This is a genomic window from Pseudomonas sp. R28(2017) (assembly GCF_002112505.1).
Lineage (GTDB): Bacteria > Pseudomonadota > Gammaproteobacteria > Pseudomonadales > Pseudomonadaceae > Aquipseudomonas.
This window is the reverse complement of sequence record NZ_NEHW01000018.1, coordinates 57,672-113,947: the sequence shown is the minus strand read 5'-3', so window position 1 is coordinate 113,947 and position 56,276 is coordinate 57,672. Positions and strand designations below refer to the sequence as shown.

The following is a 56,276-nucleotide window of genomic DNA, read 5'->3' as shown; positions in this document are numbered from 1 at the left end:
ATCCAGCACCGCCAGAGCGGCCTGTCGCTGGAAGACAGCGGCGTAATCGGCCCGGGCTTTGCCGAGCGCCTGCTAGCGCTCGGCAAGCAGGTCAAGACCATGCTCGAATCCGATACATTCGCCCGCATGAGCAGCGACGAGCCGACACGGCCATTGGTGTGGATCAGCGACATGCCAAGCCCGCCCGAGGCTTGATCGAATACGCTGGCGGCACGCCCGGTGCGCCAGCAGCCATTACTCAAGAATCAAGTAGTATGTTCTGCCAATGACTTGCGAATAATGTTCCTGCCGCACCGGAATTTATCGGCACTTACAATATATGTAAGACAATTCGCAAAACCGCTAAAACTCAAATTTCTTGTAACCATTTCACGCTGTAATTTGAAATATCACTTTCATATATTCTCCTGCCTGCAAACTTGACGACAGCTTCCTACGGCCTATTCCCACAATCGCCATCGGCTGCCTCGTCAACTAGCGCCCGAACGGCAACAGCCTAGCGAACAGGAGAATGAAACTATTGATGAAAACCCTGACAACCTCATTATTGCTGGGTACAACCCTGATATCCGGCTGCGCAATAAAGCTGGTTCAACCCCACGATGCACAGCTCTACCAAAGCACCGAGCAATTCTACAAGCAGGCAGCCACGCTACTGCTCAAGGGGGAGCGCGCGAGCCCAGTGAACGTGCCGCAACTGGCCGTGATGCCCACCGAACAAGCCAGGCAACACCCAGGGCACTACAGTCATTTCCAGGCTGATTACGATTCATTGTTGATCGAAAGCAACGCACTCATCCTGCGCTCGCTGGCCAACAGTCGACAGATCAGCGCCACTGGCATGCAGATACATGCCAAGGCCGAGCGCCTGCTCAGCCGCAAGCTCAGTACCGAATGCGACAAACTGCAGCACGACTTTCCGGATGCCGACCTGACCACCCGCAACTATATCGACCTCCAGTGCCTGGTCAGCAAGTGGCAAAACGACCACGCTCGCAGCCGTGAGCAAATTCTGCCTGCGCTCACGTGGCAAACCCGGCAACAGATACTATTCGGCGGCATGCTTGCCATACAGTCTGCCGAGGCGAGCAAACAACATCCGGCGGGGGAATTGTGATGAGCACTATTATCAACGGTGTTGATTTTGATGTTGTCACGGCAGACGCGATCAAGGCAGTGAAGGCGGTTATCCAGGCAGACTGGCCGGCGGTCCAATCCACGATAGTGAGTCTTGGCCAGCGGATGGCCAGCGATGCATTGTTTGTGCAACGCCAACTGGTCAACGGCAATTTGGATGCAGCAGGCGCCCACGCGTTATTGCAGGATCAGAAAATAGTCGCCCGCATGCATTTGCGGACTGTTGCAATTATCACCCTGCAACTTGCCGACGCCATACTCGACGCCATGGCGAACGTATTCAAAATAGCAATCAATCGTGCGCTTGGCTGGGACCTGCTCCAGGTCGACTACTAAGGATCCCGAACCATGGACAGTCAAATTCGTTCTGCAGAGTTGCTGGTAAAAAATGTGCTTTCCGATCCAGAGGCCCTTCAGAAAATACAAAACGACCCGGAAACCACACTCAAGGCACTCAAGGAGGAGGCATTACAACAGCTACCACGTCTGCGCCCGCCGAACGATGCCACCACCAACCGCCTGTGGCTCGTCATCGTCGGGTCTTTCGCAGTGGTCATGCTGTACTCCGTCTGGGTACTCGGCAGTGGCGTGAACCAGGCAACGCTCGCCACCCCCGTGACCAAGTCCGACACTATCCTCACCGTGCTGATGACCGTCATCAGCTTCCTCGCCGGGCTACTGTCACCGAGCCCGGTGACCTACAAGTAAAGCCGCGCAGGCCTGGGCCACAGCCACTGTTGACCATTAAAGTGCTGAGTGGCTTGAACTTTTCCCCGTTTACCGGTCTATCTGGACATGCTCAAGCGAGCGGTATGCGCGGCCTCCAAGCGCCGCGCAACCGCATGTTCATCGACGACCTCGGGGGTTGCCTAGGCTCATGAAGTTCACTATTCCGAGACTGCTGTTTGCCAGCCTGTTCGCCCTGGCGGCCATCGGTTCTGCGTCCGCGGCGCAGATGCACGCCACCCAGGCGGCCCTGGCCACTGAAACCATCGCTCAAGCGCCGGCCAAAGCCGCCCAGAGCCCCTGGCCAAACCTGGCCAGCATCGCCGATGGCCAGCCGGCGCCGCTGCTCGCCCATGATGACGACCGCTACTGGCGCGATGGCCGCTGGCATTACCGCAATGAAGACCGCCGCCGTGAGGAATGGCGCCGGGCCCAGTGGCGCCGCGAGCAGGCCCGCCGCGAAGCCGAGCGCCGCCATGAATGGGAGCGCCGTCACGATCACGACCGCGCCCACCATTACGATGACCGCCGCTACTATCGTCGTTGAGGCCCTGGGCGTCATAACCGATCGCACATGACCAACATGCCCGGCGCGCCATGGGCGCGCCGGCAACGCTTCTCTAGGATGGCCTGGCCGTTCGAAAACAAGGAGAAGCGAAATGCCCGATACCGCCACAGCCTGTCAGCGCGTGACCTGGAACCCGATCACCAAGACCAGTTCCTTCAGCGCCCACGACCGTGAAATCCTCACCCACCACTGGCACCCCGTGGCCTTCAGCACCGAGGTGGCCGACAAGCCCTATGCCGTCACCTTGCTCGATGAGCCCATCGTGCTGTACCGCGCCGCTGGCAAGCTCAACGCTGCCCGCGATATCTGCAGCCACCGTGGCGCACCACTGAGCCGCGGCTGGGTGCAGGGCGAGAACATCATCTGCCCCTACCACGGGCTGCACTTCGGCACCGATGGCCGCTGCACGCGGATCCCCTCGGAACCCAACGCCAACCTCACCGAACGCCACCGCATCCAGATGTACACCGCCCGCGAGGACTACGGGCTGGTCTGGGTGCTGATGGCCGGCAGCGACGCGCCCTTCCCCGAGATGCCCTCCTGGCACGATGACAGCTACCAGCGCATCCTGCCGCCGTCGATCGACATCGCCGCCTCGGCCGGGCGCCAGGTCGAGGGCTTCATCGACGTCGCCCACTTCGCCTGGATCCACCACGACGCCTTCGCCGACCGCGACAACCCGGTGGTGCCGACCTACCGGGCCGAACTCACGGCCCACGGCATGCACGCCGAATACGTCAGCAGTGTCAGCAACTTCCCCAAGCACCTGCAGCACCGGGCCCCGAGCGATTTCCAGTGGAAACGCACGTTTGACGTGTTCGCACCGTTCACCGCGCGCCTTGCAGTGAATTTCCCCGACCCTGAACAGCGCCTGGTCATCCTCAACGCCGCAAGCCCGATCTCGGCGCGCAAGACCCGGATGTTCTGCGCCATCACCCGTAACTTCGACCAGCACCTGCCGCTGGACGATGTGTACGCATTCAACCAGCAAGTGTTCGAGGAGGACCGCGACATCGTCGAGCTGTGCCGCCCCGAAGACCTGCCGCTGGACCTTTCGCTGGAAATCCACATTCCGGCCGACCGTTCCTCCACCGCCTACCGCCGGGCCCTGAGCGCCCTGGGCCTGGGCCGCGCCTTCACCAGCTGACAGGCAGACGCCCTGAGGAGTATCAAGCATGTACAAATGGGAATGCCTGGTATGCGGCTTCATCTATGACGAAGCGCTGGGAATACCGGACGATGGCATCGCCGCGGGCACCCGCTGGGAGGATGTGCCACAGGACTGGTTCTGCCCGGAATGCGGCGTGGGCAAGGGTGACTTCGACATGGTCCGCCTGCCGCTGGATGCCCAGGCCGCACAAGCGCTTGCTCCGCAGGCGCCGGACCCGGTGGTGATCCTCGGTTCGGGGCTGGCCGGTTATACCGTGGCACGTGAACTGCGCAAGCTCGACGCCAACCTGCCGATCGTGATCATCACCCGCGATGGCGGCGAGTTCTACTCCAAGCCCGCGCTGTCCAACGCCTTGCAGAGCGGCAGGCTGCCCGAGCAGCTGGTCACTGCCAGCGCCGCGCAGATGGCCGAGCAACTGGCCGCCCGGGTGATCACCGGCAGCCGCGTGGACCGCGTCGACACGCACGCACAGTGCGTGTACGTCGCCGGCCAGCCGCAGCGCTACAGCGCGCTGGTGCTGGCGTTGGGCGCGGACCCTCGGCGCCCGGCGCTCGACGGTGACGGTGTGCCGGCAATCATCACCGTCAACGACCTGGACGATTACCGCCACTTTCGCCAGCAGATCGGCCAGGCCAGCCGGGTCGCGATCCTCGGTGGCGGGTTGATTGGCTGCGAGTTCGCCAACGACCTGGGGCACGCTGGCCACGCGGTGACCCTGGTCGACCGCGCCAGCTGGCCGTTGAGCCGGCTGCTGCCGGAGCCTGCCGGTGCCGCGATGGCCAGCGCCCTGACCGCGCTCGGCGTGACGCTGGCGCTGGGTACCACGCCCATCGCGGTGCAGCGCAAGGGGGCGGCATTGCAGGTGCTGATGGCCGACGACCAGGTGCTGGAAGTGGACTACGTGCTCAGCGCCATTGGCCTGGCTCCCCGCGTGGAACTGGCGCGCAGTGCCGGGCTGGCGGTGGCCAGCGGCATCGTCACCGACGCCTGCCTGCAGACCAGTGCCCGCCATGTCTACGCCTTGGGCGACTGTGCCGAAGTGCATGGGCTGGTGTTGCCTTACGTGCTGCCGATCATGCTCCAGGCCCGTGCCCTGGCGCGCACCCTGGCCGGCCAGCGGACGCCGGTTGCCTACCCGGCCATGCCGGTGACCGTGAAAACCAGCGTGCTGCCTACTGTCGTGGCTTCGCCATTGGCTGACCAGGGTGCCTGGTCGACCGAATTGCTGGGCCACTGCGACCGGGGCATTGCCAAGGTGCGTGCGGTCTTCCACGACCCACAGCGGCAGTTGCAGGGTTTTGTCCTGATGGGCGCCGCCACCGGCGAGAAGGCCGAACTGCTCAACGCCTTGCCGGACTGGAGGTAACCGCCTGCGCCCAAGCCTCGCTGTATTGTTTAGTATATAGCGAGACAATGACCAGAACCGGCCCGGGGCATTGCGCAGATGCACCGGGCCTTTGCGAGGCTGCCGTGGCCAAAGCCGTGCCCAATTGCGACACCCAACTGCTGCGCACGCTGCATACCTTGTTGTCCGAATGCAGCGTGTCGCGCACCGCCGAACGCCTCGGCCAAAGCCAGCCAGCCGTCAGCGTGGCCCTGCGCCGCCTGCGCCAGCTCACCGGCGACCCGCTGTTGGTGCGCAGTGGCAGCCGCATGGTGCTGACCAGCCATGGCGAGCACCTGATAGAACCCCTGGCCCAGGCGCTGGCCGGCATCGAGCAGGTGCTGGACCCGATCGACCGCTTCGACCCCGCCACCACCCGCCAGCATTTTCGCATCAGCACGCCGGACTACCTCAGCGTGTTCTTCGTGCCGGCCATCATCGAACGCTTCCACGCCCAGGCCCCGCTGGCCACCCTGGAACTGACCCACCTGCAGGCCGAAGGCGGCTACACCCGTGGGCTGGAGGACGGCACGCTGGACCTGGTGATCGGCAACTGGCGCAGCCCTGCGCAGCACCTGCACCTGCAGGCCCTGTGCGACGACGACCTGGTCTGCCTGGTGCGCGATGATCACCCGGTCCCCCCGGGGGGCCTGAGCCGCGAAGCCTACCTGCAGGCAGACCACCTCGACGTGCTGACCCACGGTGCCTGCGGGCAAGGCACGATTGGCGCCGAGCTGGACAAGAGCGGCCTGGCCCGGCACGTGACCACCACCCTGCCGTACTTCTGCCTGGCGCCCTATGCACTGGTGAAGTCCAACCTGGTGTTCACCACCACCCGCGCCTTCGCCAGGCACTACGCCGAACTACTGCCGGTGCGTATCGAGCCGTTCCCGGTCAGCGCGCAACCGCTGCGCTATTACCAGCTGTGGCACGCCCGCAAACACCGGGCGCAGTCCTCCAAGTGGCTGCGCGGGCTGGTACTGACGGCAGCCAAGGCAATCACCTGACCGCCTCGGCAACCTTCCTGCACACTATTTTCCTGCAAACTATCGCTGTATATTTCTGTATATTACGCCTTCACATTTTGCTCAGCGCCCGGGAAACGCACCTGGGCGCAGCCAGGATCCGTTGCCGTGTACATCATGCCGTTCGAACTGCCGCGAGACACCGAGGACACCCTGGGTGCACCGGTGCGCCGGGTCATCCTCGACGCCGCCGGCGAGGCATTCGCCCAGCAGGGCTACGCCGCCACCAAGCTCTCGGCGATCGCCTCGCTGGCCAGCCTGCCCCGCTCCAACGTGCTCTACTACTTCAAGTCCAAGGCCAACATCTACAGCCAGGTGCTGGAAGACATCGCCCCCTGCTACCTGCAGGCCTGCGCACCGTTCACCGGCGAGGACGAACCACTGCAGGCGTTGAGCCGCACGGTCACGGCGCTGATCAGCCTGTTCGAGCGCCGACCGTTCGCCTCCAAGGTACTGCTGCAAGAACTGAAGGAAGGTGGCCAGCGTATTCCCGGCAACTTTCTCGAGCACTGGGCGCAGCAGGCCCGGGACAACACCGCGCAGGTGCGCCAGTGGATCAGCAGCGGCAAGCTGGCGCCAGTGAACCCGGAGCATGTGTTGCCCTCGGTGTGGGCCATCGCCCAGTCCTGCCTCGGGCTGGGCTGGCACGCCCCCAGCCAGGCCGGGCAACGTATCGACTACCAGGCGGCAGCGGATTCGTCGTTGCGCTTGCTGCTCAATGGCCTGGCGCCGGCCTAGCCGCGGCGGGTGCCGAGTACCACGCCCTGGGCTTTGAGCGTGTGCAGTAGCGCAAGGCCCTGGGCCTCGATGGCGCTGGCTGCGACGCCGGCAGCCTCGGCCAGCGCCGCCAGGTGCTCGCGCCCGCTCAATGGCTGTTCCTGCAACGACAGCAACAGGGCATGGGCCAGCGGCGCAAGGCGCGAGAAGGTTACTTTGTGGTCGGCACCCCGGTGGGCCAACAGCAAGGTCGGCTCGGCGGGTGCCTCGCTCGGCAAATGCGCCGGCCCGATGTGGCTGACCGGCCAGGCATAGGCCAGCGGTACGGCGAGGCTGGACAGCACCGGGATGCCATCGAGCAGATCACCTTCAGGGTCATGTTCAGGTGCGCCGGCATCGCTCAGCAACAATGCGGTCTCGATCCATTCGTAATGGGCCAGTTCGGCGACCCAGTCGGGCTGGTCGGTACGCCCTTGCAGGTACGCGACCCACTCGCCGCCCACTTCGGTGAACAGCGGCGTCTGGCAGCGATGGTTGGCATAGAAGTCTTCGCATAACCCCAGCCAGTGTTCGGCGGCCAGGCTGGCATGCAGCACTGGGAAGCTACCGGCCAGCAGCGACTGCAGGTTGCCGAAGAACAGTTGCCGGTAAACCGCCAGGCGCCGTGCTTCGATGCCGGGCGGCGGCGGATTGGCCTGCGGATCGCGGATATGGCCGGCCATGCGCAGTTGCTGTTCACGCAGCGCGTCAGCCATGGCGCACCGCCAGGGCCGGCGCCGTGGGTTGCAGGCTGCGGATGTGTTGCACCTCGGCCAGCAGTTCGGCCAGCGGTGGCAGGTTGAAGTCGCGTTCGAGCAAGGTCGGTACCGGCCCCAGGTGCTGATAGGCGCTGGCCAGCAGGCCCCAGACATCGGCCTTGACGCTGGCGCCGTGGGTGTCGATCTTCAGGTCCGGGGCTTCGTCATAGTGCCCGGCAACATGCAGGCAGACCACCCGCTCGGCCGGCACCTGGGCCAGAAACCGGGCAGCGTCGTAGCGATGGTTGCAGGCATTGACCACGATGTTGTTGATGTCCAGCAGCAGGTCGCAGTCAGCCTCGCTCAACACCGCCTGAAGAAACTCGATTTCGCTCATCGCCTGATACGGCGCGGCGTAATACGAGATGTTCTCCACCGCAATGCGCCGGCCGAGGGCATCCTGGACTTCAGCAATGCGCCGGGCAGTATGGCGTACGGCCTCGTCGGTGAATGGCAGCGGTATAAGGTCGTACAGATGGCCGTCATCGGCGCAGTAGCTCAGGTGCTCACTGAACAGCGGTACCTGGTGACGGTCGAGAAATGCGCGGATCTGGCGCAGAAAGCCATGGTCCAGTGGTGCCGGGCCACCCAGCGACAGCGACAGGCCATGGCAGGCCAGCGGATAGCGCTCGGCCAGCTGCGCCAGGCCTTCGCCGAAGGCACCGCCGACACCGATCCAGTTGTCCGGGGCACATTCGAGAAAGTCGACGGCGCCGGCGTCCATGTTCAGCAGTTCGGGCAGCAGCGCACGGCGCAAGCCCAGGCCCGCGCCCTGCAGGGTAGAAGAAAGGTTCATCGGCATGCTCCTTGTGCTGCGGCGCCCTCCCCGGCCTGTGCCTGGGGAGGAGGCCGCCGAGGGTCAGTTCTTCGCCTGGCTCAGCTTGCTGTACAGGTCGGTCGGGAATGGATTGCCATTGGCGTCGAACTGGTGCTTGCGGAACTGGTAGACCTCGGCCTCGGAAAGGTAGCCGTCGTGGTTGGCGTCGATCGCATCGAACTCGGCGCCAGCGCCTGGGGCGACCGCCAGCAGTTCGGCGCGGGAAACACGCCCGTCATGGTCGGCGTCGGTACGGGCGAACGATGCATCGCCACATTTGCCCTCACCGCATTTGCCTTCGGCCTGGGTGGCCTTGGCCTTGGCACCGCTGGCGCCGCACTTGCCCTCGCCGCACTTGCCTTCGGCCTGGGTGGCTTTGGCCTTGGCACCGCTGGCGCCGCACTTGCCTTCGCCACACTTGCCCTCCCCGGCCTTTTCCGCAGCCGCCAGCTGGTAGCCTTGTGGCAGTGCTTCGACGGCAAAGGCCGAGGAAGTCAGGTTGATGCCCCCTACCAGGGCGATACCGAGCAGGCCGAGACGGGTCTTGTTGGGGAACTGGATACGGGACATGGTGTTTCTCCTGATAGTCGTACGGTCATGCCTCAAGGGCGAAAGAGCCAGGGAACGCAGGCCGTAGGGCGTGTTCGTTCGGGCTGGCTCATTTGGCCCCAGGCATGTATCCCGGGCGTATCAGCAGAGCGAAGGATTTGTAAGCGAGTAGCTGTGGCAGGCGCATTGATACAAAGCGATACACGCGCTGGCCTGGGGTGCAGCTGTCAGCGACGGTCCAGCAGCTTGGCCAGGGCGAAGGTGGCGACCACGGCCAGCACCACGGCGGCGGCAATGGACGGCACGCTGCCCCATTGCGCGATGGTGCTCTTGACCGCCAGGTAGAAGCCCAGTACGCCCACCGCACCAATGGCATTGCCGCGCACGATCGCCCCCAGCTCGTGGTGCCCCCCCTGAACATGGGCGAACACCGCCAGCGGCCAGGCGATCACCGGTATCGGCGCCAGCAGGCCGCTGGCCACCGGCCCCAGCCACTCGGCGCTCGCGGTGATCGCCACCAGCAGCGCGGTGGCCGTGAGCATGCGCATCGGGATCACCCAGCGCGGCAGTTGCACCACTGCGGCGTTGCCGCTGGGTGCCGGTTGCGAGGTGACCACGATGATCAGGCTCAGCAGTGCCAGCGTCACCGCCACCGACAACGCCACCCAGCCAAGCTTGCTCATCAGTGCCGCCGTGGCGGCATACACCGCCAGCGCGGCGATGCAGCCAGGCAACGCTCCGATCCGCCGCGTCACCAGGTAGTAGAACAGGTAGGTCGCCTGGACCGCCGCCAGGCCGGCCAATGCCCCAGGCACGGCCTTGAGGGCAAAGCCCGGGCCTTGTTCGAGGCTGAGAAACAGCACGACCAGGGCTGAAGTGACCGGCAGCCCGGAGAGCAGGCCGCCGATTTGCGTACCCCAGCGCTTGGCTGCCAGCGAGATGGCCAGCATGAGCGTGGGGGTGATGAGAAACTTGAGGTAGAAGGCAGTCATGGGGAGCTAGCGCGTTTCGATAAGGAGGGAGGCCAGGTGCATCGGCGCCCCCATGCTAAACGATGCGCGCCGGCTTTTCGCGGTTTTCTCAGTGGCCCGACTGCGCGATCTCGGCCATCACCTCGGCGCGGGTGGTCACGTTGCCGAAGTGATGCTTCCAGAGGTCTATGCCCAACTTGCCGGAGCGGTCCAGCGATGAACCGACGGTAAGGTCGGTCACCAGCGTCGGGCAGAGCCCGGCATCGAACAGCGCAAAGCCCGCCGCCAGCACGCAGGTTTCGGTCTGCATGCCGCACACCAGCACGCGCTCCACGCCCAGCTGCCTGATATGGGCGAGGGTCTCGGCGGTCTGGCCATAGCCATGCTTGATGAACACCTGGTCCACTTCGACCAGGCACTCGTCTTCGGCGGCCGGATGCCAACCGAGCTGGCGCTGGAACGGTGTCACTTGCTCATCGTGCAATTCGACCGAGGCGATCGACGGAATTTTCGCTGACAACAGACGAATGCCGTCCACCAGCCACTCGGGGGGGCTGAAGGTGGACTGGACATCAACGATGAGCAGAACCTGCTGCATGAACGACTCCTGAATGCGCAAAACGGCCGCGGAGTATATCCGCTTCAACGGCCGCTGGTGGAACCTGCCCGGCACTGTGTATGCTGGCCACGCCGAGCCCGATGCACCGGACGCCCCTATGCCCGTTGACCTGCAAGCACTCTACCCCAAGCTGATCCAGCTGATGCTGGACACCGTGTTCGTGGTCGACCGGGACAACACCATCGTGTTCGTCAGCAATGCCTGCGAGGCGTTGCTCGGTTATCGCGCCGACGAGCTGATCGGCACCCCGATCACCCACTACATGCACCCTGAAGACCTGGAAGCCACGCGGGCCTCGATCATCCGGGTGATGAACGGCCAGTCGCACTGCGATTTCCGCAACCGCTACCTGCGCAAGGACGGCGGCGTGGTGCACATCCTCTGGTCGGCCTACTGGTCCGAAGAGGTCGGCGCGCGCATCGGCGTGGCGCGTAATGTCACGGCGCTCACCCAGGCCGAGCTGGAGTTGCGCTTTATCGCCCACCACGACCCGCTGACCCGGCTGTGCAACCGCTCGCTGTTCAACGAGCGGCTGGCCAGCGCCCTGCGCCAGGAGCGCCCGTTTGCGCTGCTGTTCCTCGACATCAATGACTTCAAGGGCATCAACGATGTGCACGGGCATGCCATCGGCGACCAGGTGCTGTGCGCAGTCGCACGGCGCCTGGAGGACTGTGTCGGCCAGCAGGACACGGTGGCGCGCATGGGCGGCGACGAGTTCACCGTGCTGTTGACCGGCTTGAACTCGGCGGGCGCCGTTGCCGAAAAGATGGCGCAGATCCTCACCGCCATGGCCGTGCCGCTGGCCAGCGCGCAGCGTGCCCTGCCCATGCCGTCCTGCAGCATCGGCGTGGCCTGCTACCCGGCCGACGGCGCAGACATCGACACCCTGCTCAACTGCGCCGACGACGACATGTACCGCAAGAAACGGCGCCGTTCCGTGGCCAGGTAAGTCACCGCCGGTAATGGCTGCCGGCGAGGCACCCACTGTGGCATGCTTTGCGCCCCGCACCACAGGCCCACACAGGTACCCCGCCATGACCCAAGCCACTGACCAGGCATTCTACGACCGCGCCGATGCGCACATCGACCTGGCCAACCAGCAGCTCGACACACTCGCCGACATCGGCAAGGTCAGCGCCTCGATGACCTTCGCCGCCAGCCGCTTCAGTGCCTGGCTCAGCGCCCGCAACTTCAAGTCAGGCGCCGAAATGGCCGCCGCCCGCGAGGACATCCTGAAGTACTTCAGCGAACAGTACCGGATGATGCTCGAAGACAACGTCGACGAGTACATCGAGCAGTTCGACCGTTACGTGCTGGGCAAGGAAAGCTGAGCCTCAGACCCTGAACCGCCCCACCAGCGCCGTCATCTCCCCGACCAGCCCGGACAACGCCTGGCTGGCCTCGCTGGTCTGCTGCGCCCCCGCCGCCGAATAGCTCGACAGCTCCCGGATGTTCAGCAGGTTGCGGTCCACCTCGCGCGCCACCTGCGCCTGTTCTTCTGCTGCGCTGGCGATCACCAGGTTGCGCTCGTTGATCTCGCCGATGGCGCTGTAGATGCCTTCCAGCACCTGGCCCGAGGCCAGGGTGACGTCGAGGGTCGACTGGGCGCGGCTGGTGCTGGCCTGCATCGAGGCAACCGCCGCTTCAGTGCCTTGTTGCACGCGGCCGATCATCTGTTCGATTTCCTGGGTCGAGGCCTGGGTGCGGTACGCGAGCGTGCGCACTTCATCGGCCACCACGGCAAAGCCGCGCCCGGCATCCCCGGCACGCGCCGCCTCGATGGCAGCGTTGAGCGCCAGCAGGTTGGTCTGCTCGGACACCGAACGGATCACCTCCAGCACCTTGCCGATATCCCGCACCTGGCCGACCAGCTGTTCCAGATGGGCGCCGCTGGTCTGGATCTCGCGGGTCATGGCCTGGGTGCCATCGATGTTTTCGCTGACTTGCCGGCGGCTTTTCTCCGCCAGCTGATTGGACTCATGGGTGGCCTGGGAGGTGGTGACGGCATTGCGTGCCACCTCCTCCACCGCCGTGGTCATCTCGGTGACGGCGGTAGCGGCCTGCTCCAGTTCCTGGCCCTGCTGGCGCAAGTTGCTGGCGCTTTCTTCGGTGACTGCGTTCAGTGCGCTCGCTGCGTCGGCCAGTTGCCGGGTGCAGCCACTGATCTTGCCCAAGGTATCGCGCTGGCTCTGCTGCATGCGCGCCAGTTCGTGGAACAGCTGGCCGATCTCGTTGCGCCGGTGCCCGTCGACCGGCACGCTCAGGTCGCCACCGGCAATCCGCTGGAAGTGCCGGCCAGCCTCGCGCAGCGGGTGCAGGACACGCTGTGCAATGAACGCCCAGCACAGGCCGGCAAGCAGCAGTGTCACCGCCAGCAGTGCCAGGCTCAGCAGTTTTGCCCGCTCCAGGCGGCGGTCGGATTCCAGCATGATCTGCTGGCCACGCTCGCTCAAGGCGGCGACCAGTTGCTGGCGCAGCGCCTGCAACTGGCCCATGGCGTTGCCGGCGTCGGTGTTGACCTTGAAGTACTGGTCCAGCGAGCGTTGGCGCGTGGCTTCACGTTGCCCCGCCACCGCCTTGGCGTACTCGGCGAAGGTGGCTTGCAACGCGTTGGCCACTGCGTGCAACCCAGGCTCCTGCACGTTCTCGACAAATTCATCGATCAGCTTCTGGCTCTTGTCGTTCAACTCGACCGAGAGCGCCATGCGTTTGCTCGCGCTGTCGTCGTGGCCGCCCAGTTGCTCGATGAAACCCGAAGACACGTTGGCGCTGGAGCGGATCGCCATCAGCAGGGCATTGTTCAGCCGGTCCGACTGGTGTGCGGTCTGGTCCAATTCGGTGATCTGCTCGTCGCTGCCCAGCGCTGCCCGCCAGGCACTGACGGTGGAAAACAACAAGGTCAGGCTGAACAACAACAGCACCCAGAACATTCCGGTACGGATCTTCAGGTCGGCAAACATGCGGGCAGTACTCCTCTGGTCGTTGTTGGCGCCACTTCTGGTCGAGGTTTCGACGGTGGGTGAGCAGCTATCGGAGTTGCCGTGGCAGGCTTGAGTACGCGAGGCCGGGTTGTGTTCGGTAACCGAACGGATGTTGCTTGCGCCTTGCATCGGCTTGCGCATACGTGCAAGGGTAAAAAGGAACGTCAGTCACCAGAAAAGGAAGAACAGCACCTCATGCTCGGAATCACACGTATCCATCGCTATGTGCGCCCATTGTCTGCCAGCCAAGCTGCAGCCAGTGGGCGTGAATCCAAAGTCGCCCGCCTTGCCTTCAAATTCCTCGCCCTTCTCTGCACGCCCCGCGCCGTACCGCCCTACCTCTGGGTCAAAGCCGAGCGCGCTCCTGTAGATCGCATGCCCCCTACCTGACTGCCCACGCTGCAGTCGACGCGCATCAGCTCGCCATTCAGCCGCTGAAGGCGAAGTGTTTCACGCCAGAAAAAGGGGCAACACCCACATGATCTTGTTTCAGGGCAACACCATTCTCAGCGCCATCTTCGATATGGATGGCACGATGTTCGACACCGAGCGCTTGCGTTTCAAGACATTGAAGCAGGCCTCACTGGAAATCTTCGGCAAAGCCATGAGCGAACAGACGCTGATCGGTTCGCTGGGCCTGAGTGCGAAAAAGGCCGAAGCCCTCGCCAAGGCCCACAACGGCGAAGACTTCCCTTACGCGCAGATCCGTCAGCGCGCCGATGAGCTTGAGCTGGAGCACGTGCGCAATCACGGCGTGCCGATCAAGCCAGGCTTGCTGGAAGTGCTGGAGCGCCTGCGCAAGTCCGGCCTGACCCTGGCGGTGGCCACCTCCAGCCGCCGCGCAATCGCCGAGGAATACTTGATCAACGCCAACGTGCTCAAGTATTTCGACATCACCGTCTGCGGCGATGAAGTCAGCCAAGGCAAGCCGCACCCGGAAATATTCCTGCGGGCGGCTCGCGCCCTCAATTGCGACCCAGGCCAGTGCCTCATGGTCGAAGACTCGGAAAACGGCCTGCTGTCGGCCATCCGCGCCGAGGGCCAGGCCATTCTGATCGAAGACATCAAGCCGCCCGCCCCCGAGGTCAAGGCCGGCGCGCTCAAGGCCTACGGCAGCATGCATGAGTTTCTCGCCGACCTGAGCGAGTGTGTGCCTGACCTGGGCATGCCGGACCTCGCCGAGCCCTTCCCGGCCTCGCTCAACCAGTTCCGTGTCGGCATTCATGGTTTCGGCGCCATCGGCGGTGGTTACCTGACCCAGGTGTTCGCCCATTGGGATGGCTACACCCGGCCATGCGAAATCATCGCCGCAACCCGCTCGCGCATGCTCAGAGAGACCGTTGCCGCGTTCGGCAGCTACAGCGTGCGCTACGGTGCCAGCGCGTTCGACCAGACCCTTGAAAATGTGCGCATGATCGACATGGACGATGAGCACGCGGTGATCGACATGTACAACGCCGCCGAAATCATCGGCCTGAGCCTGCCCGAGCAGGCGATCGCGCAGCAGGCCAAGGTGATTGCCAAGGGTTTGCTGCAACGGTTCGAGCGCCGCGGTCGCGAGCTGACCCTGCTGATCGTGCTGAACAAGATAGGCGGCGCTGCGTTTGTCCGCCGCCAGGTGCAGGCGCAGCTGGCGTTGCTGTGCGCACCGGATATCTGCAAGCAGGTGCTGGAAAAGACCCATTTCGCCGAAACGGTGGTCAGCCGCATCGTTTCCAAGATCAGCAATGACGCGCTGGTGCGGCAATTGCGCATCAAGTCGCAGATGTTTGCGAACAGCCTTGAGGATGAACCGGCACCCGCAGCGCCGACCGCTGAATACCAGCGGTTGATCAGCCGCTTCAGGCCCTTCGCCCAGTCCAGCCATGCCCTGAGCCAGCTGCATCTGGTGCTGTTCAACAGCGAGCCCGACATGCCGCTGTATGTCGAGCGCGGCGGCGATCTGCTGGAGCGGCTGCGGCAGGTGAAAACCGTCACCGACATCACCCAGATCCAGATCATCAAGAACCGCTTGTGGAATGGCCCGCATGCCATCATCTCCTGGTACGCCAGCCTGCTGGGCTACACCTGGGTCGGCCAGGGCATGGGCGACGCCCGTGTGAGCGCGCTGGCCGAGCGCCTGATCCACGAGGAAGTGGCGCCCGCACTGGTGGCCGAGTACCCGCAGATGGCCGAGGTGGTCGAGCGGTTTGCCAATGCGTTTCTCGACCGTTGCAGAAGCTCGTTCAAGGACCCGTGTGCCCGCGTGGGGCGCGACCCGATGCGCAAGCTGCAGCGCAACGAGCGCATCCTCAGCAGCATCGACCTGGCCCGCAAGCATGGCATCGACACGCCGGCCTTGGCCTTGGGTGCGGCGCTGGCCATCCACTATGCGTTGCACTGCAGTGCCAGCAAGGACCGCGAGGCGCAATGGATGAAGCAGCTGTACGACACCAGCGGCAAACAGGTCGAGGCGGTGCTGACTCATGACGGTGATTACCACGGCAAGCCCTATCCGGGGCTGGACCCGATCGATGATGCGCCGATCATCGCCAGCATTGCCGCCAGCTTCCGTGGCCTGCAGTGCCACGAGAGCGCCGAGTGGAACACAGCACCTGCAGCGAACAGCGGATCGGCCAGGCACGAGCCTGGCCCTGACGCCGTGCTCAGCTAGGGCTGCAGCGCTGGAGCCGCGCTGCTCTGCCCAAGCCGTTCGTCATAGCGCAACAGGCGCCCGGCATTGGTCAGTACCAACAGCGTGCTGAGGTTGTGCAGCAGCGCAGCGACCATGGCACCCGCCGCGCCCAGCAGGCCGAAGGCGGCTGCGACGACAATCGCCAAGGTCCAGCCCAGGCCGATCAGTACATTCACCTGGAGTGTGCGTCGGCACTGGCGGCTGAGGCGAATGCAGGTGGCCAGGCGCCGCAGGTCGCCGTTGATCAGCACGATATCCGCTGCAGCCAGTGCGATGTCGGCACCGTTGGCCCCCATGGCCACCCCCACCACACCGGCCTTCAGGGCCAGTGAATCATTGATGCCATCGCCCACCACCAACGGGCGGAAACCCAGCTGCAGCTCCTGGTTGACGTGGTGCATCTTGTCTTCCGGCAGGGCTTCAGCCACCACGCGGATCATGCCGACCTGCGCGGCAATGGCTTCGGCGACACGGCTGCGGTCACCGGTCAGCAGCAACTGGCGCTGCAGGCCAAGCTCGCGCAACTGCTGCATGGCCTCGGCAGACTCTGCACGCACGTTGTCGGCCAGCAGCAGCCAGGCGAGGAATTGCCCGTTCAGCGCCAGCCCGGCAATCGGGCCGTCATGCTCGGGTACTGGTGGCACCTGCATGCCCAACTGGCGGAACAGTTCCGGGCGCCCCAGGGCCGCTTCACCCTCGGCGGTGTGCGCGACCACGCCAAAGCCCTGGCGTTCGTGAATGTCCAGCAGCGCCAGGTGTTGCTCATGCGGCACCTGCGCCGCGAGGGCGCGGCTGACCGGATGGCTGCTGGCTGCGCCGAGGCTGGCCGCAAGGTGGATGATGGCGGCCTGGGGCATTACCGCCGCGGTGTCGACCACGCTACGCAGGCGCAGGTCGCCGTAAGTCAGCGTGCCGGTCTTGTCGATCACCAGCGACGACAAGTCGGCCAGCTCCTCAAGAAACGCCGACCCACGAATCAGGATGCCGTGCCGGGCGGCGACGGCAATCCCCGCCACCGCCGTCGCCGGTGCCGACAGCACCAGCGCGCACGGGCAGGCCGCCACCAGCACGGCCAGCATGGCCTGGGCATCGCGGGTGACGAACCAGGTCACTGCGCCAATCAGCAAGACCAGCACCAGGTAGCGCCCAGCGTGGCGCTCGAGCAGCCGGGTGATGGGCGGCTTGGCTTGCTCGGCGCGCTGCATCAAGGCGATGACCTTGCCCAAGGTCGAGTCATCGCCCACCCGGGTAACTTCTACCCGCAGCAAACCGTCGAGGTTGATCGAGCCACCATGGATATCCATGCCACTGGCCACCTCCAGCGGTACCGCCTCGCCGGTGATGGGCGCGGTATCGAGGCTGGCCTGCCCCTGCAGGACACGGCCGTCAGCCGGCACGCGGTCACCGGCACGCACCTCGACCTGGTCGCCTGGCTTGAGGCTGGCGTTATCGACCTCGCGCACCTGGCCATCGGCATCGATCAGCCGCGCATGGCTGCGGGTCAGTTGCCCCAGCGCGGCAATGGCCTCTTGCGAACCCAGCACGCTGCGTTCTTCGAGCATGTGGCCGAAGATCATGATGATCGGCAGCAGTGCCGCAGTGGCCAGGTCGCCGGTTGCCCAGGCCCCCAGCATGGCCAGAGCGATCAACTGATCGGTGAGGCCATGCAGGCTGGGATGCAGCAAGCTGTACCAGGCCGAGCGCAGCACCGGGATGGCCACCAGCAACGAGGCGCCCCCCAGCAGCAGCTGGCTGACGCCCTCTTGCGTGGGCGCCAGCCAGCGCCAGGCCAGCCCCAGCCCCAGCAAGCCCAGGGCCAGCATCGCCAGGCTCAGTTGCCGCGCGGCAGTGCGCTGTTCGGCCTGCGACAGCAGGCCGGAGGTGAGGTGGGTATGGGCATGGTGATGATGCCCGTGACCATGACAAGAATGAGTACTCATCGCGAGCAGCTCCAGAAAGGGGAAAAAGGCGTGCTACTCATTGCGCAGGGCCCGGCAGGATCATGCGACCGGCGTCATCTTTATTGACGGTGGTGACCGACCCGGCGCGCGCCAGTATCGCCGGCACTCGCTCGCGGTACAGGCGCAGCAGCAACTGCGGATCCTGCTGCTGGCTCAAGCCGACGATCGCCGCGGTAGCGGCCTGGGCACGGGACAGCCGCTCGCTGGCCTCGGCTTCAGCCACTTGCACGGTGCGGTCGGCGGCCTGGGTGGCCTGCTGCAGTTGGCGAGCGGCCTCGTTACGGGCCTTGGCCACAGCCTGTTCGGCCTGCTGGCTGGCGGTGAGCACTGCGTTGAAAGCGCTGACGGCCGACCATGGCAACGACGACTGGATGTCGACCCGCACCACCTCGATGCCCAGGCTGGCATCCGCCGAACGCAACCGCGCCAGGCTGCCATTGATGCCCTGCTGCAGGTCACCACGCAGGCGCTCGCGCTGATCGGCCAGGTGAGCGTCGCCGCCGACCAGTTCCGGGCGCGCGACCAGGATGGCGTCCATGTCGCGCGAGGCGCAGATCTGCACGGCGTTACGCTCCACCAGGCGGTCCAGTGCGGGCTGGACGTGTGGACCCTGGCGCGCGTAGGCGTAAGGGTCAGTCACCGTATAGAACACCCGCACGTCCAGTTGCACGGCCCCGGCATCGCCGGTCAGCAGATAGCCAGAGCCTGCCGTGGCATCGCTGGCCAGCGTGCCGTCCTTGTCTGATTTCTGCGCAAGCTCCGAGCGCAGCAACAGCTCGACCCGGCGTTCGGTCACCCGCGCTGGCGAAGGCAACATCACCACCTGCTCGAACGGCTCAGGCCAGGCCAGCAGCAAGCCTGCGTTCTGGATGCGCTGCTCGGCCCCCAGGCGCAGGACCACCGCACGGTTTTCCGGCCCGACCTGACGCACGTTGCCAAACAGCCAACCCACTGCCGCCAACAGCGCCACCGCGTACAGCGCCAGAAAGCCGATACGCCCCGATTGCAGCCAGGGCCCCGCCGGCAGCCTGGCCGCCAACTGCTCAGTGCTGGCCATGGTCAGCCCCCGCAGGCAGCACCGGCCCCTCGACCAGGGCGCGGAACGGCGCCGCGTCGGTACGCAACACCAGCCGCGTGCCAGGGTTGATGACCGTACCGAGGGTGTCGAGCGAACGCAGCAAGGTGTACAGCTGCGGCGCACCGGCATAGGCCTTGCCGTAGATGTCCGCCGCCTGCACCTGCGATTGCGCCTGGATCTGCGCGGCCTTCACGCTCGCATCGGCCTGCAGGATGCGGGCATCACGCTCGGCGGCCGACTGGATCTCGGCCGCCTTGCGCTTGCCTTCGGCAGTGCGCTCGGTCGCGATGGTCTCGCGTTCGGCACGCATGCGGTCCACCGTGGCTTCAAGGGTGACCTTGGGCAGGGTCAGGCGCTCGATGCCCACTTGCACCACGTGCACCCCATAGCTGTTGATCAGTTGCTGCTCGATCTGCTCGCGCAGGCGTTGCTCGAAGCCATCGATGCGCACCCGGCTGGCATCGACATTGACCAGGTCAGCCAGTTCGAAACCGCTGGCCGTGGTTTCCAGGGCCGAGCCCACCAGGGTGCGGATCTGCCGCGCGGCCTCGTCGGGCTGGTTCTGCACCGCGCGCATGAACAGCTGGATGCTTTGCGGATCGGCCCCCACCTGCCAGGCGACATAGGCCTGGACGATGATGCGCAGGCCATCCCGCGTGCCGACATCCTGCAGCCCGCTTGACGTGGTGCGCAGGCGCAGGTCGACCGGCACGGCGGCCTCGAACGGCACTGGCCAACGCCAGTTGAGCCCAGGTTCGATCAGTACCCGCGACGGGTTGCCGAAGCGCGTGATGACCGTTGCTTCGCCGACACGAACCTGCACGAAACAGGCCGTCGCGGCCATGATCAGCACCAGCAGCAGCGCGATCCCGACACGTAGCCAGGCGGGACGGGCAGGCTCGAGCGTATCGGCATGGTCGTGGTGGTGATCGTGGTCGTGGTCGTGGTCATGACCATGGGCGGTATGGGAATTCACGGGTTACGCTCCTGGTTACGGCCGGATGCGGGTTTGGGCTGCGAAGGGTCGATGGGCGCTGCATAGCTGCGCAGGTCCAGGGTCGGCGCCTGGTTCGCCGCCAGGCGGTGATCGATGATCAGGCTGCTCGCGTGCGCCATGCCTTGGGCCAGCCGCTCCAGGTACTGTTCGAGGATGAACGCCTGGCCGGCCTGCTGCCAGGCGGTGTGCTCGGCATCGAAGCGCAAGGCGCCGGTGTCGGCGCGGCTCTTCGTTTCATGGGCTTCGGCAGTGGCCTTGTCGGTCAACGTGGTGGCGCCCTGCCGGGCTTCGTCAACCTTTTGCACGGCCTGCCCTCGATCACGGGCGACCAGTGCCTGGGCGGTGATCTGCGCTGCCTGCACGGCATGGTAGGCATTGGCTGCACCGGCTGGCGGGTGGATCGCCTCCACTGAGGTCGCCAGCAGTTCCACCCCAGTGTCCATGCGGTCGAGGTCGGCCTGCACCGCTTGGCCGATGTCACGGCCGAGCGCGGCACGTTCGGCCCCCAACAGACCATCCAGCGAACGAACGGCAAAATCGTGAACCAGCACGCGGTTGGCCACGCTGCGCAGCAGTTGCTCGACGTCAGCCGTGTGATAGGCCGCCGCCAGGGCAGCCGTGTCGCTCAGGCCGATACGGTAGATGAAGCGCACATCCATGTTGACGATCTGAAACCCCTGGCGCCCGCCATCGGCACCGGCAATCACCTGCGAGTTCTCGCTCAGGTGAGTGGCGTCCCACAGCCGGTTGGCCGTTGCCGGCGGCGCACCGTCGGCAGCCGCCAGGGGCTCGCTGACACCCTCGGCCGTTGTGGTCGCCAACTCATGGATGATGCTGTTGTCCACCCACAGCACCTTGCCAAAGGGCCAGGGCAAGCCGGCATGCAAGCCCGGTGGATATACCGCCACCGGGTTGCCAAAGCGTTCGTAGACCCCGCGATTGTTGGTCGGTACTTCGACGATGCCGGTCAGCAACCAGCCGACCAGCGCCACCAGTGCTGCCACCGGCAGGAACGCCCGACGCATGAAGGCGAACGCCCACACCTGACGCAGGTCGATGCCCAGGCGCTGGTGCAGTTCATCCTGCAGCACGGCCAATGGCCGCGGTGGCCATTGCAGGAGGTCACCCGCCAGGCTACGTGCCACCAGTGCCGGCTCTTCACCCGGGCGCACGGGGCGGAACATCGCCAGTACGGCGCGTATCAGCAGTTCCAGCGCTGCCAGGCCAGGCAGCACACCGATCAGCACCGCCAGGCGGGCCGGCCACAGCCGCTCGCCGTCGACACAGACCAGGCAGGCAATGGTCAGCACCTGCACGGCAATGACCAGCCGCAATGTCGCGGCAAGCGCCTCGGCCTCGGGCCAGGTCGCCTCGCTTTCAGCCATCAGGTGGCGCTCGAGCACAACCAGGCTGAATGCGAATACGGCCAGCAGGCCGATGGCAAACCAGGTCACTTGCCCGGCTACCGCCGGGGTCGGCAGGTCAAAGCGCCAAGCCCCCCTCACCAGTAGCAGTGCCAGCCCCGCCAGGCCAACCAGCCAGGGTGTTTCTGCGCCCAGCCTGTGCCATTGCCGGCGGCAAGCGTCGGCTACCTGCCGGCACCAGCGATCGAAACGGCTGAGCGACTCAGGCTCGACAGTGTCGCCGGCAGCGCGCCAGAACATCAACGGGACGGGCACCTGGCCCATGGCCGTCGCACGCCAGCTGGCCACCCGCCAGGCCGACTGCGCGGCGCCCGCCAGCAGCAACAGCATGGCGCCATTGACCGCGAGCAGGACCAGCCAGTACGAGTCAGGGCTGAACAGCCCGATCAGCCCCTGCATGACCGCCAGCAGCGATGCGCCCGCCAACACCAGGTACATCAGCAACATCAACTGGCGCGCATGAACCCTTGCACGCTGAAATCGCGGTAAACCATCGAGGTCGGCGGCCTCGGTGTCTAGATCGACTCTCATTAGGACTCCAGGAAATACCAGGCTTCGCTAGTCATGAGCCGAACGAGCTGACGGCAACCGACGACGAGCGGCGTAACGTTATAACGACAAACGTAAAAAAATTGTCGCAAAACGTAAAAACCGCTGAATCAGTTCAACTCGCCTTCGATGATGATCAGTTCGCGACGATAGGCGCGCAGCGCCCACGCCTTGGCTTCGGCATACGCCGGGTCTTCGTAGCACGCCTTGGCCTGGGCGTAGCTTTCGAACTCGACAGCCAGTACCCGCGTACTGCTGTGCGCCTCCACCAATGCCCCCGGCGCCAGGCGTTTGAGCGTTGCGCCGTACTGCTCGGCGATGGGGCCCCACAACCGCCCATATTCTTGCTGGGCCTGGGTATCGGTGACGTCAGCCCCCAGGATGATCCAGTAACCTTTCATCTATCAGCCCTTCTTCTGTTGTTGGTCGGTACATTGATTTCAAGGCGCCAGCCAGGCAGCTTGCCAGTCGCCTTGCCGGCGTTCGAAGCGCGCGCGCTGCTGAACGGGCTGTGCAAGGTCCAGCCACTCCAGGGCCGTGGCCTCGATTCGCATCATTGCAAAGTGCTCGAAACCATCCGCGGTGGTTGCACGAGCGCTTTCAGAGCTGTCAATCACCTGCCCCGGTACAGCGCCATGGCGGAACAGCGCCTGGGTCTTGTCACGTGCCGCACACCAGCAACGCTGAAGCTGCTCGGCATCGTCCACCAGCTTGGCCAGCCCCTGCAGGCGAACCTGCAGCACGCCGCAAGGGCTCAGTGCGGTCAGCGCCACCCGTGGCTCAGCGGATACCTGAGCGCACTTGGCCGAACGTTTGTCCACGTAGAAGTACAAGGCACCCGCACCGGCATCGACGCTGCGCAGCACCACCGTGCGAGCGTCCGGCCAGCCATGCGCGTCCAGCGTAGCCAGCTGCATCAGCCTGAAAGGGTTGCGTACCGGCCCGACCGGGATTGCCAACTGCGCCCAGATGCGCTGGAGCAGATCGTCCAGCATGGAAAACTCCCTGATCCACGAAATGAAGGCCGCAGCCACCCAGGCTACGGCCACGGATGATCAGACGCTGCGCGTCACGCCGCCATCGACGCGGATGTTCTGCCCGGTGATGTAGGCGGCACCGTCACTGGCAAGGAAGGCGATGGTGGCGGCAATCTCTTCGCTGGTGCCATAGCGCTTGAGCGGAACGCTGTCGCGGCGCTGCTCGGTGGCCGGCAGGCTGTCGATCCAGCCTGGCAGCACGTTGTTGATGCGCACGTTATCGCCGGCGAAATTGTCGGCGAAGATCTTGGTGAAGGCGGCCAGGCCCGAGCGGAACACCGCCGATGTGGGGAACAGGTCGACGGGCTCGAAGGCCCAGGCGGTGGAGATGTTGATGATCACCCCGCCCTGCTGCTTTTGCATGTACGGCGTCACCAGCCGGGTCGGGCGGATGACATTGAGCAGGTAGGTGTCCATGCCCTTGTGCCAGTCCTCGTCGCTGATCTCCAGGATCGGCGCGCGCGGGCCGTGGCCAGCGCTGTTGACCAGCACGTCGATGCGCCCCCACTTCTCGACCACGGCATCCACCAGCCGCTGCAGGTCTTCGACCGACTGGTTGCTGCCGGTGACGCCGATGCCACCGAGTTCGGCCGCCAGCGCCTCACCCTTGCCCGAAGAGGACAGGATGCCGACCTTGAAACCATCAGCCGCCAGCCGACGTGCCGCTGCCGCGCCCATGCCGCTGCCACCGGCGGTGATGATTGCCACTTTTTCTACAGACATGTTGCCTCCTTCGTTGATGGAACTGCGCTGTTGCGAGTGTCATCACACTAGCAGCGATCCGCGGAACGAGAGAGGCAGGTAAAGTTCGCCTAGCCAGTAGATTATCTTTCGCCTACCTGGCCTTTTAGCCATGCCCTGACAAGGCCCAGCGCTGGCGCCTCCTGCGCCTTGCGGGGCCACACCAGGTAGAACGCCTTGTCCAGCCGCAGCTGCTCGGGGAACACCTGCTGCAGCCTGCCAGCGGCGATGTCATCCTTGACGAAGGCGTAGCTGGCAAGGGTAATGCCCTGCCCGCCAATGGCCGCGTCGATGGCCAGCGATGCCTGGTTGAAGCGCACGGTCCTGGACATCGGCTTCGGATGATCAGGAAAAAAGGCCGCCGTGAACTGCGGCCAGAAGTTGTGCCCATCGTGCAAGGCGACATAACCCTGCAAGGCGGCAAAGCTCTCTGGCTTGCCCATTGCAGCCAGCAATGCCGGGCTCGCCACCGCGACGATGCGCTGCTCCATCAGCAGCTCGACATTCAGCCCGCCACCGAACGGCGGTTGCCCGTAACGCACGGCGATGTCGACGCCATCGGTATGGAAGTGCGAGAGACGGTCGCTGGCCAGCAGCCGCAGATCGATGTCGGGGTGGGCCTCGGCGAAGTGGCCGAGCCTTGGAATCAGCCATTTCGATGCAAAGGTCGGTGTCACGCTGACCGTCAGCTGGGACGGTGCCGGGCGCAACAGCCGGGTGGCTTCGTCGATCATCACCAGGGCGCTGCGGATGCTCGCCGCATAGCCACGCCCGGCATCGGTCAGGCCTACGCCCCGCGGCAGGCGCTCGAACAGGCGCACCTGCAGGCTGGCTTCCAGCCCGCGCACCTGCTGGGCGACGGCGGCCTGGGTCACGCCCAGTTCCTCGGCGGCGAGGCGAAAGTTCAGCTGACGCGCGACCACTTCGAATACACGCAGCGCATTGAGTGACGGCAACCCGGGGAAACCTGCAGGCATGGGAATGGAATTTCTATCGGCCAAGGTCTTGCGAGGCTACCGCCATCACCGTGGGTTTGGAAGCGCTGCCGCTCGCCGATCCATCGCAAAGGCCCCGACTAGGGGTATTCTGCCCCCGAGGCTGGGTTTCAGGGTTTGCAACGCCAGTACAGGGTGACCGCCACCCCATCCACGGCCAGCACGGTCGCGACAACGAAGTACATGAAGTAGTGGTCGTGCATGAGCATTGGCCAATCCCCTGCCAGGTCAGGTTTACAGCATTGCGAGCAATTCCTGTTCCAATGGCGCACAAGGAGCAACGAATGTTTTCATCTGAACGGCTGAAGGGCCTCGACGTGTTCGTCGCCGTCGCAGACCTGGGCAGTTTCACTGCAGCAGCCGAACGGTTGAACCTCACCGGGTCTGCGGTGAGCAAGAGTGTGGCGCGCCTCGAGGAACGCCTGGGAGCAAGGCTGTTCAACCGCACTACCCGCACCCTGGCGCTGACCGATGCGGGTGTCACCTTCTACCGTACCTGCACGTCGGTACTGGCCGACCTGGAACAGGTGGAACATGCGCTCAGCGCGCAAGGCGACGCGCCCCACGGCAAGGTGCGGATAGACCTGCCAGCCTCCTATGGCCGGTTGCATGTGCTGCCGCTGATCCTGGATTTCATCCACCAGCATCCGCTGCTGCAACCGCACATCTCGTTTACCGACCGCTTCATCGACCCGGTACACGAAGGCATCGACATCGTCGTGCGCATCGGCGGCCCGGATGCCTGGCCAGCTGGCCTTGGCCACCAGTATTTCGGTGCGCAACGCCTGATCTTCTGTGCCTCACCCGGCTACCTTGCACAGCACGGTGCCCCGCAAAGCGCGCGTGATCTCGATCAGCATCACTGTGTCGGCTATGGGCACGGCGACGGCCAGGTCAGCCCATGGTTCTTCAAGGGCCGCCAGCCGGGGGAGATGGAGCGGCGCACGCTGCAGGCGCGTATCGCCGTCGGTGATGGCGAGGGCGAGGTAGCCGCCGTGCTCGCCGGGCATGGTATCGGCCAGCTGCCGACCTGGCTGACCCAGCGGCACCTCGACCAGGGCACACTGGTCGAGGTGTTGCCCGAGCTGGCAACGGACGGCCTGCCCATGAACCTGGTATGGCTGAAAAGCCGCGAGAACCAGCCCAAGGTGCGCGCACTGCTGGACTACCTGCTGCCAAGGCTGACACCCCATGGCAGCCAGCCTGCCGATAGCAGTCGGCTCTAACGCTCAGGCGCGAGGTTGCGAACCGCCAGCGCCAGCAGCAGCGCGAGCACCGCTACGGCAGCGGCCATGTAACCGAGGTAGCCGATGCCCAGGTTCGACAGGGTCATGCCGCCGACGATGGCGCCCACGCCAATGCCGGCATTGGCCGCCGAGACATTGGTGGTGCCCGCCAGCGCCTGTGCATGGCTGACCGAACGCATGACCCGCACCTGGCTGACCGGGTAAAGCGCGGTATTGGCGATGCCCCACAGCCCGAGCGCAACACAGAACAGCCAGCCGCCCTGGGCCAGCGCAGCCGTCGCGGCCATGCCCAGGGCCAGCAGCACAAGGAAGCCGAGGGTCGCGTTGATCGGCGAATGGTCGACGGCCTTGCCGCCAATCCAGTTACCCACCAGGCCAATGGCGCCGAAGCCCATCATCCACCAACCAACATCAGCCGGGGCTACGCCTGCGGTACGTTCGAGGATGTCGGCCAGGTAGGTGTAAGCAATGAACATGGCACTGAACACCAGCACAGAGAGCAGCACGTTGGCCAGGAAACAGGGCTCCTTGAAGATCCGCGCCTGCTTGAGGAAATCCACCTTTGCCGTGCGCGCCACGCTCGGCATGTACACCCACATGGCCGCCGCCATGATCAATGAAAGCCCGGCGAGCAGCCAGAACGCCCCGCGCCAGCCGATCGCACTGGCCGCCACGGTACCCAGCGGAATGCCCAGCAGCATGGCTGCCGAGATCCCCAGGTAAACCCTTGAAATGGCTTGCCCCGCTCGCTGCGGCCCGGCCAGTTGCGCGGCGGTCTCACTGGCTGTGCCCCAGAACACCGGCAAGGCCAAGGCAGGCACCACACGGGCCACGGCCAGTACCCAGAAGCTGCTCGAGGCGGCGGCAACGGCGTTGGCGGCGGCGAACAGCAGCAGGATCGCGATGAACAGTTTTTTCCGCTCCAGGTGCGACAGCGCCGCCGTCAGGGGCGGACCGAAGATCATCACGGTGAAGGCGAACAGCGTCACAAGTTGCCCGGCAACGGCAACCGAAATGTCCAGGTCCCTGGCCAGCGCGGGAAGCAGACCGACGATCAGGAACTCGGTGGTGACGATGAGAAAAGCGGAAAAGGCCAGGATCGCGATGCTGATTCCTGCGCCTTTGGAGGTGGAAGCAACCGGTGCGGTTGTTTCGTAGGCAGACATTGGCAAGCTCCGATTAAAGGCCTGCCAGTTTATTCATTCCAAAACACAGGATTATTGGCGAATTGTCATGTATCGATGGAATTCAATTCATCAATGTTCCCTGTTATCGAGATGCAGGCACCCAGCCAGAACCCCGGGCCTTTTGCGCGGCCTGGATCAGCTGGTAGTTGCGATTGCGCAGCGCGGTGTTGCTGCCCACCCGCTGATTGGAGCGCACCGCCAGCACTTCAGCCTGGTCATACTGCCCCTGTTCCAGGCGCAGCACGCCCAGGTAGTGCAGCGTGGCGGGGTTGTTCGGCTGGATCTGCAGCGCACGTTCCAGCGTGGCGGCGGCCTGGTCCAGCTTGCCTGCTTCATACTGGCGCGAGGCGGCCTCGATCAGCTGGGTCGAGGCTTTGTTGCTGCGCGCCGGTGCCGAGTAGGAACCTGCCAGCACGCCTTGGCAGGCGACGGCGCTGAACAACATGAGAACTGCTGACAGCAGGCGCTGGCTTGGCATGGAGGTGAGCGCTCAAAAGGTCTGGGGAATCATCAGGTGAATGCAGCGAGAGGCTACAGACCGGGCCCGCAGCATGAAGTTCCCGAGGTACAATGCGCGACCTATGCTGCACATCAGAGATGGACGATGAACCGCCAGAAAAAACTCAAACAGCTGCTCAAGGCCCACCAGAAAAAGGCCAATGCCAAGCTGGCGCCCAAGAGCAACAAGCCTAAGTACATCAGCAAGGCCGACCGGCTGAAGCTTGAAACCGAGGCCAATGCCACCACCGGCTCAGATAGCCCAGACCTCAAGCCTTAGTTGCTCATTGCGTCATGCCGAGCTCGGCATCGTCCATCAGCGCCTTGGCCATCGCACTCAGATAATGCGAGGCCCAGATCATCATCGGCTTCTCGTCCATCAGACCGAGGATGGTCAGTTCGCGCACATAGCCCATCAGCTCAGAGGCTTGCTCGCGGGCATCGCGGCAAGGGATGCCGGGTTCGATGCGGAAGAGTGGGTGGGTCTGGTTTTCACCCTGGAAAAAGGTGGTCTTGCCGACGGTGCATTGGGTGTCGTCTGCGGTCATTGGTAAATTTCCCTGAAATCACTATTGCCTGGTCGGGCCCTTTCGCGGGCACGCCCGCTCACACAGGGATCGCCGCAGGCCTGAAGGCTTGCGCTGTACCTGTGGGAGCGGGCGTGCCCGCGAAAGGGCCAGACCAGTCAGCCAATTACTTGAGCCTTAGTGCAAAGTTCGAGGCACACTGGGCATCTGCACCTGGATCAACGCGGATTAAAGCAAAGCCCGCAGCGCCTCCAGCTCATGCATCGATGTCAAACACTCGGGAGGCAGCTGTACATGGGTTGACAGACCGGCGGACTATGCAAGTTCCGGCGCACGCAAGATCTGATTTTTTCTAAACGGTTTGTATACGCGTGGCATACCGCTCAGCCTTCTACTATGCCCCCGGACCTGAGGCGTCTTGGGTCGGCTTCGCATGAATGTTCAGATTGAGCGGTACAAACCCGACTGATAGCATGTAGCCATCAATCTCGATGCTCATTCAGGAAGGGAATCCATGTCAAAGAAAGTTCTTGCTGCAGTGCTGGCCGCCATGGGGATGTTCACCGGCATGCCGAATGCGGCGGCTGAAGACAACCTGTTCAAAAAATATGCTTATGACACGCCGATTGCCAAATACACCAAGGCTGCAGGCTATTACGACTGTTCGACTGACATAGGCGCTACCGCACGATGCCTGGACGATGTGGATTTTCTGGATCAGAAGTTCACAGCGGCCCTGATTTTCAGTGGTGACCAACTGACGTTGGTTTCGCTGATTGCACCCTATGATCGTGACCTGTTCGGTCGCGCCATTGGCGCTCTTTCAAAAACATTTACCCTGGTGTCGCTCGCTGACGGGAAATCCGTGCTGGATCTCGTTGAGCTCGCGGGCAAAGCAAAGAACAAGGATGAATACACAGGCACACTCACGAACTACGAGAATGTTGCGTTGACCGCCAACGATTTGACCTATTCCTTTGTTGAAGGGCTCACCCCGGCCAAGGCCAAGGGGGCCACCAACGTCCATAGTTTGATGAATTCAGCGCCTGCCAACATCAGGGGCGCTGATCTGATCATCTCTGGGGAGGGTGACGAGTCCACCATCATCATTAAGTTTTCTTTCCCGAAACTGGATGAAAACAAGCTTGTTCAACAACTCAAGAAGCCAGTCGAGTCGTTCTGACCTCGTGCTTCCATTTGGGTTGAGCCCCGCGATAGCGGGGCTTCCGGTTTTCACAGAGCTGCATCCTTACAACCGCATTTCGAGTGGCCAGGGCAGCTGAATCGCCTCGAGTTCGATAACGGCGAATGACCACTATTGGCCGAAAGCTGTCCTCCGGGTTTCGTGAGCGCGACGCGCACTCTGTGGGAGCGGGCGTGCCCGCGAACACCGGCGCAGCCGGTGCCAGTCTCCGCGTTTGATTCTTCGCGGGCGCGCCCGCTCCCACAAAGATTGCTGTTCGGCTCACCGGCAGCAATAGGTCGAAAGCGGTCTGTCGCGAACGGTAACTTGCGACCCATTCAGACACCTGACTGTAAGGGCCGCTTCGCATTCGCCGGCAGCGACTACAGCGCCTTGGATGGGTTACTGTCGGCGCATCGCGAGAATCGCCGCACCGAAGCCAATGAACGTGGTGCCGACCACCCGGCTTACCCAGCGTGACAGCGCCGGCCGGGTCAGCACGCCTTTGGCCCGCGCGGCCAGCGCGGCATAGAGGCTCAGTGACGTCAGCGACAAGGCCACGAAAATCCCGGTCAGGGTCAGGAACTGCGGCAGCAGCGGCGCGCCCTGGTCGATGAACTGCGGGAACAGAGCGGTGAAGAACAGGGTCGCCTTGGGGTTGGTGACGGCGGTCAGGAACGCCGACTGGTACAACTTCAACGGGGTCGGCCTGTTGACCTTGGCCGCCGCCTGATCCACCAGCATCGGGCCCTTCTTGAGCAACTGGCGGGCACCCAGGTAGAACAGGTAGCCGGCACCGATCAGCTTGACTGCGCTGAACAACATCTCGGAACTGGCCAACAAGGCCCCGAGCCCGAGCATGGCGGCCGCCGAGAGGCAGAACAGTCCCGTGCCATTGCCCAGCGACGACCACAGGGTGCTGCGCTGGCCATGGTTGAGGCTATTATTGATGGCCATCAAGGTGGCAGGCCCTGGGCTGGCAATGGCGATTGCGGCGACCAGGGTAAAGGCGAGTAGCGAGTGGGTTTCCATGCGGCAGGCTCAACAACGGTGCGGAGCCAGCATCTTACACAAGCGCAGCGGCTTCAGTCGCTGCCCTGGCGCTTGGCGTTCTTTTTGCTGATGGCCTTCATCCGCGTGGCCGCGCGTTGCACGGTGGCCATCTTTTCCGGGCGCTTCATGCCGCGCCATTTGCGGATTTCCTCACGGGTGCGACCGCAGCTCACGCACAGCTCGCTGTTGAGCTGGCAAAGCGAGACGCAGGGGTTTTCGATGTCTTTGGCCATGGCGGGCTCCGATTGTGGGCGCGCATCATACCCTGTATGAAACCGCGCCCACAGATTCGCCGGCTCAAGCTGCCGCAGCACGCCCACCCTCACTGCTGACCTCGAACTGCCCCACCAACTTCTGCAGCTTGCTGGCATTGGCCTTCACCGTCTCGGCGCTGCTCTGCAACACCACCGCCGTCTGGCGCATCTCGCTGGAGGACTGGTTGACCTGGTCGATGGTCTTGCCGTATTCCATGCTGCGCCGGTTGAGCTGCTGGATGATCGCGAACATCGCTTCCACCGCCTGATGCAGCTGCACGTTCTCCGACGAGGCATCCTCAGCCAGGCGCAGGCTGTCATCGACATTCTGCACGCCCTCCTCCATGAAGCTCACGGCTTGCTGCGTTTCGTTCTGCAGGCCTTCGACCATGTGCCGGATGTCGTCGGCAGCACGCGAGGTACGCGCGGCCAGGCTGCGCACCTCATCGGCCACCACCGCGAAACCACGGCCGTGTTCCCCGGCCCGCGCCGCCTCGATGGCGGCATTGAGGGCCAGCAGGTTGGTCTGGTTGGTGATGTCGCTGATCAGCCCGGTGATGTTGCCGATCTGGCCCATGCGGCTGTCGAGCAACTGCACGCTCGACGACGAACGCGCCACCACGTCGCGAATCGACTGGGTGCCGGCCTGCACCGCCAGGAACTGCTCGCGGGCGCGGCTGACCACCTCGTCCATGGCCTGCTTCATCTGCTCGGCGCTGACCGAAGCCTGCTGCAGCTCGCCCAGCTGTTCTTCCATGATGATCATCATCTGGTGCACGGCGTCCGCCACATCGGTGGAGGTCACGCTCGCTTCCTGGCTGCGGCCCAGCATCATCTGGTTGGTGGCGCCGACCGTGCGGCTGGCCTTGACCACCTGCCCGACCACCGCGTCCAGGCGGTCGATGAAACTGTTGATCCAACGCGCCATGTCGCCACTTTCGTCATTGGCCATGGCGCTGGTGTCCAGGCGCTGGCGCAGGTTGCCTTCGCCTTCGGCGATGGTGCGCAGCACGCCGCTCATGCCGTTCAGGCGTGCCGCCAGCCGCTTGGGCCCGAGCACACTGAACAGCAGCGTGGCGGCCACCATGCACAGCGCCTCGATGGCGTCGTTCAGCCCCTGCGGCAAGCCGGCGTAGTGCTGCACCAGGTAGTTGCAGCCGAACAGCCCGGCCATGGTCGCCACGTAGGGTTTCATCAGCCCGTAGCTGAGCGAGCGGCGGCGGTAGACTTCTTCCAGGTCGGCTTCGCACATCATCCCCCAGCGGTCTGGCGAGCCCGGCAACTGGAACGTGACGCCCTTGCCGACCACCGGCACATGGCGATAGTCCGAGTAGCCCGGGTAGGTGACGAACAGGTTGGCCCCGTGACGGATGGTTTCCCGTACACCGGGGTGCAGTTCACGGGTCGCGGGGTCGGTGAAGCGCAGCTCCAGCTCGGTGTGGCGCTGGATCTGCACCGTGGTCCAAGGCGTGTGCACGCCACTCTTGAGGTTCTCGCCGTGGGTGAAGGTGCCGTCCTCGAAACGCGAACGAGACAAGGCCGTGCCTGGCTGGATGGTGCGGTCGAAGTGCGACTGCGCCATGAACAGGTAGTTGTCGCCTGATTCGGCAAAGATGTGCCCGGCCTCACGCTGGATCAGGTCACCGAGCACGTCGTTGGGCACCCGGCCACAAAGGCAGCCGACGGTTTTGCCTTCGCGCTTGAGCGGCTGGTAGAACATCAGCGTCACTTCATCATGGAAGCGCGACGATGACGGGCCGATCTGCAGCGTCAGCGGGTCGCTGTAGGGGCCGTGCAGGAACGGCGCCTTCAGGCCCTGGGCCAATGCCTGCATCTGCTCGATCCGCGCGGTGCCGCGCTTTGCCCAGGTAGAGACCGTGACATGGCCGGTGGTGTCGATCACGCACAGCTCGGAAAAATCTTCAGCCTGGGCCAGTTTGTCGAGCAACACCGACCGGTCGACCTCGGCGCCGCCGGGTGCCATCTGCTGCGCCAGTTCGGCCAGATGCTCCCACTGCTCGCGGGCCCAGTTCTGCAGCAATTGCACGCGGGTCTGGGCGATGGCTTCGAAGGTCTGCTCGACCACCGGGTAGTGCGCACGGTTGAGGCGGCAGGCCCAGCCCATGCTGAACTTGCCGGTTTTGCCGAACCAGGGCAGCCAACCCTTCTCACTCGATGACAACTGCATGGAACTACTTGAAAGCGACATTGTTTTCACCATACGCGACATCGGATGGCAAAGTGACAGCAAGTTGCACGCCAACTCGTGTGCAAGCTAACTATTCGCGCTTTCCTGCGTTCCATGCTCCCCGTTAGTGCACTGGCATAGTGCGCGCGTTCAAACCCGCCCATCACGGGGCGATTGCTCCAGCGCCGCCAAAGCAGGCGGCCGACGGTGATCGACCAGTTGGCCAGGGCAATCAGCAGCAGCAACTGCAACAACGCAGGCATGCCTGCCTGGACGATGACCTTGCCGGCCAGCAGCGGAAAACCGAACACCCCAACGAAGTAGGCCAGGCTGAACAGCACCAGCGACTGGGCTGTCTGCCCGGTGGGCGCTTCGTTGGCGGCCAGGCCGTTGATCACCGAATAGGTCAGGCCATAGCCGACGCCAAGCACCACCGCCGCCAGCACATAGGCCGCCGCGCTGTCGACGCCGTACATGAACATCAGCACCGCCAGCACCATCAACGCTGTCAGCAGGCAGGCCATGAGGTACGGGTCACGCTTGACGATGAAACCCGCAATCAGCAGCCGGCACGAGATCGCAGCCGACATGAAACCGAGGAAGAACAGCGAATAGTCCAGTTGCCTGGCGCTGGCGTACGACGTCTGGAAGCTCGACAACCCACCGAAGATCGCACCGCCCAGGCCCACCATGAGGATGGCGAAGGCCGCCTTGGACGACAGCACCGAACGCGCGGCAGCCGGGGTGATCCTGCACACCGCGACGGCGCCGGTCTTCAGTTGCTGCAGGCGTGGCCCAATCAGCAGGAACAGGCCCCCACCCAGCAGGCTCGCCGCAGCCGCCGCGACGAAAGCGGCCTCCACCGGATAACCCAATGCCTGCGCTGCCCGCCCCAGCAGCGGCCCGGTGCCGATACCGGTCATCATGCTGCCCGAGAGCAAGGCAAAGTATTTGACCCGCCGTGCCGGCTCGATCAGCATCGCCACGATGATCGGCCCCAGCGTGTAGAACACGCCCCAGCCAAAACCCAGCAGCAGGCCGCACAGCAGCATGGCCGTGCCGAACCCGGGGGCGGCGGCAAAGCCCAGGCAGGCTGCAGCCAGAAACAGCGCGCCAGCGGCCACGGCCCTGGGTGCACCGATCAGGTCGGTCAGGTGGCCGGAAATGATCACGGCGAGGAAGGTGCTGAGCATCGCGGCCGAGATCACCGAGCCGGCATCGGCCTCGCTGGCACCGTGTGCACGCAGCATCATTGCCAGCAGGAAGGTGGTGCCATAAGACAGGGAAAGCAGGTAGCTGCTGAGGCAGAAGGTGGCGAACAGGCCATTGGCAGGTGGGTGGTTCGAGGACATCAGGTTTTCCGGTTCTTTTTATTGATCAGGTTCGGTGCCGGTTTTATCACGGGGTATCTGCCGCTTGGGTATGAAAGCAGCGGAGTGAAGCGCTGCAGACTCATAACAATTGGCCCTGCCGGATTGCGCACATTAAGCGCAGGCGAATTTTCGGAGGTGGTACTTTGCATTCATCCCTTACCCTGCGCAGGGCCGAGCCTGCTGACGTCGAGGCCATAACCGGGCTGGTCCAGGCGGCCTACTCGCCCTATATCGCGCGCATTGGCAAACCGCCGGCGCCGATGCTGGATGACTACTGCCAGGTGGTAGCGCAGGCAGAGGTTCATGTGGCACTGGATGGCACGCAGGTGGTGGGCGTGCTGGTGCTGGAGCGCGAAGGGGACGAGATGCTGCTGGCCAATGTCGCCGTGTTGCCCGAGTGCAAGGGCCAAGGGATTGGCAAGGTGCTGATGCACCTGTGCGAAACCCGTTCACGGCAGGTTGGGTGCAGCGCGGTGCGGCTGTATACCCACGAGCGGATGACCGAGAACATCGCGATTTATCGCACGCTGGGTTTTGTCGAGACTCACCGGGCCCAAGAGCACGGGTTTTCTCGCGTGTTCATGCGCAAGGCCCTTTGACCTGCTCGGGCCTCTTCGCGGGCAAGCCCGCTCCCACAGGGTCATCACAATCCCTGTGGGAGCGGGTTTATCGAAGCGTCGAACCGCCGCGAAGAGGCCCGCACAGGCACCCCATCACTTGCGCCTGAGCACCGGCAAGCGCACCAGCGACCACCCGGCTTCGGACTCGGCCAACGCCAGGCGAATGCCCTCGCGCGGCAAGGTGTTCAACAACGCCTGCGCCAGGTCGCCAACCATCCAGTTCGCCGTGTTCGAGGCAATCACCCGCCCGTCCGCCGAGATCAGCACCGCTTCATGCTCCAGGCGCATCAGGCTGCGCACCAGCAGGCGTTCGACATTGTGCAGCGACAAGTCCAGCCCGGCCACGCCGATGAAGTGCCCCTGCACCTCGATCGGCGTGGTGAAGGTCAGCACGTACATGTTGGTGCCATACAGGTCCACATATGGCCCCTCGACCACGCTCTTGCCGGTCTTCATCGGCCGGCTGTACCAGGGCATCTCGGTGTAGTCGTAGTAGTTCTCGCGGCGCCGGTCGAAGTTCGGGCGCAGCGGCAGGGTCTTGCCGCCGTCGGCCAGGTACCACCATTCCAGGTGCATTTCACGGTCGGCCAGGCCATTGGGCTCGACGATGATGCCGCCGCCGCAGCCAAAGGCACCGGTGGTCAGCAACTGCTGGTCGATGGCCGGGCGCAAGGTCGCCAGGTCCTTGGCACACGGCTGGCGGCCTTCGGCCAACACCCGTTCCCACAACGCTCGGGTTTCTTCCACCAGTTGGCGGACCTGGCCGAAGATGGTCCCCAGGGTATGGTCCAGCTGCTGGGCGCAGGCTGACAGCGGGTCGTTGTCGCTCAGGGCAAACATGGCATTACCTCACGCAGGTACAGCTTTGTTGTTATGCACGGCTCAGTCCTGCTCGTCGGCCAGCAGCTCCAGACGCAGGCTGATCAGACGCTTGATGCCACGGCTGACGTGGGCTTCGGCCAAGGCACCTGCCAGCACCGCATCGCCGGCGACCAGCGCTTCGAGAATCGCCCGGTGCTCGTGCTCGACCACCGTCACATCACCGCCGCCGGCGGCCTCCATCCACAGCAACTCGCCGACTTCCGACTGCAGGCGCATTTCCGCGCTGGTCAGGCGCAGCGACTGGGCGGCGGCGGCCACTTCGATATGAAATCGCGCATCGGCGCGGTGCCGGGCCAGGCGCGAACTGGCCTGGCTGAGGGTTTCGATATGCTGGGCGATGCGCGCCTGCTGCTCCGGCGAACTACGCTTGGCGGCCAGGCGCGCCGCAGTGCCGGAAATGGCCGTCTGTTCATCACCCAGGTCACGCAGGTCGGGGCCGCTCATCTCGCGCAGGCGTTGCAGCAGCAGCGCTTCGGGCAGCTCCACCGGGGCACAGACGAAGCTGCCGCCGTTGCGCCCGCGGCGGGTTTCGATCAAGCCACGCTGGCGCAGTACCACCAGGGCTTCGCGCAAGGTCACCGTGGCCACGCCCAATTGCAGGGCCAGTTCCGACTCACTGGGCAGTTGCTGCCCTTCAGCGAACATTCCCAGCTCGATCGCCTCCATCAGGCGGCGCGCCACTTCATCGGTCCGCCCTTCCTGGCGCAACCGGATGAAGGCGGTGTTACGAGCACTATTCAGGGCAGTCATTGCCTCTCCCTATCGAGCATTGCCAGGCTTGGCGCGGACCCCGGCTAAAAGGTTCAGTTTCGCATCTTATAGCGAACGGGCCAGCGCCCGATACCGATTGACGGGCCATTCTACCGCCTGGAAGCGGCTTTTCGCAGTGGTTGGCAAACTAAAAATATTAAGATATGGTTTCATAGGTTTAGATTTCTACCAATAAGACCGACCAAGGAATCCGCCATGCAAACCAAACTCCTGATCAACGGCCAGTTGGTCGACGGGCAAGGCAGCCCGTACGCCGTGTACAACCCGTCCAAAGGCACGGTGCTGGTGAACATCGCCGAAGCCAGCGCCAGCCAGGTGGATGCCGCGGTGCAGGCCGCCGACCAGGCCTTCGCCGGCTGGTCGCAGACCGCACCCAAGGATCGCGCCCAGCTGCTGCTCAAGCTGGCCGACCGCATCGAAGCCGACGCCGCCAACCTCGCCCGCCTGGAGTCGCAGAACTGCGGCAAGCCCTACCAGGCGGCACTGAACGACGAAATACCGGCCATCGCCGACGTGTTCCGCTTCTTTGCCGGCGCCAGCCGTTGCCTGTCGGGCTCGGCTGGTGGCGAGTACCTGCCCGGCCACACCTCGATGATCCGCCGTGACCCGCTGGGCGTGGTCGCCTCCATCGCGCCGTGGAACTACCCGCTGATGATGGTCGCCTGGAAGCTCGCCCCTGCGCTGGCCGCCGGCAACTGCGTGGTGCTCAAGCCTTCCGAGCAAACCCCGCTGACCGCCCTGGCGCTGGGCGAGATCATGGCTGAGCTGTTCCCTGCCGGGGTGGTCAATATCCTGTTCGGCCGCGGCCCGAGCGTCGGCGAGCCGCTGGTCAATCACCCCAAGGTGCGCCTGGTGTCGCTGACCGGTTCCGTGGCCACCGGTGCGCGGATCATCGCCAGCACCGCCAGCAGCGTGAAGCGCACTCACATGGAACTGGGCGGCAAGGCGCCGGTACTGATCTTCGACGACGCCGATATCGATGCCGCCGTCGAGGGTATCCGGGCGTTCGGCTTCTACAACGCCGGCCAGGACTGCACGGCGGCCTGCCGCCTGTATGTCCAGCAAGGCGTCTACGAGCAGTTCGTCAGCAAGCTGGGCGAAGCCGTGGCCAGCCTGCGCATGGGCCTGCAGGACGACCCGCAGACCGAGCTCGGCCCACTGATCACCCGCGAGCACCTCGAGCGTGTCGAAGGTTTTGTCCAACGCGCCAAGGCCCAGCCGCACATCCGCCTGATCACCGGCGGCCAACGCGGTGCCGGCGACGGCTTCTTCTTCGAGCCGACCGTGCTGGCCGATGCCCGCCAGGACGACGAAATCGTCCAGCGCGAGGTGTTTGGCCCGGTGGTCAGCATCACCCCGTTCACCGACGAAGCCAAGGCCCTGGCCTACGCCAACGACTCCGACTACGGCCTGGCCTCTTCGGTGTGGACCCGTGACGTCGGCCGCGCCAACCGCCTGGCTGCGCGCCTGCAATATGGCTGCACCTGGGTCAACACGCACTTCATGCTGGTCAGCGAAATGCCCCACGGCGGCATGAAGCAATCGGGCTATGGCAAGGACATGTCCATGTACGGCCTGGAAGACTACACCTGCGTGCGCCACGTGATGTTCAAGCACTGATTGTCGACGCTGGTCATAAACATATAAAACCATAGGCAATATGGCATGGGTTCTGCTTTCACCCGTGCCCGAGCCTGAAATCAGCCGTCAACGTTACCTTCCGGCACACGCCGGGGGTTCGGGCTTACGAGGTGTATCACCATGCTTATCACCGGCATCAAAAGCCGCCCGGTCTATGACCAGCTGCGGCCCATGGCAGGCGGCCTGCGCCACCTGATCGCGGGCCAGGGCAGCGGCGGCGCGGCCATGCTGCGCCTGATCGCGGACATGTCCCCCGCGCAGCGCGCGCACAGCACCCTGCTCTACTCCACCGAGTCGTTCTCCGGCCATGACCACTTGCAGGCCCTGCAAACGGCGCAAGCGGCCGGACTGGAAGTGTTCCCCAGCAACCAGGCGCTGATCACCGCCCTGCGCGAACGGCTGGGCCAGGCTCACATGGGTACGCGCCTGTACCTCAGTGGTTCGGAAAGCTTCATCGGCACCGCCATGCAGGCTGCCAATGCGGTCGACCTGAACCGTGACGAAGTGCTGCGCGAGCACAGCGGCACCCTGGTCCGCCGCGTGTGGTGCGCACACTGCGACACCTACACCGAGAACGTCACCCAGCGTGTGTTCAGCTGCCCCGGTTGCCAGCTCGACCTGGTGGTGCGCGACCACTATTCCCGCCGCCTGGCCGCCTTCCAGGGCATCAAGGCCGATGGCGAAGTCCCGGGCGAACTGCCTGCAGCCGAGGAGCTCGACACATGAACACCCACAACGGCACCCTCAGCGTGCGCGTCGCCCGCATCGAAGCGCTCACCCCGGAAATCACCCGTTTCACCCTGGTCGACCCGGCCGGCAAGCACCTGCCGGCATTTTCTGGCGGCAGCCACGTGGTGGTGGTGGTCGAAGACGGCGACAAGATCCACCGCAACGCCTACTCGCTGATGAGCTCGCCCTACGACTCCAGCGCCTACCAGATCGCCGTGCGCCGGGTCAGCGATGGCCGTGGCGGTTCGCGCTACCTGCATGACCGGGTAGCTGAAGGCGACCTGTTGCAGATCCTGCAGCCCGCCAACCTGTTCCCGCTGGCCAAGCATGCCCGCCAGCACGTGTTCATTGCCGGCGGCGTGGGCATTACCCCCGTCTATTCGCAGCTTGAAGAATTGCTGCTCAAGCAGGCCACGTTCGAGCTGCACCTGGCCGTGCGCGGCCCCGAGCACACCGCCCTGGGCCTGGAGCTGCAGGCTCGCTATGGCGAGCGTGTGCACCTGTACGTGCAGGGCGTCGATGCGCGCATGGACATCCGGCACATCCTCGAAGGCCGCCCGCTGGGCAGCCATGTGTATGTCTGCGGCCCGGACAGCATGATCGACGACACCCTCGACAGTGCCCATGCGCTGGGCTGGACCGACAGCCATATCCACTACGAGCGCTTTGTCGAGCAAGGCTCCAGCGGCCAGCCGTTCAGCGTCATCCTCGCCCGCCAAGGGGTAACCCTCGAAGTGCCGGCCGAACAGTCGTTGCTCGAGGCCGCCGAACAGGCCGGCTACAAGGTGCCCTACCTGTGCCGCGGCGGTGCCTGCGGCTACTGCGAAACCGAAGTGCTGGACATCGATGGCGAGCTCGACCATCGCGATGACTGGCTCAGCGAGGAAGACAAGCTGAGCAAGCGCAAATTCATGCCCTGCGTATCCCGCGCCAACTGCAGCCGCCTGGTCGTAGACCTCTGAAACAGGAAAACCACACCATGACCGTATTCAAGCCGATCGAGACCTACGCCGACGCAGGCCAGGGCCACACCTACAAGAACAGCCGCGAAGCCGTGCTGCGCCTGCCCTTCCCGTATCCGGAAGACCAGTACATGTACTCGATGAACGTCGAGCCGCACGTGCCGTTCGGCACGGGCGCACTGCGCGGGCAATTCGACATCGACGAGCACTACATTTCCGAGTGCCACCACCGTGCACACACCCTCGACAGCCAGCCAGGCGTGCACTACGCCGCCCTGCCGCACATGATGGAAGCCCAGTGGGACCTGCTGGAGCTGCTGATGGAGTCGTACTCGCGCGACTACCCCGAACACTTCAGCCTGGAGAAGAAAGGCAGCCAGTGGCACTGGATCAACCGGCCGCTGCAGATCGACCAGATCTTCACCTTCGGCGACGCCAGCACCCTGCCGATGGAACCGATGGAGTACATCACCCGCCAGGCCCAGGGCGAGTTCATTCTGCTCGAAGAGCGTGACGACACCCTGGTGATGGGCGCTGGCATGGCCACCCAGCGTGCCGACTACTCACTGCGCTTCAACCTCGGCATGAGCTTCATGGAGTTCCACGGCCCGGTGCCCAAGCTGCATGAAATGGGCATCCTGCAACGGGCGCTGAAATTCCTCCTGCGCCTGCGCCCCGGCCACCCGGTACGCCGCACCAACTGGTCGATCACCGTCGACCCGCGCCTGGAAACCTCCGCCGAAACCCTGCCCGACTGGGCCCCGGAACGCACCACGGTGACCGCCGAAAACGCCGGCGAACGGGTCAACCTGCGCATCGAGCTGCAACCGCTGCACCGTTTGCCGCGCAGCAACGCCGTGCTGTTCCCGGTACGCACCTACCTGGTCAGCCTGCAGGAGCTGGCCGAGTTCGCGCCGCAGTGGGCCAAGCGCATGCACCGGGTGATCCGCGACCTTGACCAGGAACTGGTCGACTACAAGGGCTTCACCCGCTACCGCGATGCCATGGTCAGCTGGCTGTCGCAGTACGACGACGGCACCCCGGTCGACGAAAGCCAGCAATAACCCGTACCCTGCGCGCGCCGGCCACCGGCGCGCGTCTACCCAACGTGTGCATGCCATTCAGGGGTTACCCCAATGAAAACAATAAAACACTGCTTGCCCGAGAGCTGGAGCCTGGTGTTCTCCGCCGCCGCATCTGCCTACGGCGTCGGCCTGCTCGGGTTGTGGGCCTTGCCGTACCTGATCAGCGCCATCATTCACGATTTGCAACTCAACGAAGCCCAGGCCGGACTGCTGATGTCGGCCGAGTTCGGCTTCACCATGCTCGCCTCGCTGCTGGTCGCACCGTTCATGGGCCGCGCACCACGGCGCACGCTGGCGCTTGTCGGCACCGTGCTGGCGATTGCCGCCAACCTGCTCAGCGCCAACATCGACAGCCTCTACGCACTCGCGGCGGTACGCTGCGTTGCGGGGATTGGCGCCGGCCTGGCACTGGCCTGCGGCAACGCCGCCGTGTCCAGCGCCAAACACCCGGACCGGGTTGCCGGGCACATGAACGTGCTGTCGGTGGTGCTGATGATCGTGGTGATGCTGGGTTACGCCAAGGTCATGGCCGCCCATGGCCTGCATGGTTTGTACTACGCGATGGCAGCGACCATGGCGGTGATGCTGCTGGCCATCCCGGTCATGGCCCAACACGCACCGATTGCCGAGCCTGCGCCGCAGGTGCCTGCCGGCAAGCAAGCGTCGGGCAATATCCTGCTGAGCCTGCCGGCCATCTGCATGATGCTGGCGATGTTCGTGTTCCAGGCCCGCGACACCATGGGCTGGGCCTTCGTCGAGCGGATTGGCACCCTGGTCGGCTACAGCGGTGATGAGCTGGGCGTGCTGCTGTCGTTCCAGTCGTTCGTCGGCCTGATCGGGCCGCTGATCGCCGCCATGGTCGGCAAGCGCTTCGGCATGAGCACGCCGGTGATCCTGGCGATCCTGCTGACCGGCGCAACCAGCCTCAGCTATGTGCTGGGCGAGCACTCCAAGGCCCTGTACACCGCCGGTGTGATGACCATCTGCATCACCTACTTCTACGCCCTCAGCTACCTGACCGGCCTGGCCGCAGCGCTGGACCGCGAAGGCCGCGTGGTGGCCGCCGCCGGCAGCTTCCTCAGCCTCGGGCTGGCAGTGGGCCCGGCGATTTCCGGTGGGTTGATTTCGCTGGGTGGCTTCAGCCTGGCGGCCTGGGGCATCGGCGTGACAGTGGTGCTGACCTTGCTGCTGGTGGCGGTGCCGCTGGCCAGCATTCGGCGTGAGCAACCGCCCTTGCCGGTTGTCGCGACCGCCTGAGTCACCTCGCGCATGGCACGGGCTTCGCCCGTGTTCGCGGGCAAGCCCGCTCCCACAATGACCGTGCAACACTCAGGACGAAAGCTGTCTTGCTCAAGATCCGAAAACTGGCGCGATCCCTGTGGGAGCGGGCTCGCCCGCGAAGAGGCCGGTACAGGCAGCCCCTATGCGCTATTCGAACTCCAGGCTGTAGCCCACCCCGTACACCGAGCGCAACGGATCGTGACCCGGGGTGACTGCCGTGAGCTTGCGCCGCAGGTTCTTCACATGGCTGTCGACGGTACGGTCGGCCACCACCCGGTGGTCCTGGTAGATGTGGTTCATCAGCTGGTCGCGAGACAGCACTTGGCCGGGCCGGGCCGCCAACGCGGCAAGCATGCGGAACTCTACCGGCGTCAGGTCCAGCGCCACGCCCTTGTAGCGGGCCTGGAACGCACGGGCGTCGAGCTCCAGCCCCAGGCTCGGCGCCTGCTGGCCGCTACGGCGCAGCACGGCCTTGACCCGTGCCACCAGCTCGCGCGGCGAAAACGGCTTGCAGATGTAGTCGTCGGCGCCCAGCTCCAGGCCCAGCAGGCGGTCGATTTCGTCGACCCTGGCGGTCATCATGATCAGTGGCATCTGGCTGAAGCCGCGCAGCTCGCGGCAGATATCCAGGCCATCGCGACCGGGCAGCATCAGGTCGAGCAGAATCAGGTCGTACTGGCCCTGGCGGATCGCCGGGATCACCGCCAGGCCGTCGTCCAGGTGGTCGACGCGGTGGCCACCGGCGCGCAGGTAATCGCCCACCAGCGCGGCGAGCTTGGGTTCATCTTCCACCAACAGAATCTGGCTCATGCCTGATCTCCGGCAGCCGGAAGCGTGAGGCACAACAGCAAGCCGCCCAGGGCCGAGGCTTTGGCCGTCAGCTTGCCACCGTGCACTTCGGCGATGCCACGGCAGATTGCCAGGCCCAGGCCGGTGCCGCCACTGGCACGGTTGCGCGAACGCTCGGCGCGGTAAAAGCGCTCGAACAGGCGCGCCAGCGACGCGCTGTCCACGCCGGGGGCGGTGTCCTCGCATTGCACCAGCACCTGGTCGCCGTCCTGGAATGCGCGCAGCACCGTGTGGCCGCCCGCATCGGTATAGCGCCGGCTGTTTTCCAGCAGGTTGTGCAGCAACTGGCCCAGGCGTGACTCATCGCCCAGCACCCACAGCGGTGTTTCCGGCAATGCCAGGCGCAATGCCAGGCCACGCTCGGCAAAACCGGCCTGGAAGGCATCGGCCACCACCGGCAGCAGCACCCGCAGGTCGATGCGCTCGCGGCGATAGGTGGGGCCGCCAACCTCTGCCAGCGACAGGTCGAACAGGTCGTCGACCAGTTTGCTCAGCGCCCCCACCTCGCCTTGCAACGAGCGCAGGGCGTTGCCATCGAGCGGGCGAATGCCGTCTTCCATGGCTTCCAGCTCGGCGCGCATCACCGCCAGCGGGGTGCGCAACTCGTGGGAAATATCCGCCATGAAATCGCGGCGCATGCGCTCGTTGCTGGCCAGGGTGGCGGCCATGCGGTTGAAGTCACCGGCTAGTTGCCCGGCTTCGTCGGCCGAACGCACCGGCAACTGGATCGCATAGTCCCCCGCCGCCAGGCGATGGGTCGCGCTGGCCACTTCGCGGATCGGCCGCAACAGGGCGCGGCTCAGCCACCAGGCGATCACCGCCGTGGCCAGCAGGCAGGCCAGGCCTATCAGCAGGCTCGAGCGCAGCTGGTTGAGCTGGAAGCGCCGGTCACCGACGCTGGTCACCGATTGCAACGGCGCCAGAGCCATCCAGCCGACCACCTGGCCCTGGTGGTGGATGGGCCGCAGCAGCATGTCGCGGCTGGCGCCCTGGTAGCCAATGATCGGCTGGCGCTGGGCATCGAGCAGGGCAAAGCGCACGAACGCGCCGGTCAGGTCCGAGACGGTCAGCAGGCTGGGGTCGAAGGTCTTGTCCGGCCGGGCATCGTCCGGGCGCAGCAGCTCGAACCATTGGTCCTTGTCGCGGCGGATGAAGTCCCAGCTGCCGTTGCGGGCATAGGCCTGCTCGACCCGCGGCACGATGCGCTCCATGCGTTCTTCGGCCTGCTGGTTGAGGTAGCCGAGAAAACCGTACTTCAGGCTCAGGTAGGCGGCGAACACCATGCCCAGCACGGCGAACGCGCACACCGCGAGCATGGCGATGAAGAACTTGCGGGAAAGGCTGACTTTCATGGCACCGCCGGCACATTGGACTTGCCGACATTGAAGCGCGCAGGCCCTGCTGCCGCAAGGCTCGCCGGGCAATCTCCACGCTTTCTGCACATTGCCTGCACAATTGCCACGCACGCTGGGGCCATCGAAATTCTCTGGCTCGGAGCCTGCGATGCCTACGTTGTTCCACTCCCTGATGTTTGCCCGTTCGCCCCTGGCCCGCGCGCTGTTGCTCAGTGCCGGCCTGTTGGTCATCGGCGGTTGCCGCGAAGCCGAGACCGCTGCCGCACCGCCCCCGCTGCAAGAGGTCACCGTCTTTGACGTGACCAGCACCGCCCAGGCGCTGACCACCACCCTGCCCGGCCGCGCCAGCGCCCACCTGATGGCCGATATCCGCCCGCAGGTCGGCGGCATCATCCAGCAGCGCCTGTTCAACGAAGGCGACACGGTCAAGGCCGGCCAGGCGCTGTACCAGATCGACCCGCAGTCGTACCAGGCAGCGCTGGCCCAGGCCAAGGCCACCGTCAATTCGGCCAACGCCACGCTCAAGGCGGCGGAGCTCAAGGCCAGGCGCGATGCGCAACTGGTGAAGATCGACGCCATCAGCGCCGAGGACAACGAAAGCGCCCAGGCCGCCCTGCTCGAAGCCCGCGCCAGCCTGCAATCGGCCCAGGCCGCACAGCGTACGGCGCAGATCAACCTCGACTACACCCGCATCAACGCACCGATCGCTGGCCGCACCGCCACCTCATCCGTCACTCCTGGCGCGCTGGTCACCGCCGAGCAGACCACCGCCCTGACCACCGTGCAGCAGCTGGACCCGATCTATGTCGACTTCACCCAGCCCAGCAGCACCCTGCTGCGCCTCAAGCGCGAGCTGGCCGAGGGCAAGCTCGCCGCCAGTGAACAGCAGGACGCCACGCGCATCAGCCTGGAACTCGAAGACGGCAGCACCTATGCCCATGCCGGCACCCTCACCTTCAATGGCGTGAGCGTCGACGAAAGCACCGGCAGCGTGACCTTCCGCGCCGTGGTGCCGAACCCCGACGGCCTGCTGATGCCTGGCATGTACCTCAAGGCCACCGTCCAGGAAGGCGTGCAGCACGACGCCATCCTGGTGCCGCAGCAAGCCGTCAGTCGCGACGAACGCGGCGGCGCCACCGCCCTGGTGGTGGTCGACGGCAAGGTGCAGCAGCGCGAACTCACCTTGGCCCGCGCGGTGGATAACCGCTGGTGGGTCAGCCAGGGCCTGGCGGTGGGTGACCAGGTGATCGTCCAGGGCCTGCAGAAGGTTCGCGTGGGCCAACAGGTGCAGGTCCGGGACAGCACCCTGACCGCTCACAACGACAGCAACTGAGGCGTATTACATGGCACGTTTCTTCATCGACCGGCCGATCTTCGCCTGGGTCATCGCCATCCTGGTGATGCTGGGCGGCGGCCTGGCCATCTTCACGCTGCCGCTGGCGCAGTACCCCAACATCGCGCCACCACAGATCAGCCTCAGCGCCACCTACACAGGCGCCTCGGCCAAGACCATGGAAGACTCGGTGACCCAGGTGATCGAGCAGCACATGACCGGCCTGGACGGCCTTACCTACATGTCATCCACCAGCAGCTCGGCGGGTAGCGCCAAGATCACCCTGACCTTCGAGGCCGGCACCGATATCAACACCGCGCAGATGCGGGTACAGACCAAGCTGGACCAGGCCAAGGCACGGCAGCCCGACGCGGTGCAGCAGCAAGGCATCGAGATCCACAACTCGGCCAGCGACTTCCTGATCATCGTCTCCCTGGTGTCGGACAACCCCGACATCGGCGCCACCGACATCAGCGACTTCATCTCCAGCACCCTGTACGACCAGATCAGCCGGGTCAGCGGCGTCGGCGACGTGACCACCCTGGGGTCGAGTTACGCCATGCGCATCTGGCTCGACCCGGACAAGCTCAAGCAGTACGCGCTGATGCCGTCGGACGTGAGCAGCGCACTCGAAGCGCAGAACGTCGACACCTCGGCCGGCCAGCTGGGCGCCCTGCCCGCCCGCGCCGGGCAGCAGCTCAATGCCACCATCAACGCCCGCAGCAAGCTGCAGACCGCCGCCCAGTTCCGTGACCTGGTGCTCAAGCACAACAGCGCCGGCGCCGTGGTGACCCTGGCCGAGGTGGCACGGGTCGAGCTGGGCAGCGAAAGCTACGACGTGGTCGCCGAACACAATGGCCAGCCCTCCGGAGGCCTGGCCGTGAGCCTGGCCACCGGCGCCAACGCCCTAGACGTTGCCGACGCGGTACAGGCCAAGCTGGCCGAGCTGCAGCAGTTCTTCCCCAGCAAGCTGCAACTGCGCAGCGAGGTGGCCTACAACACCGCGCCGTTCGTGAAGATCTCCATCGAGGAGGTGGTCAAGACGCTGTTCGAGGCCATCGCCCTGGTGGTGCTGATCATGTACCTGTTCATGCAGAACCTGCGCGCCACGCTGATCCCGGCCATCGCCGTACCGGTCGTACTGCTCGGTACGTTCGGTGTACTGGCCCTGCTCGGCTATTCGATCAACACCCTGACCCTGTTCGGCATGGTGCTGGCCATCGGCTTGCTGGTGGACGATGCCATCGTGGTGGTGGAGAACGTCGAACGCATCATGGCCGAGAAAGGCCTGGGTCCCCGCGAGGCGACACGCCAGTCGATGGGCGAAATCAGCGGCGCGCTGGTCGGTATCGCCGTGGTGCTGTCGGCGGTGTTCATCCCGATGGCCTTCTTCGGCGGCTCCACCGGGGTGATCTACCGGCAGTTCTCGGTGACCCTGGTCGCGGCCATGACCCTGTCGGTGCTGGTGGCCATGACCCTGACCCCGGCGCTGTGCGCCACCCTGCTCAAGCCAGTGGCCGCCCATGGCCAGGTACGGCGCGGCTTCTTCGGCTGGTTCAACCGCAGCTTCGCGCGCACGTCCGAGCGCTACCAGCGTGCCGTCGGCAAGGTGCTGGCACGGCCACTGCGCGGCCTGCTGGTGTATGCCCTGGTACTCGGCGGCGTGGCGCTGATATTCCAGAAGTTGCCCAGCGCATTCCTGCCCGAGGAAGACCAAGGCATGCTGATGATGCAGATGACCCTGCCGGTCGGTGGTACCGACCAGCGCCTGCAGGCGGTGAGCCGCCAGGTGCAGGACTACATGCTCAAGCAGCCGGAAGTCGACTCGATCCTGACCGTGCGCGGCCTGGGCAACGGCGGCAATGCGCAGAACGCCGGGCGCGGTTTCATCAAGCTCAAGGACTGGAGCGAGCGTCAGGGCGACGAACACAGCACAGCAGCCGTCGCACGCCGGGCCAACATGGCGCTGTCGTCGATACTCGATGCCAACGTGTTCGTCATCGCCCCGCCGGCCATCCAGGGCCTGGGCCAGAGTTCCGGTTTCGACGTGCAGCTGCAGGACCTGGCCGGCCTCGGCCACGCCGAGCTGCTCAAGGCGCGTGACCAGTTCATCGCCCTGGCCGCCAAGGACCCGCGCCTGGCCAACGTGCGCGCCCAGGGCCTGGAAGACACCCCACAGCTGAATGTCGCCATCGACGACCGCAAGGCCGGCGCCATGGGTGTTGCCGCCAGCGACATCAACGCCACCCTGAGCACGGTGATGGGCGGCAGCTACGTCAACGACTTCATCGACGCCGGGCGGGTGAAAAAGGTGTACCTGCAGGGCGAAGCCGACAAGCGCATGCAGGCCGAAGACATCGGCGCCTGGTACGTGCGCAACGACAGCGACGCCATGGTGCCGTTGTCGGCCTTCACCAGCACCTCGTGGAGCACCGCTTCACCCCTGCTGGAGCGCTTCAACGGATTCGGCTCGTACGAACTGGTGGGCGAGCCGGTAGCAGGTGTCAGCTCTGGTGATGCGATGGCGGCGGTCGAGCAGATCATGGCGCAATTGCCCGATGGCATCGGCTATGCCTGGGCCGGGCAGTCGTATCAGGAGCGCCTGGCCGGCAATCAGGCGCCGCTGTTGTACGCCGTTTCGATCCTGTTCGTGTTCCTGTGCCTGGCAGCCCTGTACGAAAGCTGGTCGGTGCCGTTTGCGGTGATGCTGGTGGTGCCCGTGGGCATCCTTGGCGCGCTGCTGCTGACCGGCCTGCGCGGGCTGGCCAACGACGTGTACTTCCAGGTCGGGCTGTTGACCACCGTGGGCCTGGCGGCCAAGAACGCGATCCTGATCGTCGAATTCGCCAAGGAAGGCTACGAACGCGGCCAGGACCTGCTGAGCGCCACCCTGCAAGCCGTGCGCATCCGCCTGCGGCCGGTGCTGATGACCTCGCTGGCGTTCATCCTCGGCGTGCTGCCACTGGCGCTGAGCACCGGTGCCGGTGCTGGCGGGCGGCAGGCGATCGGCACCGGCGTGCTGGGCGGCATGCTCGCCGCCACCCTGCTCGGCCTGTTCTTCATTCCCTTGTTCTATGTGCTGGTGCAACGCCTGGCCGGGCGCCGCGCCAACCGCACCGCAACCGTTGCCGGAGAAGCCTGATGCGCCTGTCCCCTGTTTTGCTGGCGCTGGCCCTGAGCGGCTGCGTCAACCTGGCCCCCGACTACCAGCGCCCGGCGGCGCCGGTGGCCGAGCAGTGGCCGGGCACTGCCACCGACAGCGGCGCGGCCCGTGCGGATGTCAGCTGGCAAGCGCTGTTCGTCGATCACCGCCTGCGCGACACCGTGGCCCTGGCCCTGGCCAGCAACCGCGACCTGCGGGTAGCGGCGTTGAATGTCGAGTACCAGCAGGCGCAATACCGCATCCAGCGCGCCGCGCTGCTGCCGGCAGTGTCGGCCACGGCCGATGGCACCCGTCAGCGGGCGCTGGCCAACGGCAGCACCTCGGTCAGCAGCCAGTACAGCGTCGGCCTGGGCGTCAGCAGCTACGAGCTGGACCTGTTCGGGCGCCTGGGCAATCTCAAGGATGCCGCCCTGGAACAGTACCTTGCGCTGGAACAGACCCGCCGCAGCACCCAGATCAGCCTGGTAGCCGAGGTGGCCAGTGCGTGGATGACCCTGGCCGCCGACCAGCAGCTGCTCAAGCTGGCCAACGAGACCTATGCCAGCCAGCAGAAGACCTACGCCCTGGTGCAGCAGAGCCACGGCCTGGGTGGCGAGTCTGGGGTGAGCCTGGCGCAGGCCCGCAGCACCGTGGAGTCGGCCCGCGCCGATGCAGCGAATTACGCCAGCCAGGTCGAGCAGGACCGCAACGCCCTGGAGCTGCTGGTCGGTCAGCGCGTGGACAGCACGCTGTTGCCGGATGACAGCCAGGGCAACGCCGCGCTGCTGGTCGCCGTACCCGCCGGCCTGCCTTCGGCGCTGCTGCAACGCCGCCCCGACGTGCTGGCCGCCGAACACACGCTGAAGGCGGCCAACGCCGACATCGGCGCGGCGCGCGCGGCGTTCTTCCCCAGCGTCACCCTGACGGCCAGCGGCGGCAGCGCCAGCAGCCAGCTGTCCGGGCTGTTCAAGGGCGGCAGCGGCGCCTGGAACTTCGCCCCGTCGATCAACCTGCCGATCTTCAACGCCGGCAGCAACCGCGCCGGCCTCGACGCGGCCAAGGTCAATCGCGAGATCGAGGTGGCCACCTATGAAAAGACCTTGCAGACCGCTTTCAGCGAAGTGGCCGATGCGCTCTCGGTGCGTGCCCACATCCATGAACGGCTCGACGCCCAGCGCAACCTGACCGATGCCACCCAGACCAGCTACAGCCTGTCGCTGGCGCTGTACAAGCAAGGCTCGGACAGCTTTCTCGATGTGCTCGACGCCCAGCGCTCGCTCTATACCGCGCAGCAGACGCTGATCAGCCTGCAACTGGCCGAGCAGGTCAACCGGGTGACCTTGTACAAGACGCTCGGCGGCGGCTGGCAGGGATAAGACAATTTTCACATCCGCTTCACTGTCGGGCCACAAACCCGAGGATAAGGTGCTGCCAGCCTTGTCCTCGGAGTGGCAGCATGCTGGAAAATGTAATTGCGACACACCCGCGCCTTCTGCGCCTGAAACGCCGGAACCTGCCTGCCGCCTGGCTGATAGCCGCGTTGCTGGCCTTCACCGCGTTCGGCCTCTGGCACGTGTTTCGAACGCATGTCACCAACCTGGGCAGCGCGCAGCTGATGAGCGAGCATGGCGTCTACAGCGCCTGGAACAGCGGCAAGGTAATTGTTCTGGTTCGCCATGCCGAACGCTGCGACCGCTCCAACCACGCCTGCCTTGGCGACCCAGCCGGCATCACCGTGGACGGCAGCCAGGCGGCAGCCGCCGTCGGCGACGGCATCCGTCGCCTGGGCCTGGCCAATGCCGATATCCTCAGCAGCCCGGAAGTCCGCACCCAGCAGACCGCGTCGTTCGTGTTCGGCAAGGGCATCGAAACCCAGGACTGGCTGGCGCGCTGTGACAGCACCTTCGCCAATGCTGCCCTGGCCCACAAGCGTGAGGGCCACAACCTGGTGCTGGTCACCCACAGCGGCTGCATCGACCACCTCGAGCGGCAGCTGGGCGTGGCGGGCGGTGAGCGCGTTGCCGGCTATGCCAGTGCGCTGTTCGTCAGCAAAGACAGCAACGGCAAGGCCCACTTGCTCGGGCAACTCAACGCCAACCAATGGCAGACACTCAACAGCAGCACAGGGAAGTAAGCATGCCCGTTTCTTCACGCACCACGTTCTACGTCAATAACCTGCTGGTGCCACTGCTGCTGGCAGCCATCGTGTTCCTGCTGTTCGACCTGACCGAACTGGACCGCTGGATCAGCAACCTGCTGCTCGACCCGGTCACCGGGCAGTTCCCGCTGTTGCATGACCAGCTGTTCGAGAAAGTGACCCACAAATGGCCGCGCATCCTGCCGAACTGGACCGGCGAGGCGGCAATCATCGGTTCGCTGCTGTCGTTCATCTGGCCACGCCTGGCTAACCACCCCGACGCCCTGATAACCCGCGGCCTGAATGCTGCCCGCATCAGCCCGGTGCTGCGTTTCACCAGCCGTCACCGCCGTGATTTCCTGTTCGTGGTGGTGGCATTTGCCTTGTGCACCACGGTCATCCATTACCTGAAAAGCCACACCAGCGTGTACTGCCCGGTGGAAACCACCCTCTACGGCGGCCCCGAGGCACGCGTGGAGTGGTACGAGAACTTCACCTGGTTCAGCAAGGCGGGCGAAGGCCGTTGCTGGCCGGGCGGCCACGCGTCCAGCGGCTTCACCCTTCTGGCGCTGTACTTCGTGGCGTTGCGCTACCGCTGGCAGCATGCGCGCAAGCTGCTGGTGGCCATTCTGCTGATCGGTTTCATCTACGGCACGACCCGCGTGCTGCAAGGTTGGCACTACATGTCGCACACCTTCTGGGCCGGGATCTTCGTATGGTTGACCACCTGGGCCACCGCCCTGGGCTTCTATGGGCGCGAGGCGCTCCAGGCACCGGCGCAGGCAAGCGCAGACAAGGCAACAGCAGATGCCTATGCTTGAGCAGTCCCTCTGCTCAGGAACATGACCATGCCCAACCCCGAAGACGCCCTGCTGCACAGCTGGCAGTTCAACGCCCAAGCCTGGATAGACGCCGTGCGTGGCGGCGCCATCGAGAGCCGCCTGCAGGTGACCGACCAGGCAATCCTGCTGGCGATCCTCGGTCGCCAGCCTGAGCGCGTACTGGACCTGGGTTGCGGCGAGGGCTGGTTGTTGCGGGCGCTGGCCGATCGCGGCATCGCGGTGACTGGCGTGGATGGCGACGCCGCGCTGGTCGAGGCTGCGCGGGCCGCAGGTTCGGCGCAGGTGCACCAGGCCAGCTATGCCCAGCTGGTCGACGGTGACGGGGATATCGGCAGCGGCTATGACCTGATCTGCGCCAATTTCGCCCTTCTGCATCAAGACATCATCCCCTTGCTGGCGGCCATGAAAGCCCTGCTCGCACCCGATGCCGTGCTGGTGATCCAGACCTTGCACCCCTGGAGCGTGGCGGGCGGTGATTATCAGGACGGCTGGCGCGAGGAGTCGTTTGCCGGGTTTGCCGGGGACTGGCGGCCAATGCCGTGGTATTTCCGCACGCTGGCCAGTTGGTTGAATGCACTGGACATGGCGGGGTTCAGGCTGCTGAGCCTGCAGGAGCCACAGCATCCGCAGAGCACGGTGCCGCAATCGTTGCTGATGGTAGCTGGATAGCCTGTTCCGGCCTCTTCGCGGGCTTGCCCGCTCCCACAGGTACTTCACAGGGCGTGAGATTTGCGCGATACCTGTGGGAGCGGGCGAGCCCGCGAACTGCCCTGAACAGGCGACATCAACCTTGAAATCCTTTGCAACAACCCGCTAGCCTGCGGGTGGCGTACTGACCTTGCCGCTGCTGCTGGTGGTGCCGGTGCCGAGCCTGCCGCAGGGGTGATCCTGCTCGGTTGCATGCTGGTGCTGGGGCTGCTGCCAGGGCGCGGGCGCCGCCTGCCCAGTTAACGCTGGGCGGTGGCCTCGTCGGCGGGCGGGGTCAGCTGCAACACGCGATTGCGCCCGCCTTCGGCGAGCAGGTAGCCACCCTTGCCATCCGCGATGATCGACTGCGGTGCCTTGAGGAAGGTCAGCACCACGTGCTGGGTGCCATCGGCGTCCACGCGCAGCAGGCGCGCGCGGTGGGTGTTGTCTTCGCTGATCCACAGGCCGCGCTGGTCGCACATCAGGAAGGTGGGATGGCGCAGGCCCTCAACCACCACCGGGTCCTTGCCGTCGTCGGACAACGCACGAACGATGCCGGTGCCTTTCTCGGTGTACAACAGACGGCCGTCGGCGCAGCGGGTCAGGCCCTCGGTTTCGGTCAGCCCCGAGCGCAGCACGTCGAGCTGGCCGCTGGCCCAGTCATAACGCATCAGGCGCCCATTGCCCTTGCGGTCTTCGATGGCATACAGGTGATCGCCGTCATTCCACAGCCCCTGCACGCTGTCACCGTTGAACAGCTGGGTGACCTGGCCATCACGGGCCAGGCTCACCGGCGCGTGGCCGCCTTCCTGGCTGAACACCCAGCCACCTTGTGCCGCGACCATGCCGTCGGGCTTGGACAGGTTGTCGATCAGCACCACGCGGTCGCCGCCGGCGGTGATCTTGAGGATGCTGCCTTTGCCGTCATCCAGCTCGCGGCTGACCAGCAGGCTGCCGTCGGCCTGGGGCAGCAACGAGGCGGCCTTGGCCACGTCGCGGTGCAGCACCTCGACATGCCAGCCACTGGCGGCCTGCACCGGGTAGAACGATTGCCAGGCGAAAAAGCCCAGGGTCGCAGCCACCAGGCCGGTGGTGGCAGTCAGGGCGATACGGGTGCTGCGCCGGCGCAGGATGGGCATGAACGGGGGCTCCTCGAATTTGGCCCGAATCCTAGCAAGAGGATTGGAAAATGTCGTCATCAGATGACGCAAACACAAAAGGATATAAAAAGAACAAAACATTCTAACCAAATGGAATTAAAAAATTGAAAGCCAAACGCCTCCTCCTTAGGCTGGGTGCACCCTTTCCCACCTGCTCAAGGAGCGACGTCAATGCCCTTCTCCCCCCTGCGCCGCCTACTGCTAGGCGGCATTCTGGCGACTTTCGCCAGCAGCCTGCTGCCCTGGTCCAGCGCCTTCGCCGAAGACACCAAGACCCTGCGCATCGGCTATCAGAAGTTCAACAGCATCAACATCCTCAAAGGCAGCGGCGCGCTGGAAAAGGCCCTGGCGCCCCAAGGCGTGAAGGTCAGCTGGCACGAATTCGCCGCCGGGCCGCAACTGCTCGAGGCGCTGAGCACCGGTGCCATCGACCTGGGCCACGCTGCAGACGCGCCATCGGTGTTCGCCCAGGCCGCCGGCAAACCGGTGGTGTACCTGGCCGCCGAGCAGCCCTACCCGCGCGGCATCGGCCTGGTGGTGCGTGAGCAGGATCACCTCACCGCAGTGCAGGACCTCAAAGGCAAGCGCGTGGCCACCGGCCGCGGCTGGAATGCCCAGTACCTGCTGGCGGTGGCCCTGGAACAGGCCGGCCTGAGCTATCAGGACATCACCCCGGCCTACGTCAACAACGCCGCCGATGCCGTCGCCGCCCTGCAATCCGGCAGCGTGCAGGCCGTGACCCTGTGGGACCCGTTCCTCGCGGCAGCCGAAAGCCAGCCGGGCCTGAAGAACCTGCGCGATGGCAGCGGCCTGTCCAACAACCGCACCTTCTACCTGTCCACCGCCGCCTTCGCCGACCAGCACCGCGACCTGCTGAAGACCTTCTTCAGCGAACTGGGCAAAGTCAGCCAATGGGCCAACACCAAGCCCGCCGAAGTCGCCGCACTGCTGGCGCCGCAACTGGGCATCAGCGCCAACGTGCTGGAGGTGGCCAGCGAACGGCGCAACTACAACGCCGTGGCCATCACCCCCCAGATCGTCGCCGAGCAGCAGAAACTGGCCGATACTTTCCAGGGCCTGGGCCTGATCCCGCGCAAGCTGCAGGTGGCCGATGCCATCTACCCGGCTTCCGTGTTGCCGTGATCAGGGAGTGAAGGCCATGCCTCGTCACATCCGTTTCAACGCCTTCAGCATGAACGCCGCCAGCCACCAGTCCCCGGGGTTGTGGCGCCACCCGCGCAACACCAGCGTGGCGTTCAACCGCCTGGACTACTGGACCGACCTTGCGCGCCTGCTGGAGCGCGGGCTGTTCGATGCGCTGTTCATCGCCGACGTGCTGGGTATCTACGACGTCTACCAGGGTGGCCCGCAAGCCGCCCTGCGCGGTGGCGTGCAGGTGCCGGTCAACGACCCGCTGCTGCTGGTGCCGGCCATGGCCGGGGTCACCGAGCACCTGGGGTTCGGCGTGACCTTTTCGCTGACCTACGAGCACCCTTATCCGTTTGCCCGGCGCATGTCCACGCTCGACCACCTGAGCAATGGCCGGGTCGGCTGGAACATCGTCACCGGCTACCTCGACAGCGCCGCGCGCAACTTGGGCCTGGCCCGTCAGCTGGGCCATGACCAGCGCTACGACCTGGCCGAGGAATACCTGGAGGTGCTGTACAAACTCTGGGAAAAAAGCTGGGAAGACGATGCCGTGGCACTGGAGCGCGAAACCGGCCGCTACATCGAACCGTCGAAAGTGCACGCCATACAGCACGCTGGCGAGCACTTCCAGGTGCCCGGCATGCACCTGTGCCAGCCTTCGCCCCAGCGCACCCCGGTATTGTTCCAGGCCGGTGCCTCGGCGCGCGGCCAGCAGTTCGCCGCTCGCCATGCCGAGTGCGTGTTCATCAGCGGCCCGACACCTACCGTGCTGCGCCGCTACGCCGACGGTATTCGCCAGGCCGGCGAGGTAGCCGGGCGTGGCCGCGACGAGGTGCTCATTTATGCCCAGGCGCTGCTGATCGTCGCGCCGACCACGCAAGAGGCCCAGGCGCGCTTTGCCGAATACCGCCGCTACGTCGACCTGGATGCATCCCTCGCCCTGCTGTCGGGCTGGACCGGCATCGACTTCGCCGGCCTCGACCCGGACGCCCCCATCGAATATGTCGAGAATGATGCTGGCCGCGCCGCCCTGGCAGCGTTCACCGCCGCCGACCCGAACCGCCGCTGGAGCGTGCGTGAGGCCGCTGAATTCGTCGGCCTGGGCGGGCGCGGCCCGGTATTGGTCGGCTCGCCAGGCGAAGTTGCCGACCAGCTGGAGCACTGGCTCGACCAGGCCGGTATCGACGGCTTCAACCTCACCTATGCCGTGCAACCGGACGACC

At 65.0% G+C, this 56,276-nt stretch carries 55 protein-coding genes (2 of these 55 cut by a window edge); 29 read left to right on the top strand and 26 right to left on the bottom strand.

The features are described from left to right. From CAF78_RS24935 to CAF78_RS24895, 9 genes are all read left to right on the top strand, one after another. Positions 1–195 carry the 3' portion of a hypothetical protein gene (locus CAF78_RS24935; RefSeq protein ID WP_085677585.1) on the top strand. The gene continues 162 nt to the left of window position 1, outside the view, so only the last 195 of its 357 coding nucleotides appear in the window; the start codon falls outside the window, past its left edge; its stop codon occupies positions 193–195. 328 nt (positions 196–523) lie between these two features. Further along, positions 524–1,117: a hypothetical protein gene (locus tag CAF78_RS24930; protein ID WP_085677586.1), complete on the top strand. Its 594-nt coding sequence runs from the start codon at positions 524–526 to the stop codon at positions 1,115–1,117. After that, positions 1,117–1,473 (top strand): hypothetical protein, encoded by a 357-nt coding sequence (locus CAF78_RS24925; RefSeq protein ID WP_085677587.1) that lies wholly within the window; start codon positions 1,117–1,119, stop codon positions 1,471–1,473. Before CAF78_RS24930 ends, CAF78_RS24925 begins: the two co-directional genes overlap by 1 nt. A 12-nt stretch (positions 1,474–1,485) precedes the next feature. Beyond that, positions 1,486–1,845, top strand: a complete 360-nt coding sequence (locus CAF78_RS24920; RefSeq protein ID WP_085677588.1) for a hypothetical protein — start codon at positions 1,486–1,488, stop codon at positions 1,843–1,845. Positions 1,846–2,014: 169 nt separating this feature from the next. Beyond that, positions 2,015–2,410 carry a hypothetical protein gene (locus tag CAF78_RS24915; RefSeq protein ID WP_085677589.1) on the top strand — a complete coding sequence of 132 codons (396 nt, stop codon included), beginning with the start codon at positions 2,015–2,017 and terminating at the stop codon, positions 2,408–2,410. A 112-nt stretch (positions 2,411–2,522) separates the two neighbouring features. Continuing rightward, complete coding sequence (locus tag CAF78_RS24910) at positions 2,523–3,578, top strand: Rieske 2Fe-2S domain-containing protein (RefSeq protein ID WP_085677590.1); 1,056 nt, start codon at positions 2,523–2,525, stop codon at positions 3,576–3,578. Positions 3,579–3,606: 28 nt separating this feature from the next. Next, positions 3,607–4,968 (top strand): FAD-dependent oxidoreductase, encoded by a 1,362-nt coding sequence (locus tag CAF78_RS24905; protein ID WP_085677591.1) that lies wholly within the window; start codon positions 3,607–3,609, stop codon positions 4,966–4,968. 47 nt (positions 4,969–5,015) lie between these two features. After that, the gene (locus CAF78_RS24900) at positions 5,016–5,993 is read left to right on the top strand and encodes a LysR family transcriptional regulator (protein WP_085677592.1); all 978 of its coding nucleotides are present in this window, start codon (positions 5,016–5,018) and stop codon (positions 5,991–5,993) included. 135 nt (positions 5,994–6,128) lie between these two features. Further along, positions 6,129–6,749, top strand: coding sequence for a TetR/AcrR family transcriptional regulator (locus CAF78_RS24895; protein ID WP_085677742.1), 621 nt, complete (start codon positions 6,129–6,131; stop codon positions 6,747–6,749). On the opposite strand, the gene CAF78_RS24890 is transcribed toward CAF78_RS24895, so the two are convergent. The 5 genes from CAF78_RS24890 to CAF78_RS24870 form a co-directional block, all read right to left on the bottom strand. Continuing rightward, on the bottom strand, positions 6,746–7,483 hold the full coding sequence (locus CAF78_RS24890) for a DUF2063 domain-containing protein (protein WP_085677593.1): 738 nt from the start codon (positions 7,481–7,483) through the stop codon (positions 6,746–6,748). The two genes, CAF78_RS24895 and CAF78_RS24890, sit on opposite strands and share 4 nt — an antisense overlap. Beyond that, positions 7,476–8,321, bottom strand: coding sequence for a DUF692 domain-containing protein (locus CAF78_RS24885; protein WP_085677594.1), 846 nt, complete (start codon positions 8,319–8,321; stop codon positions 7,476–7,478). The genes CAF78_RS24890 and CAF78_RS24885 overlap by 8 nt, the downstream gene beginning before the upstream one ends. Before the next feature lie 63 nt (positions 8,322–8,384). Further along, the gene (locus CAF78_RS24880; protein ID WP_085677595.1) at positions 8,385–8,912 is read right to left on the bottom strand and encodes a hypothetical protein; all 528 of its coding nucleotides are present in this window, start codon (positions 8,910–8,912) and stop codon (positions 8,385–8,387) included. 206 nt (positions 8,913–9,118) lie between these two features. Then, positions 9,119–9,883: a hypothetical protein gene (locus tag CAF78_RS24875; protein WP_085677596.1), complete on the bottom strand. Its 765-nt coding sequence runs from the start codon at positions 9,881–9,883 to the stop codon at positions 9,119–9,121. 88 nt (positions 9,884–9,971) lie between these two features. Next, positions 9,972–10,460, bottom strand: coding sequence for an isochorismatase family protein (locus CAF78_RS24870; RefSeq protein WP_085677597.1), 489 nt, complete (start codon positions 10,458–10,460; stop codon positions 9,972–9,974). 118 nt (positions 10,461–10,578) lie between these two features. On the opposite strand from CAF78_RS24870, the gene CAF78_RS24865 reads away from it, so the two are divergent. After that, entirely contained in the window at positions 10,579–11,430 is an 852-nt protein-coding gene (locus tag CAF78_RS24865) for a GGDEF domain-containing protein (protein ID WP_085677743.1), read from the top strand. Between the two features lie 85 nt (positions 11,431–11,515). Further along, complete coding sequence (locus CAF78_RS24860; RefSeq protein ID WP_085677598.1) at positions 11,516–11,812, top strand: DUF3144 domain-containing protein; 297 nt, start codon at positions 11,516–11,518, stop codon at positions 11,810–11,812. Positions 11,813–11,815: 3 nt separating this feature from the next. Here the strand turns inward: CAF78_RS24860 and CAF78_RS24855 are convergent, their stop codons facing one another. After that, complete coding sequence (locus CAF78_RS24855) at positions 11,816–13,441, bottom strand: methyl-accepting chemotaxis protein (RefSeq protein WP_085677599.1); 1,626 nt, start codon at positions 13,439–13,441, stop codon at positions 11,816–11,818. Positions 13,442–13,940: 499 nt separating this feature from the next. Here CAF78_RS24855 and mtlD point away from each other — a divergent pair, with 499 nt between their 5' ends. Further along, positions 13,941–16,115 carry a bifunctional mannitol-1-phosphate dehydrogenase/phosphatase gene (gene mtlD / locus CAF78_RS24850; RefSeq protein ID WP_085677600.1) on the top strand — a complete coding sequence of 725 codons (2,175 nt, stop codon included), beginning with the start codon at positions 13,941–13,943 and terminating at the stop codon, positions 16,113–16,115. Here mtlD and CAF78_RS24845 read toward each other — a convergent pair. The 8 genes from CAF78_RS24845 to CAF78_RS24810 all read right to left on the bottom strand — a co-directional run bounded on the left by CAF78_RS24845 (position 16,112) and on the right by CAF78_RS24810 (position 24,900). Beyond that, complete coding sequence (locus CAF78_RS24845) at positions 16,112–18,076, bottom strand: heavy metal translocating P-type ATPase (protein WP_085677601.1); 1,965 nt, start codon at positions 18,074–18,076, stop codon at positions 16,112–16,114. The genes mtlD and CAF78_RS24845 overlap by 4 nt on opposite strands. A 37-nt stretch (positions 18,077–18,113) precedes the next feature. Next, positions 18,114–19,154, bottom strand: a complete 1,041-nt coding sequence (gene hflK, locus CAF78_RS24840; protein WP_085677602.1) for a protease modulator HflK — start codon at positions 19,152–19,154, stop codon at positions 18,114–18,116. After that, positions 19,141–20,151, bottom strand: coding sequence for a protease modulator HflC (hflC, locus tag CAF78_RS24835; RefSeq protein WP_085677603.1), 1,011 nt, complete (start codon positions 20,149–20,151; stop codon positions 19,141–19,143). The genes hflK and hflC overlap by 14 nt, the downstream gene beginning before the upstream one ends. Next, positions 20,148–22,127 carry a protease modulator HflK gene (locus CAF78_RS24830; RefSeq protein ID WP_085677604.1) on the bottom strand — a complete coding sequence of 660 codons (1,980 nt, stop codon included), beginning with the start codon at positions 22,125–22,127 and terminating at the stop codon, positions 20,148–20,150. Before CAF78_RS24830 ends, hflC begins: the two co-directional genes overlap by 4 nt. Positions 22,128–22,255: 128 nt before the next feature. After that, complete coding sequence (locus CAF78_RS24825; protein ID WP_085677605.1) at positions 22,256–22,546, bottom strand: DUF1330 domain-containing protein; 291 nt, start codon at positions 22,544–22,546, stop codon at positions 22,256–22,258. Between the two features lie 39 nt (positions 22,547–22,585). Further along, a complete protein-coding gene (locus CAF78_RS24820; RefSeq protein WP_085677606.1) occupies positions 22,586–23,140 on the bottom strand; it encodes a pyridoxamine 5'-phosphate oxidase family protein in 555 nt (184 codons plus the stop codon). Between the two features lie 60 nt (positions 23,141–23,200). Further along, on the bottom strand, positions 23,201–23,905 hold the full coding sequence (locus tag CAF78_RS24815) for an SDR family oxidoreductase (protein WP_085677607.1): 705 nt from the start codon (positions 23,903–23,905) through the stop codon (positions 23,201–23,203). Positions 23,906–24,006: 101 nt separating this feature from the next. Further along, positions 24,007–24,900, bottom strand: a complete 894-nt coding sequence (locus CAF78_RS24810; RefSeq protein WP_085677608.1) for a LysR substrate-binding domain-containing protein — start codon at positions 24,898–24,900, stop codon at positions 24,007–24,009. A gap of 302 nt (positions 24,901–25,202) precedes the next feature. On the opposite strand from CAF78_RS24810, the gene CAF78_RS24805 reads away from it, so the two are divergent. After that, positions 25,203–26,144, top strand: a complete 942-nt coding sequence (locus CAF78_RS24805; RefSeq protein WP_085677609.1) for a LysR family transcriptional regulator — start codon at positions 25,203–25,205, stop codon at positions 26,142–26,144. Here CAF78_RS24805 and CAF78_RS24800 read toward each other — a convergent pair. Next, positions 26,141–27,331: an MFS transporter gene (locus CAF78_RS24800; protein ID WP_085677610.1), complete on the bottom strand. Its 1,191-nt coding sequence runs from the start codon at positions 27,329–27,331 to the stop codon at positions 26,141–26,143. The genes CAF78_RS24805 and CAF78_RS24800 overlap by 4 nt on opposite strands. A gap of 103 nt (positions 27,332–27,434) precedes the next feature. Next, a complete protein-coding gene (locus CAF78_RS24795) occupies positions 27,435–27,797 on the bottom strand; it encodes a tetratricopeptide repeat protein (RefSeq protein WP_256573975.1) in 363 nt (120 codons plus the stop codon). A 159-nt stretch (positions 27,798–27,956) separates the two neighbouring features. Here CAF78_RS24795 and CAF78_RS24790 point away from each other — a divergent pair, with 159 nt between their 5' ends. Beyond that, positions 27,957–28,130, top strand: coding sequence for a DUF2986 domain-containing protein (locus CAF78_RS24790; protein ID WP_085677612.1), 174 nt, complete (start codon positions 27,957–27,959; stop codon positions 28,128–28,130). Between the two features lie 4 nt (positions 28,131–28,134). On the opposite strand, the gene CAF78_RS24785 is transcribed toward CAF78_RS24790, so the two are convergent. Continuing rightward, positions 28,135–28,398: a DUF3077 domain-containing protein gene (locus CAF78_RS24785; RefSeq protein ID WP_085677613.1), complete on the bottom strand. Its 264-nt coding sequence runs from the start codon at positions 28,396–28,398 to the stop codon at positions 28,135–28,137. 493 nt (positions 28,399–28,891) lie between these two features. Here CAF78_RS24785 and CAF78_RS24780 point away from each other — a divergent pair, with 493 nt between their 5' ends. Next, positions 28,892–29,560 (top strand): hypothetical protein, encoded by a 669-nt coding sequence (locus tag CAF78_RS24780; RefSeq protein ID WP_085677614.1) that lies wholly within the window; start codon positions 28,892–28,894, stop codon positions 29,558–29,560. 402 nt (positions 29,561–29,962) lie between these two features. Here CAF78_RS24780 and CAF78_RS24775 read toward each other — a convergent pair whose 3' ends face one another. From CAF78_RS24775 to CAF78_RS24760, 4 genes are all read right to left on the bottom strand, one after another. Beyond that, entirely contained in the window at positions 29,963–30,592 is a 630-nt protein-coding gene (locus CAF78_RS24775; protein WP_085677615.1) for a LysE family translocator, read from the bottom strand. A 53-nt stretch (positions 30,593–30,645) separates the two neighbouring features. Next, positions 30,646–30,846 carry a DUF1289 domain-containing protein gene (locus CAF78_RS24770; protein WP_085677616.1) on the bottom strand — a complete coding sequence of 67 codons (201 nt, stop codon included), beginning with the start codon at positions 30,844–30,846 and terminating at the stop codon, positions 30,646–30,648. Between the two features lie 64 nt (positions 30,847–30,910). Beyond that, positions 30,911–31,561, bottom strand: coding sequence for a methyl-accepting chemotaxis protein (locus tag CAF78_RS29130; protein ID WP_371856922.1), 651 nt, complete (start codon positions 31,559–31,561; stop codon positions 30,911–30,913). A gap of 1,520 nt (positions 31,562–33,081) precedes the next feature. After that, a complete protein-coding gene (locus CAF78_RS24760; protein WP_085677618.1) occupies positions 33,082–34,407 on the bottom strand; it encodes an MFS transporter in 1,326 nt (441 codons plus the stop codon). 164 nt (positions 34,408–34,571) lie between these two features. On the opposite strand from CAF78_RS24760, the gene CAF78_RS24755 reads away from it, so the two are divergent. Next, positions 34,572–35,027: a GNAT family N-acetyltransferase gene (locus CAF78_RS24755; protein WP_085677619.1), complete on the top strand. Its 456-nt coding sequence runs from the start codon at positions 34,572–34,574 to the stop codon at positions 35,025–35,027. A 114-nt stretch (positions 35,028–35,141) separates the two neighbouring features. Here CAF78_RS24755 and CAF78_RS24750 read toward each other — a convergent pair whose 3' ends face one another. Continuing rightward, positions 35,142–35,888 carry a cache domain-containing protein gene (locus CAF78_RS24750; protein WP_085677620.1) on the bottom strand — a complete coding sequence of 249 codons (747 nt, stop codon included), beginning with the start codon at positions 35,886–35,888 and terminating at the stop codon, positions 35,142–35,144. A gap of 42 nt (positions 35,889–35,930) precedes the next feature. After that, positions 35,931–36,680 carry a FadR/GntR family transcriptional regulator gene (locus CAF78_RS24745; protein ID WP_085677621.1) on the bottom strand — a complete coding sequence of 250 codons (750 nt, stop codon included), beginning with the start codon at positions 36,678–36,680 and terminating at the stop codon, positions 35,931–35,933. 216 nt (positions 36,681–36,896) lie between these two features. On the opposite strand from CAF78_RS24745, the gene CAF78_RS24740 reads away from it, so the two are divergent. The 5 genes from CAF78_RS24740 (at position 36,897) to CAF78_RS24720 (ending at position 42,375) form a co-directional block, all read left to right on the top strand. Continuing rightward, entirely contained in the window at positions 36,897–38,321 is a 1,425-nt protein-coding gene (locus CAF78_RS24740; RefSeq protein WP_085677622.1) for a gamma-aminobutyraldehyde dehydrogenase, read from the top strand. A 141-nt stretch (positions 38,322–38,462) separates the two neighbouring features. Continuing rightward, positions 38,463–39,068, top strand: a complete 606-nt coding sequence (locus CAF78_RS24735) for a dimethylamine monooxygenase subunit DmmA family protein (RefSeq protein WP_085677623.1) — start codon at positions 38,463–38,465, stop codon at positions 39,066–39,068. After that, positions 39,065–40,033 carry a PDR/VanB family oxidoreductase gene (locus CAF78_RS24730; protein ID WP_085677624.1) on the top strand — a complete coding sequence of 323 codons (969 nt, stop codon included), beginning with the start codon at positions 39,065–39,067 and terminating at the stop codon, positions 40,031–40,033. Before CAF78_RS24735 ends, CAF78_RS24730 begins: the two co-directional genes overlap by 4 nt. A gap of 17 nt (positions 40,034–40,050) precedes the next feature. Further along, positions 40,051–41,097, top strand: a complete 1,047-nt coding sequence (locus CAF78_RS24725; protein WP_085677625.1) for a DUF3445 domain-containing protein — start codon at positions 40,051–40,053, stop codon at positions 41,095–41,097. Positions 41,098–41,169: 72 nt separating this feature from the next. Continuing rightward, positions 41,170–42,375 carry an MFS transporter gene (locus CAF78_RS24720; protein WP_085677626.1) on the top strand — a complete coding sequence of 402 codons (1,206 nt, stop codon included), beginning with the start codon at positions 41,170–41,172 and terminating at the stop codon, positions 42,373–42,375. 171 nt (positions 42,376–42,546) lie between these two features. On the opposite strand, the gene CAF78_RS24715 is transcribed toward CAF78_RS24720, so the two are convergent. Together CAF78_RS24715 and CAF78_RS24710 are read right to left on the bottom strand one after the other, a co-directional pair. Further along, positions 42,547–43,209 (bottom strand): response regulator, encoded by a 663-nt coding sequence (locus CAF78_RS24715; protein WP_085677627.1) that lies wholly within the window; start codon positions 43,207–43,209, stop codon positions 42,547–42,549. Then, on the bottom strand, positions 43,206–44,600 hold the full coding sequence (locus tag CAF78_RS24710) for an ATP-binding protein (protein ID WP_085677628.1): 1,395 nt from the start codon (positions 44,598–44,600) through the stop codon (positions 43,206–43,208). Before CAF78_RS24710 ends, CAF78_RS24715 begins: the two co-directional genes overlap by 4 nt. A 151-nt stretch (positions 44,601–44,751) precedes the next feature. Between CAF78_RS24710 and CAF78_RS24705 the strand changes: the two genes are divergently transcribed. From CAF78_RS24705 to CAF78_RS24680, 6 genes are all read left to right on the top strand, one after another. Next, positions 44,752–45,936 carry an efflux RND transporter periplasmic adaptor subunit gene (locus tag CAF78_RS24705; RefSeq protein WP_085677629.1) on the top strand — a complete coding sequence of 395 codons (1,185 nt, stop codon included), beginning with the start codon at positions 44,752–44,754 and terminating at the stop codon, positions 45,934–45,936. Positions 45,937–45,946: 10 nt separating this feature from the next. Then, positions 45,947–49,078: an efflux RND transporter permease subunit gene (locus tag CAF78_RS24700; protein ID WP_085677630.1), complete on the top strand. Its 3,132-nt coding sequence runs from the start codon at positions 45,947–45,949 to the stop codon at positions 49,076–49,078. Then, entirely contained in the window at positions 49,078–50,454 is a 1,377-nt protein-coding gene (locus tag CAF78_RS24695; protein ID WP_085677631.1) for an efflux transporter outer membrane subunit, read from the top strand. Before CAF78_RS24700 ends, CAF78_RS24695 begins: the two co-directional genes overlap by 1 nt. An 80-nt stretch (positions 50,455–50,534) precedes the next feature. Continuing rightward, positions 50,535–51,212 (top strand): histidine phosphatase family protein, encoded by a 678-nt coding sequence (locus tag CAF78_RS24690; protein ID WP_085677632.1) that lies wholly within the window; start codon positions 50,535–50,537, stop codon positions 51,210–51,212. Positions 51,213–51,214: 2 nt separating this feature from the next. After that, complete coding sequence (locus CAF78_RS24685) at positions 51,215–52,036, top strand: phosphatase PAP2 family protein (protein ID WP_085677633.1); 822 nt, start codon at positions 51,215–51,217, stop codon at positions 52,034–52,036. Between the two features lie 27 nt (positions 52,037–52,063). Continuing rightward, positions 52,064–52,726 carry a bifunctional 2-polyprenyl-6-hydroxyphenol methylase/3-demethylubiquinol 3-O-methyltransferase UbiG gene (locus CAF78_RS24680; RefSeq protein WP_085677634.1) on the top strand — a complete coding sequence of 221 codons (663 nt, stop codon included), beginning with the start codon at positions 52,064–52,066 and terminating at the stop codon, positions 52,724–52,726. 278 nt (positions 52,727–53,004) lie between these two features. Here CAF78_RS24680 and CAF78_RS24675 read toward each other — a convergent pair whose 3' ends face one another. Next, positions 53,005–53,883 (bottom strand): SMP-30/gluconolactonase/LRE family protein, encoded by an 879-nt coding sequence (locus CAF78_RS24675; RefSeq protein ID WP_085677635.1) that lies wholly within the window; start codon positions 53,881–53,883, stop codon positions 53,005–53,007. Between the two features lie 192 nt (positions 53,884–54,075). Between CAF78_RS24675 and CAF78_RS24670 the strand changes: the two genes are divergently transcribed. Together CAF78_RS24670 and CAF78_RS24665 are read left to right on the top strand one after the other, a co-directional pair. Further along, positions 54,076–55,047, top strand: a complete 972-nt coding sequence (locus tag CAF78_RS24670) for an aliphatic sulfonate ABC transporter substrate-binding protein (RefSeq protein WP_085677636.1) — start codon at positions 54,076–54,078, stop codon at positions 55,045–55,047. A gap of 16 nt (positions 55,048–55,063) precedes the next feature. Next, positions 55,064–56,276, top strand: partial view of an LLM class flavin-dependent oxidoreductase gene (locus CAF78_RS24665; protein WP_085677637.1) — the 5' portion only. Its footprint extends 152 nt past the window's final position; the window shows 1,213 of its 1,365 coding nt (coding positions 1–1,213); the start codon lies at positions 55,064–55,066; the stop codon falls past the right edge of the window.

Coding starts and splice junctions, on each gene's coding strand:
- CAF78_RS24715 (WP_085677627.1), bottom strand. CDS start 43,209: ATGAGCCAGATTCTGTTGGTGGAAGATGAACCCAAGCTCGCCGCGCTG.
- CAF78_RS24825 (WP_085677605.1), bottom strand. CDS start 22,546: ATGAAAGGTTACTGGATCATCCTGGGGGCTGACGTCACCGATACCCAG.
- CAF78_RS24745 (WP_085677621.1), bottom strand. CDS start 36,680: ATGACTGCCCTGAATAGTGCTCGTAACACCGCCTTCATCCGGTTGCGC.
- CAF78_RS24910 (WP_085677590.1), top strand. CDS start 2,523: ATGCCCGATACCGCCACAGCCTGTCAGCGCGTGACCTGGAACCCGATC.
- CAF78_RS24870 (WP_085677597.1), bottom strand. CDS start 10,460: ATGCAGCAGGTTCTGCTCATCGTTGATGTCCAGTCCACCTTCAGCCCC.
- CAF78_RS24775 (WP_085677615.1), bottom strand. CDS start 30,592: ATGGAAACCCACTCGCTACTCGCCTTTACCCTGGTCGCCGCAATCGCC.
- CAF78_RS24705 (WP_085677629.1), top strand. CDS start 44,752: ATGCCTACGTTGTTCCACTCCCTGATGTTTGCCCGTTCGCCCCTGGCC.
- CAF78_RS24680 (WP_085677634.1), top strand. CDS start 52,064: ATGCCCAACCCCGAAGACGCCCTGCTGCACAGCTGGCAGTTCAACGCC.
- CAF78_RS24925 (WP_085677587.1), top strand. CDS start 1,117: ATGAGCACTATTATCAACGGTGTTGATTTTGATGTTGTCACGGCAGAC.
- CAF78_RS24875 (WP_085677596.1), bottom strand. CDS start 9,883: ATGACTGCCTTCTACCTCAAGTTTCTCATCACCCCCACGCTCATGCTG.
- CAF78_RS24695 (WP_085677631.1), top strand. CDS start 49,078: ATGCGCCTGTCCCCTGTTTTGCTGGCGCTGGCCCTGAGCGGCTGCGTC.
- CAF78_RS24740 (WP_085677622.1), top strand. CDS start 36,897: ATGCAAACCAAACTCCTGATCAACGGCCAGTTGGTCGACGGGCAAGGC.
- CAF78_RS24915 (WP_085677589.1), top strand. CDS start 2,015: ATGAAGTTCACTATTCCGAGACTGCTGTTTGCCAGCCTGTTCGCCCTG.
- CAF78_RS24855 (WP_085677599.1), bottom strand. CDS start 13,441: ATGTTTGCCGACCTGAAGATCCGTACCGGAATGTTCTGGGTGCTGTTG.
- CAF78_RS29130 (WP_371856922.1), bottom strand. CDS start 31,561: ATGGACGAGGTGGTCAGCCGCGCCCGCGAGCAGTTCCTGGCGGTGCAG.
- CAF78_RS24820 (WP_085677606.1), bottom strand. CDS start 23,140: ATGCTGGACGATCTGCTCCAGCGCATCTGGGCGCAGTTGGCAATCCCG.
- CAF78_RS24815 (WP_085677607.1), bottom strand. CDS start 23,905: ATGTCTGTAGAAAAAGTGGCAATCATCACCGCCGGTGGCAGCGGCATG.
- CAF78_RS24670 (WP_085677636.1), top strand. CDS start 54,076: ATGCCCTTCTCCCCCCTGCGCCGCCTACTGCTAGGCGGCATTCTGGCG.
- CAF78_RS24760 (WP_085677618.1), bottom strand. CDS start 34,407: ATGTCCTCGAACCACCCACCTGCCAATGGCCTGTTCGCCACCTTCTGC.
- CAF78_RS24880 (WP_085677595.1), bottom strand. CDS start 8,912: ATGTCCCGTATCCAGTTCCCCAACAAGACCCGTCTCGGCCTGCTCGGT.
- CAF78_RS24710 (WP_085677628.1), bottom strand. CDS start 44,600: ATGAAAGTCAGCCTTTCCCGCAAGTTCTTCATCGCCATGCTCGCGGTG.
- CAF78_RS24845 (WP_085677601.1), bottom strand. CDS start 18,076: ATGAGTACTCATTCTTGTCATGGTCACGGGCATCATCACCATGCCCAT.
- CAF78_RS24750 (WP_085677620.1), bottom strand. CDS start 35,888: ATGTTTGCCCTGAGCGACAACGACCCGCTGTCAGCCTGCGCCCAGCAG.
- CAF78_RS24720 (WP_085677626.1), top strand. CDS start 41,170: ATGAAAACAATAAAACACTGCTTGCCCGAGAGCTGGAGCCTGGTGTTC.
- mtlD (WP_085677600.1), top strand. CDS start 13,941: ATGATCTTGTTTCAGGGCAACACCATTCTCAGCGCCATCTTCGATATG.
- CAF78_RS24790 (WP_085677612.1), top strand. CDS start 27,957: ATGAACCGCCAGAAAAAACTCAAACAGCTGCTCAAGGCCCACCAGAAA.
- CAF78_RS24890 (WP_085677593.1), bottom strand. CDS start 7,483: ATGGCTGACGCGCTGCGTGAACAGCAACTGCGCATGGCCGGCCATATC.
- CAF78_RS24800 (WP_085677610.1), bottom strand. CDS start 27,331: ATGTCTGCCTACGAAACAACCGCACCGGTTGCTTCCACCTCCAAAGGC.
- CAF78_RS24860 (WP_085677598.1), top strand. CDS start 11,516: ATGACCCAAGCCACTGACCAGGCATTCTACGACCGCGCCGATGCGCAC.
- CAF78_RS24770 (WP_085677616.1), bottom strand. CDS start 30,846: ATGGCCAAAGACATCGAAAACCCCTGCGTCTCGCTTTGCCAGCTCAAC.
- CAF78_RS24905 (WP_085677591.1), top strand. CDS start 3,607: ATGTACAAATGGGAATGCCTGGTATGCGGCTTCATCTATGACGAAGCG.
- CAF78_RS24885 (WP_085677594.1), bottom strand. CDS start 8,321: ATGAACCTTTCTTCTACCCTGCAGGGCGCGGGCCTGGGCTTGCGCCGT.
- CAF78_RS24690 (WP_085677632.1), top strand. CDS start 50,535: ATGCTGGAAAATGTAATTGCGACACACCCGCGCCTTCTGCGCCTGAAA.
- CAF78_RS24675 (WP_085677635.1), bottom strand. CDS start 53,883: ATGCCCATCCTGCGCCGGCGCAGCACCCGTATCGCCCTGACTGCCACC.
- CAF78_RS24865 (WP_085677743.1), top strand. CDS start 10,579: ATGCCCGTTGACCTGCAAGCACTCTACCCCAAGCTGATCCAGCTGATG.
- hflK (WP_085677602.1), bottom strand. CDS start 19,154: ATGGCCAGCACTGAGCAGTTGGCGGCCAGGCTGCCGGCGGGGCCCTGG.
- CAF78_RS24805 (WP_085677609.1), top strand. CDS start 25,203: ATGTTTTCATCTGAACGGCTGAAGGGCCTCGACGTGTTCGTCGCCGTC.
- CAF78_RS24725 (WP_085677625.1), top strand. CDS start 40,051: ATGACCGTATTCAAGCCGATCGAGACCTACGCCGACGCAGGCCAGGGC.
- CAF78_RS24780 (WP_085677614.1), top strand. CDS start 28,892: ATGTCAAAGAAAGTTCTTGCTGCAGTGCTGGCCGCCATGGGGATGTTC.
- CAF78_RS24930 (WP_085677586.1), top strand. CDS start 524: ATGAAAACCCTGACAACCTCATTATTGCTGGGTACAACCCTGATATCC.
- CAF78_RS24900 (WP_085677592.1), top strand. CDS start 5,016: ATGACCAGAACCGGCCCGGGGCATTGCGCAGATGCACCGGGCCTTTGC.
- CAF78_RS24920 (WP_085677588.1), top strand. CDS start 1,486: ATGGACAGTCAAATTCGTTCTGCAGAGTTGCTGGTAAAAAATGTGCTT.
- CAF78_RS24810 (WP_085677608.1), bottom strand. CDS start 24,900: ATGCCTGCAGGTTTCCCCGGGTTGCCGTCACTCAATGCGCTGCGTGTA.
- CAF78_RS24795 (WP_256573975.1), bottom strand. CDS start 27,797: ATGTTGTTCAGCGCCGTCGCCTGCCAAGGCGTGCTGGCAGGTTCCTAC.
- CAF78_RS24730 (WP_085677624.1), top strand. CDS start 39,065: ATGAACACCCACAACGGCACCCTCAGCGTGCGCGTCGCCCGCATCGAA.
- CAF78_RS24895 (WP_085677742.1), top strand. CDS start 6,129: ATGCCGTTCGAACTGCCGCGAGACACCGAGGACACCCTGGGTGCACCG.
- CAF78_RS24700 (WP_085677630.1), top strand. CDS start 45,947: ATGGCACGTTTCTTCATCGACCGGCCGATCTTCGCCTGGGTCATCGCC.
- CAF78_RS24685 (WP_085677633.1), top strand. CDS start 51,215: ATGCCCGTTTCTTCACGCACCACGTTCTACGTCAATAACCTGCTGGTG.
- CAF78_RS24735 (WP_085677623.1), top strand. CDS start 38,463: ATGCTTATCACCGGCATCAAAAGCCGCCCGGTCTATGACCAGCTGCGG.
- CAF78_RS24785 (WP_085677613.1), bottom strand. CDS start 28,398: ATGACCGCAGACGACACCCAATGCACCGTCGGCAAGACCACCTTTTTC.
- CAF78_RS24830 (WP_085677604.1), bottom strand. CDS start 22,127: ATGAGAGTCGATCTAGACACCGAGGCCGCCGACCTCGATGGTTTACCG.